The 57,471-nt window shown below is 72.5% G+C and carries 47 protein-coding genes (1 of these 47 only partly in view); 29 read left to right on the top strand and 18 right to left on the bottom strand.

The window, feature by feature from the left end; all coding sequences use genetic code 11:
• The 3 genes in view from ACFV9J_RS33805 to ACFV9J_RS33795 are tightly spaced (at most 24 nt apart) and all read left to right on the top strand, a layout consistent with a single transcriptional unit that may run on beyond the window.
• Positions 1 to 412: the final stretch of an ABC transporter permease gene (locus tag ACFV9J_RS33805; RefSeq protein WP_385360822.1), read on the top strand. Its footprint begins 1,295 nt before the window's first position; the window shows 412 of its 1,707 coding nt (coding positions 1,296-1,707); the start codon falls outside the window, past its left edge; the stop codon is at positions 410 to 412.
• A gap of 10 nt (positions 413 to 422) precedes the next feature.
• Complete coding sequence (locus ACFV9J_RS33800) at positions 423 to 1,469, top strand: ABC transporter ATP-binding protein (RefSeq protein ID WP_385360878.1); 1,047 nt, start codon at positions 423 to 425, stop codon at positions 1,467 to 1,469.
• A gap of 24 nt (positions 1,470 to 1,493) precedes the next feature.
• A complete protein-coding gene (locus ACFV9J_RS33795; RefSeq protein ID WP_385360820.1) occupies positions 1,494 to 2,294 on the top strand; it encodes a maleylpyruvate isomerase family mycothiol-dependent enzyme in 801 nt (266 codons plus the stop codon).
• Positions 2,295 to 2,355: 61 nt separating this feature from the next.
• Here ACFV9J_RS33795 and ACFV9J_RS33790 read toward each other — a convergent pair whose 3' ends face one another.
• From ACFV9J_RS33790 to ACFV9J_RS33760, 7 genes are all read right to left on the bottom strand, one after another.
• Positions 2,356 to 3,066, bottom strand: coding sequence for an LAETG motif-containing sortase-dependent surface protein (locus ACFV9J_RS33790; protein ID WP_385360817.1), 711 nt, complete (start codon positions 3,064 to 3,066; stop codon positions 2,356 to 2,358).
• 156 nt (positions 3,067 to 3,222) lie between these two features.
• On the bottom strand, positions 3,223 to 4,407 hold the full coding sequence (locus ACFV9J_RS33785) for an LOG family protein (protein WP_385360814.1): 1,185 nt from the start codon (positions 4,405 to 4,407) through the stop codon (positions 3,223 to 3,225).
• Positions 4,408 to 4,433: 26 nt separating this feature from the next.
• A complete protein-coding gene (locus tag ACFV9J_RS33780) occupies positions 4,434 to 4,841 on the bottom strand; it encodes a VOC family protein (protein WP_385360811.1) in 408 nt (135 codons plus the stop codon).
• A gap of 106 nt (positions 4,842 to 4,947) precedes the next feature.
• Entirely contained in the window at positions 4,948 to 6,489 is a 1,542-nt protein-coding gene (locus ACFV9J_RS33775; protein WP_385360808.1) for a hypothetical protein, read from the bottom strand.
• Positions 6,471 to 7,247, bottom strand: coding sequence for an ABC transporter ATP-binding protein (locus ACFV9J_RS33770; protein WP_385360805.1), 777 nt, complete (start codon positions 7,245 to 7,247; stop codon positions 6,471 to 6,473). The genes ACFV9J_RS33775 and ACFV9J_RS33770 overlap by 19 nt, the downstream gene beginning before the upstream one ends.
• Before the next feature lie 193 nt (positions 7,248 to 7,440).
• The gene (locus tag ACFV9J_RS33765) at positions 7,441 to 8,814 is read right to left on the bottom strand and encodes an aspartate aminotransferase family protein (protein ID WP_385360802.1); all 1,374 of its coding nucleotides are present in this window, start codon (positions 8,812 to 8,814) and stop codon (positions 7,441 to 7,443) included.
• Positions 8,815 to 8,816: 2 nt separating this feature from the next.
• Positions 8,817 to 9,332, bottom strand: coding sequence for an Lrp/AsnC family transcriptional regulator (locus ACFV9J_RS33760; RefSeq protein ID WP_007444925.1), 516 nt, complete (start codon positions 9,330 to 9,332; stop codon positions 8,817 to 8,819).
• 165 nt (positions 9,333 to 9,497) lie between these two features.
• Here ACFV9J_RS33760 and ACFV9J_RS33755 point away from each other — a divergent pair, with 165 nt between their 5' ends.
• The 3 genes from ACFV9J_RS33755 (at position 9,498) to ACFV9J_RS33745 (ending at position 12,880) form a co-directional block, all read left to right on the top strand.
• On the top strand, positions 9,498 to 10,937 hold the full coding sequence (locus tag ACFV9J_RS33755) for a gamma-aminobutyraldehyde dehydrogenase (RefSeq protein ID WP_385360799.1): 1,440 nt from the start codon (positions 9,498 to 9,500) through the stop codon (positions 10,935 to 10,937).
• Between the two features lie 173 nt (positions 10,938 to 11,110).
• On the top strand, positions 11,111 to 12,310 hold the full coding sequence (locus ACFV9J_RS33750; RefSeq protein WP_385360796.1) for a spermidine/putrescine ABC transporter substrate-binding protein: 1,200 nt from the start codon (positions 11,111 to 11,113) through the stop codon (positions 12,308 to 12,310).
• Positions 12,311 to 12,322: 12 nt separating this feature from the next.
• Complete coding sequence (locus ACFV9J_RS33745) at positions 12,323 to 12,880, top strand: HXXEE domain-containing protein (RefSeq protein ID WP_385360793.1); 558 nt, start codon at positions 12,323 to 12,325, stop codon at positions 12,878 to 12,880.
• On the opposite strand, the gene ACFV9J_RS33740 is transcribed toward ACFV9J_RS33745, so the two are convergent.
• The 3 genes from ACFV9J_RS33740 to ACFV9J_RS33730 all read right to left on the bottom strand — a co-directional run bounded on the left by ACFV9J_RS33740 (position 12,858) and on the right by ACFV9J_RS33730 (position 16,079).
• On the bottom strand, positions 12,858 to 14,018 hold the full coding sequence (locus ACFV9J_RS33740; RefSeq protein WP_385360790.1) for a serine hydrolase domain-containing protein: 1,161 nt from the start codon (positions 14,016 to 14,018) through the stop codon (positions 12,858 to 12,860). The genes ACFV9J_RS33745 and ACFV9J_RS33740 overlap by 23 nt on opposite strands.
• A gap of 153 nt (positions 14,019 to 14,171) precedes the next feature.
• On the bottom strand, positions 14,172 to 14,885 hold the full coding sequence (locus ACFV9J_RS33735) for a glycerophosphodiester phosphodiesterase (protein WP_385360787.1): 714 nt from the start codon (positions 14,883 to 14,885) through the stop codon (positions 14,172 to 14,174).
• A 30-nt stretch (positions 14,886 to 14,915) separates the two neighbouring features.
• Positions 14,916 to 16,079, bottom strand: a complete 1,164-nt coding sequence (locus ACFV9J_RS33730) for an adenosine deaminase (RefSeq protein ID WP_385360784.1) — start codon at positions 16,077 to 16,079, stop codon at positions 14,916 to 14,918.
• 56 nt (positions 16,080 to 16,135) lie between these two features.
• On the opposite strand from ACFV9J_RS33730, the gene ACFV9J_RS33725 reads away from it, so the two are divergent.
• Both ACFV9J_RS33725 and ACFV9J_RS33720 read left to right on the top strand, forming a co-directional pair.
• Positions 16,136 to 16,816 carry a DUF4190 domain-containing protein gene (locus ACFV9J_RS33725; RefSeq protein WP_385360781.1) on the top strand — a complete coding sequence of 227 codons (681 nt, stop codon included), beginning with the start codon at positions 16,136 to 16,138 and terminating at the stop codon, positions 16,814 to 16,816.
• 58 nt (positions 16,817 to 16,874) lie between these two features.
• A complete protein-coding gene (locus ACFV9J_RS33720) occupies positions 16,875 to 17,324 on the top strand; it encodes a DUF4190 domain-containing protein (RefSeq protein WP_385360779.1) in 450 nt (149 codons plus the stop codon).
• A gap of 38 nt (positions 17,325 to 17,362) precedes the next feature.
• On the opposite strand, the gene ACFV9J_RS33715 is transcribed toward ACFV9J_RS33720, so the two are convergent.
• Entirely contained in the window at positions 17,363 to 17,956 is a 594-nt protein-coding gene (locus tag ACFV9J_RS33715) for an NADAR family protein (RefSeq protein ID WP_385360776.1), read from the bottom strand.
• 202 nt (positions 17,957 to 18,158) lie between these two features.
• Here ACFV9J_RS33715 and ACFV9J_RS33710 point away from each other — a divergent pair, with 202 nt between their 5' ends.
• From ACFV9J_RS33710 to ACFV9J_RS33675, 8 genes are all read left to right on the top strand, one after another.
• Positions 18,159 to 19,694: a gamma-aminobutyraldehyde dehydrogenase gene (locus ACFV9J_RS33710; RefSeq protein WP_385360774.1), complete on the top strand. Its 1,536-nt coding sequence runs from the start codon at positions 18,159 to 18,161 to the stop codon at positions 19,692 to 19,694.
• A 55-nt stretch (positions 19,695 to 19,749) separates the two neighbouring features.
• Positions 19,750 to 20,997 carry a spermidine/putrescine ABC transporter substrate-binding protein gene (locus ACFV9J_RS33705; protein ID WP_385360771.1) on the top strand — a complete coding sequence of 416 codons (1,248 nt, stop codon included), beginning with the start codon at positions 19,750 to 19,752 and terminating at the stop codon, positions 20,995 to 20,997.
• 5 nt (positions 20,998 to 21,002) lie between these two features.
• Positions 21,003 to 22,175 (top strand): ABC transporter ATP-binding protein, encoded by a 1,173-nt coding sequence (locus ACFV9J_RS33700; protein ID WP_385360769.1) that lies wholly within the window; start codon positions 21,003 to 21,005, stop codon positions 22,173 to 22,175.
• Positions 22,175 to 23,104: an ABC transporter permease gene (locus ACFV9J_RS33695; RefSeq protein WP_385360766.1), complete on the top strand. Its 930-nt coding sequence runs from the start codon at positions 22,175 to 22,177 to the stop codon at positions 23,102 to 23,104. The genes ACFV9J_RS33700 and ACFV9J_RS33695 overlap by 1 nt, the downstream gene beginning before the upstream one ends.
• A complete protein-coding gene (locus tag ACFV9J_RS33690) occupies positions 23,105 to 23,905 on the top strand; it encodes an ABC transporter permease (protein ID WP_385360763.1) in 801 nt (266 codons plus the stop codon).
• Positions 23,906 to 23,940: 35 nt separating this feature from the next.
• Complete coding sequence (locus ACFV9J_RS33685) at positions 23,941 to 25,368, top strand: NAD(P)/FAD-dependent oxidoreductase (protein WP_385360760.1); 1,428 nt, start codon at positions 23,941 to 23,943, stop codon at positions 25,366 to 25,368.
• Between the two features lie 122 nt (positions 25,369 to 25,490).
• On the top strand, positions 25,491 to 25,949 hold the full coding sequence (locus ACFV9J_RS33680) for a hypothetical protein (RefSeq protein WP_385360757.1): 459 nt from the start codon (positions 25,491 to 25,493) through the stop codon (positions 25,947 to 25,949).
• A 119-nt stretch (positions 25,950 to 26,068) separates the two neighbouring features.
• Entirely contained in the window at positions 26,069 to 27,901 is a 1,833-nt protein-coding gene (locus tag ACFV9J_RS33675) for a chitinase (protein ID WP_385360754.1), read from the top strand.
• Here ACFV9J_RS33675 and ACFV9J_RS33670 read toward each other — a convergent pair.
• Positions 27,840 to 28,544 carry a phosphatase PAP2 family protein gene (locus ACFV9J_RS33670; protein ID WP_385360875.1) on the bottom strand — a complete coding sequence of 235 codons (705 nt, stop codon included), beginning with the start codon at positions 28,542 to 28,544 and terminating at the stop codon, positions 27,840 to 27,842. The two genes, ACFV9J_RS33675 and ACFV9J_RS33670, sit on opposite strands and share 62 nt — an antisense overlap.
• Before the next feature lie 44 nt (positions 28,545 to 28,588).
• Between ACFV9J_RS33670 and ACFV9J_RS33665 the strand changes: the two genes are divergently transcribed.
• The gene (locus tag ACFV9J_RS33665; RefSeq protein ID WP_385360751.1) at positions 28,589 to 29,440 is read left to right on the top strand and encodes a tetratricopeptide repeat protein; all 852 of its coding nucleotides are present in this window, start codon (positions 28,589 to 28,591) and stop codon (positions 29,438 to 29,440) included.
• 397 nt (positions 29,441 to 29,837) lie between these two features.
• On the opposite strand, the gene gabT is transcribed toward ACFV9J_RS33665, so the two are convergent.
• Positions 29,838 to 31,172: a 4-aminobutyrate--2-oxoglutarate transaminase gene (gabT, locus tag ACFV9J_RS33660; protein ID WP_385360748.1), complete on the bottom strand. Its 1,335-nt coding sequence runs from the start codon at positions 31,170 to 31,172 to the stop codon at positions 29,838 to 29,840.
• Positions 31,173 to 31,425: 253 nt separating this feature from the next.
• On the opposite strand from gabT, the gene ACFV9J_RS33655 reads away from it, so the two are divergent.
• The 3 genes from ACFV9J_RS33655 to ACFV9J_RS33645 all read left to right on the top strand — a co-directional run bounded on the left by ACFV9J_RS33655 (position 31,426) and on the right by ACFV9J_RS33645 (position 36,981).
• On the top strand, positions 31,426 to 33,561 hold the full coding sequence (locus tag ACFV9J_RS33655; protein WP_385360745.1) for an ATP-binding protein: 2,136 nt from the start codon (positions 31,426 to 31,428) through the stop codon (positions 33,559 to 33,561).
• Positions 33,562 to 33,719: 158 nt separating this feature from the next.
• Positions 33,720 to 35,378: a PucR family transcriptional regulator gene (locus ACFV9J_RS33650; RefSeq protein ID WP_385360743.1), complete on the top strand. Its 1,659-nt coding sequence runs from the start codon at positions 33,720 to 33,722 to the stop codon at positions 35,376 to 35,378.
• A 157-nt stretch (positions 35,379 to 35,535) separates the two neighbouring features.
• Positions 35,536 to 36,981 carry an aldehyde dehydrogenase family protein gene (locus ACFV9J_RS33645; RefSeq protein WP_385360741.1) on the top strand — a complete coding sequence of 482 codons (1,446 nt, stop codon included), beginning with the start codon at positions 35,536 to 35,538 and terminating at the stop codon, positions 36,979 to 36,981.
• A gap of 9 nt (positions 36,982 to 36,990) precedes the next feature.
• Here the strand turns inward: ACFV9J_RS33645 and ACFV9J_RS33640 are convergent, their stop codons facing one another.
• Genes ACFV9J_RS33640 through ACFV9J_RS33630 form a run of 3 tightly spaced genes read right to left on the bottom strand, consistent with a single transcriptional unit; the run spans position 36,991 to position 39,810 of the window.
• Positions 36,991 to 37,404, bottom strand: a complete 414-nt coding sequence (locus ACFV9J_RS33640; RefSeq protein WP_385360738.1) for a cytidine deaminase — start codon at positions 37,402 to 37,404, stop codon at positions 36,991 to 36,993.
• A 13-nt stretch (positions 37,405 to 37,417) separates the two neighbouring features.
• Positions 37,418 to 38,647, bottom strand: a complete 1,230-nt coding sequence (locus ACFV9J_RS33635; RefSeq protein WP_385360735.1) for a glycosyltransferase family 4 protein — start codon at positions 38,645 to 38,647, stop codon at positions 37,418 to 37,420.
• A 32-nt stretch (positions 38,648 to 38,679) separates the two neighbouring features.
• Entirely contained in the window at positions 38,680 to 39,810 is a 1,131-nt protein-coding gene (locus ACFV9J_RS33630; RefSeq protein WP_385360733.1) for a glycosyltransferase 87 family protein, read from the bottom strand.
• Between the two features lie 142 nt (positions 39,811 to 39,952).
• Here ACFV9J_RS33630 and ACFV9J_RS33625 point away from each other — a divergent pair, with 142 nt between their 5' ends.
• Complete coding sequence (locus ACFV9J_RS33625; protein ID WP_385360730.1) at positions 39,953 to 41,161, top strand: sensor histidine kinase; 1,209 nt, start codon at positions 39,953 to 39,955, stop codon at positions 41,159 to 41,161.
• Entirely contained in the window at positions 41,158 to 41,868 is a 711-nt protein-coding gene (locus ACFV9J_RS33620; RefSeq protein WP_385360727.1) for a response regulator transcription factor, read from the top strand. Before ACFV9J_RS33625 ends, ACFV9J_RS33620 begins: the two co-directional genes overlap by 4 nt.
• Positions 41,869 to 41,913: 45 nt before the next feature.
• Here the strand turns inward: ACFV9J_RS33620 and ACFV9J_RS33615 are convergent, their stop codons facing one another.
• Positions 41,914 to 44,835: a glycoside hydrolase family 3 C-terminal domain-containing protein gene (locus ACFV9J_RS33615; RefSeq protein ID WP_385360724.1), complete on the bottom strand. Its 2,922-nt coding sequence runs from the start codon at positions 44,833 to 44,835 to the stop codon at positions 41,914 to 41,916.
• Between the two features lie 249 nt (positions 44,836 to 45,084).
• Between ACFV9J_RS33615 and ACFV9J_RS33610 the strand changes: the two genes are divergently transcribed.
• The 6 genes from ACFV9J_RS33610 to ACFV9J_RS33585 are packed head-to-tail and all read left to right on the top strand — an operon-like array spanning position 45,085 to position 53,771.
• Positions 45,085 to 46,770 carry an extracellular solute-binding protein gene (locus ACFV9J_RS33610; RefSeq protein WP_385360721.1) on the top strand — a complete coding sequence of 562 codons (1,686 nt, stop codon included), beginning with the start codon at positions 45,085 to 45,087 and terminating at the stop codon, positions 46,768 to 46,770.
• Between the two features lie 27 nt (positions 46,771 to 46,797).
• Positions 46,798 to 47,835 (top strand): ABC transporter permease, encoded by a 1,038-nt coding sequence (locus ACFV9J_RS33605; RefSeq protein ID WP_385360718.1) that lies wholly within the window; start codon positions 46,798 to 46,800, stop codon positions 47,833 to 47,835.
• The gene (locus ACFV9J_RS33600) at positions 47,832 to 48,806 is read left to right on the top strand and encodes a carbohydrate ABC transporter permease (RefSeq protein ID WP_385360716.1); all 975 of its coding nucleotides are present in this window, start codon (positions 47,832 to 47,834) and stop codon (positions 48,804 to 48,806) included. Before ACFV9J_RS33605 ends, ACFV9J_RS33600 begins: the two co-directional genes overlap by 4 nt.
• Positions 48,806 to 50,776, top strand: a complete 1,971-nt coding sequence (locus tag ACFV9J_RS33595; RefSeq protein WP_385360714.1) for a beta-galactosidase — start codon at positions 48,806 to 48,808, stop codon at positions 50,774 to 50,776. Before ACFV9J_RS33600 ends, ACFV9J_RS33595 begins: the two co-directional genes overlap by 1 nt.
• A complete protein-coding gene (locus tag ACFV9J_RS33590) occupies positions 50,773 to 52,998 on the top strand; it encodes a glycoside hydrolase N-terminal domain-containing protein (RefSeq protein ID WP_385360711.1) in 2,226 nt (741 codons plus the stop codon). Before ACFV9J_RS33595 ends, ACFV9J_RS33590 begins: the two co-directional genes overlap by 4 nt.
• 38 nt (positions 52,999 to 53,036) lie before the next feature.
• Positions 53,037 to 53,771: a hypothetical protein gene (locus ACFV9J_RS33585; protein ID WP_385360708.1), complete on the top strand. Its 735-nt coding sequence runs from the start codon at positions 53,037 to 53,039 to the stop codon at positions 53,769 to 53,771.
• A 98-nt stretch (positions 53,772 to 53,869) separates the two neighbouring features.
• Here the strand turns inward: ACFV9J_RS33585 and ACFV9J_RS33580 are convergent, their stop codons facing one another.
• The gene (locus tag ACFV9J_RS33580) at positions 53,870 to 54,883 is read right to left on the bottom strand and encodes a LacI family DNA-binding transcriptional regulator (RefSeq protein WP_385360705.1); all 1,014 of its coding nucleotides are present in this window, start codon (positions 54,881 to 54,883) and stop codon (positions 53,870 to 53,872) included.
• 293 nt (positions 54,884 to 55,176) lie between these two features.
• On the opposite strand from ACFV9J_RS33580, the gene ACFV9J_RS33575 reads away from it, so the two are divergent.
• Positions 55,177 to 57,159 carry an acyl-CoA dehydrogenase family protein gene (locus tag ACFV9J_RS33575; protein ID WP_385360703.1) on the top strand — a complete coding sequence of 661 codons (1,983 nt, stop codon included), beginning with the start codon at positions 55,177 to 55,179 and terminating at the stop codon, positions 57,157 to 57,159.
• The last annotated feature ends 312 nt before the right edge of the window (positions 57,160 to 57,471 follow it).

The following is a 57,471-nucleotide window of genomic DNA, read 5'->3' as shown; positions in this document are numbered from 1 at the left end:
CTCCTGGATCCTGGTGCCGCTCGCACAGGCACTGGTGGGCGTCCCGTTCGTCGTACGGACCATGCTGCCGGTGCTGCGGGCGGTGGACGGGCGGTTGCGGGAGGCGGCCGCGGTGCTGGGCGCGTCGCCGTGGCGGGTCTGGCGCGAGGTGGACCTGCCGATGGTGCGGCGGGCGCTGCTGGTGGCGGCCGGGTTCGCCTTCGCGGTGTCGCTGGGGGAGTTCGGGGCGACCGTGTTCATCGCACGGCCCGACAACCCGACGCTGCCGGTCGCCGTGGCCCGCCTGCTGGGCCGGCCCGGGGACATGAACTACGGCCAGGCGATGGCCCTTTCGACGATTCTGATGCTGGTGTGCGCAGTGGCCCTGGTGGTGCTGGAGCGGCTGCGGACCGACCGGAGCGGGGAGTTCTGACATGCCGCCGATGCCGCCCAGCCTGTTGAGCCTGGAAGGCGCGACCGTCCGCTTCGGCGGGCGGGCCGTGCTCGACGACGTCGGCCTGGGGGTCGCCGAGCACGAGGTGGTGTGCGTGCTCGGGCCCAGCGGCAGCGGCAAGTCGACGCTGCTGCGGGCGGTCGCCGGGCTCCAGCCGCTGGACGCCGGGCGGGTGACGCTGGACGGCCGGGACCAGTCCGGGGTGCCCGCGCACAAGCGCGAGGTCGGGCTGATGTTCCAGGACCACCAGCTGTTCCCGCAGCGGGACGTGGCCGGGAACATCGCCTTCGGGCCGCGGATGCGCGGCGCGTCCCGGGCCGAGCAGCGGGCCCGGGTGGCGGAGTTGCTGCAACTGGTCGGACTGCCGGGCGCCGCCCGCCGGTCCGTCGCCGCGCTCTCCGGCGGGGAGCAGCAGCGGGTGGCCCTGGCCCGCGCGCTCGCGCCCCGGCCCCGGCTGCTGATGCTGGACGAGCCGCTCGGCCAGCTGGACCGTTCGCTGCGGGAACGCCTCGTGGTCGAGCTGCGGGAGCTGTTCGGGCGGCTGGGCACCACGGTGCTCGCCGTGACGCACGACCAGGGCGAGGCGTTCGCGCTCGCCGACCGGGTCGTGGTGATGCGGGACGGGCGGATCGCCCAGTCGGGCACGCCCCTGGAGGTGTGGCAGCGGCCGGCGGACGCGTTCGTGGCCCGTTTCCTCGGCTTCGAGAACGTGGCCGAGGCGTCCGTCACCGGGCAGGCCGCCACCACCCCGTGGGGCAAGGTGCCGGTCCCCGAGGACGCCCCGCAGGGCACGCGTACGGTGCTCGTGCGGCCGGCCGGCGTCCGCCTCGTCCCCGCCGACGAGGGCCTGCGCTGCACGGTCACGGCCCGCACCTTCCGCGGCACGCACGTCGCCGTGCACCTCCAGCCCGAGGACGCGCCCCGTCTGGAGGCGGCCTGCGCGCTGCGGGCCGCGCCGGAGGCCGGGGCCGCGGTGGGGGTGGAGTTCGACGCGGCGGAAGTCGTCGTGCTCGGCCGATCGGGCGTTCCCGGGTGATCGTCGCGCTCGTAGGGTGACGGCATGACACTCCTCGCACACGACGGGTACTGCGACGAAATCGTTCACCAGGTGGGCAGGCTCAGGGCCGTGGTCACCTCCGGCGCGGAGCTGACCGCCACCGTGCCGACCTGCCCGGACTGGACCCTGGAGGATCTGGTGCGGCACGTGGGCCGGGCCCTGCGCTGGACCGGGCTGATCGTCGGAACCCGCGCCGAGCAGGACGTGCCGGTGGACCGGGCGCCCGGAGCCGAGGGGCCCGCGGCGAGCGGGGACGCGGCGGCGCTGGACGCGTGGCTGGCGGAGTCCGGCGAGGTCGTCGTCGGTGCGCTGCGGGAGGCCGGTCCGCACGCGCGCGCGTGGTCGTGGGCCGGTGTCGACACGGCGGGGTTCTGGGCGCGGCGGATGACCCACGAACTCGTCGTCCACGGCGCCGACGCGGCACTCGCGGCGGGCCTGCCCCACCAGGCGGTCGCGCCCGAGGTGGCGGCCGACGCGATCGACGAGTGGCTGGACATCGTACGGTTCGTGCAGCGGGCCCTGCCCGGCGCCGCGGCGAACGAACTGCGGGCCCCCGGCAGCAGCCTCCACCTGCACGCGACCGACACCGACGCCGAGCTGAACGCCGAGTGGCTCGTCGAACTGCCCGACGACGGCATCACCTGGCGCCGCGGGCACGAGAAGGCGACGGTGGCGCTGCGCGGCCCGCTCACGGACGTGCTGCTGGCCTTCTACGGCAGGCTTCCGCCGGACGCGCCGGGACTCGAGGTGCTCGGCGACCGCAAGCTGCTCGAACTCTGGCTGGAGAAGGCGACGTTCGGCTGACACGACGGTGGCCCGCCCCGGAACGGGACGGGCCACCGCCGTGAACGGGTCGGCGCGGGCGTCAGCTGTTGCTGTTCGCTCCGCGACGGCGCAGGCCGAAGAAGACGGCGCCGCCACCGACGACGACCAGCGCCGCGGCGATACCGGCGATCATGCCGGTGTTGGAGTTGGCACCGGTCTCGGCGAGGTTGGAGTCACCGGCCGCCGGGGACGGGGCGTTGTCGTTCGGCACGGCCGCCGGGGCGGTGCTCTCCGGCTGCGACGGCGCCGGGGCCGACGTGGACGGCTCGGGAGCCGGGGACTCCGTCTCGTCGGACGGGGTCGAGGAGCTCTCCGACGGGGTCGGGGTCGGGGTCGGGGTGTCCTCGGTCTTGCAGGGGGTCGACGGGGTCGTCACGTCCGGCTTGATGTACTCGTCGACGTACCTGTCGGCCTTGACGTGGACGCGGTACTCCGTGTTCGGCTTCCAGTCCACGGCGAAGGAGACGGTGGTGCCCTCCTTGGAGCCCTTGACCGTCTCCTGACCGACCTGCTCGCCGGTGCTCTTCAGGGAGACGGTGACGGTGGCCGGGATGCCGGCCGGGTCCACGTCGGTGACGGTGATGACACCGTTGTCGCCGTCGCACTTGGCTTCGGCGGAGAACTCGCTGATGTTGCAGGCGAGGGCGTTGCCTGAGGCGCTGAGCGCCAGGGCCGCGGAGGCGGCGACGACGCCGAGGGCGCGGACGCCGCGGCGGGATGCCGTGCGGCTGATTATGGACAGGACTGCCACGTTTGTCCTTTACGGGAGCGCGGATGCGGGGGGTGAAGAGAGTGCCGACGCTCGATGACGCGGCATCAGCACACCCATGAGCCTCACTGGTCTATAAGCGGGGCGTAAGAAGTGTCAACGCGTATGCCTGCCGCGACCGTTGACTTTGCCGTCTTATTAACCGCCGATACGTTTCAGTGCCTCGGGAGCCTCGTCGATCCGGCCAACAAGCGCGATGCGGGACTCCATCGTCCGCCCCTTCGCGAGCGAGCGCAGCAGCGGCCACGCCGGCAGGGTCTCGGTCCAGTGCTCCCGGTCCACGAGCACCATGGGAGTGGGCTCGCCGCGCGACTCGTAGTAGTTCGGCGTCGCGTTGTCGAAGATCTCCTGCAGGGTGCCGGCCGCGCCCGGCAGGAACACCACACCCGCGGTGGCGCGGGCCAGCAGGCCGTCCTCGCGCGTGGCGTTGGCGAAGTACTTCGCGATGTGCGCGGCGAAGGCGTTGGGCGGCTCGTGGCCGTAGAACCAGGTCGGGATGCCGATCGAGGCGCCGCCGCCGGGCCAGCGCTCGCGCACCTCGAACGCGGACCGGGCCCAGTCGGCGATCGACGGCGCGAACGACGGGACCTTGGCGAGCAGCATCAGGGCCTCGTCCAGCATCCCGTCGTCGAACGGGGCGGCGTACGCGCCGAGGTTCGCCGCCTCCATCGCGCCCGGACCGCCGCCCGTGGCCACCGTGAGCCCGGCGCGGGCCAGCTCACGGCCGAGCCGGGCGGCGCCCGCGTACTCCGCGGTGCCGCGGGCCATGGCGTGCCCGCCCATGACGCCCACCACCCGGGCACCGGCGACGAGTTCGTCCAGCGCGTCCGAGACGGCGTCGTCGTGGATGGCGCGCAGCATCGAGGCGAACACGTCGCCGTCGGCCTTGGTCTGCTGGAACCAGTCGTAGGCGAGGGCGTCCGGTGTCGCCCCGTAGTCCTCGTCGAGGCGGGCGTAGAGCCCGTCGGGGGAGTAGACGCGCGCCCGGTACGGGTCGAAGGGCAGTCCCGGTATGGGCGGGAAGACCAGGGCGCCGGCGGCGCGCACCCGGGCGGCGGCGCCGGGGTCCATCGGGCAGCCGAGGAAGACGGCGCCGGTGGGATCGGCGGCCAGCAGGGCGTCCGTACGGTCCGTCAGGTCGACGGCCTGGACGCGGTGATGGGCCAGGGAGCCGGGCGACGAGACGACACGGTCGAACTCGTCGAGGCTCTCGATCTCCCGGTCGTGGGAGGCGTGGTGGGACTGGAACTGCGACAGCGACGGTGACCCGTGCGGTGAGCGGGCCCTGCGCTGGGCGGGTGTCTGATCGGGTGTCTGATCCACCCGCCCATGCTAGGCGCGCGCCCGGATCAGCCCTCGACCGCCGCCGGGTCCATCCACACGACCTCGAAGGTGTGGCCGTCGACGTCGTCGAAGGCCCGGCCGTACATGAAGCCGTGGTCCTGGGTCTCGCCGGAGACCGAGCCGCCGGCCGCGACCGCCTTGTCCACCAGCTCGTCGACCTTCTCGCGGCTCTCGGCGCTCAGCGCGATCAGCACCTCGCTGGACTTCGTCGAGTCCGCGATCTCCTTCTTGGTGAACTCGCGATACTTCTGCGGTGTGTGCACCATCACGACGATGGTGTCGCTCACCGGGAACGAGGCGGTGCTGTCGTCGCTGAACTGGGCGTTGAGCTCCCACCCCAGCCCGGTGAAGAACTTCTTGGAGGCGTCGAGGTCGTTGGTCGCCAGGTTCACGAAGATCATCTGCTGGTACATGGGGCCTCTCCCGGTTTCGTATGGCGTGCCGTTCGAAGTGATAGACGCGAGGCGGCCCCGGAACTCATCGCCGTTTCGCGGACTTTCTCGAAATGGTTTCCGGCGGTCAGTGGTCCAGCGGAAGCGCCGCCAGTACCGCGACGACCAGGACCAGCGGACCGAACAGGACGAGCAGGGCGGCGGCGCGTACCGCGGCGGCGGCGCGCAGGGTCGCCGGGGGCGCGCCGAGGCGCAGCAGGGCGTCCGTGGTGTCGGCCCGGGCGTGTCTGGCCTCGACGGCCGCGGTGAGCAGGGTGGCCACCGTGCAGCCGGCCACCAGGAGGGCGCCCAGCGTACTGAGCGGGCCGAAGGCCGGTCCGTCCCCGTCGTACACCGTCGTGGCCACGTAGGCCGCGGCGGCGACGGCGGCCACGACGCCGAGGGGGCGGCCGACACGCCGCGACTCCTCCATGAGGACGCGGCCGGCCAGGAGGCGCAGGGCACCGGGCCGGGCCGCCTGGAGCAGACGGCCGCACAGGTGGGTGAGGCCGGGACCGGCCAGGGCGAGGCCCAGGGCGGTGAGGGCCCAGCCGATCAGGACGCCGGCGGAGGGGGCGGTGCCGGGGGCGGGGGCGCCGGCCGCGTTGCCGGTGTAGGTCTCGACGGTGAGGCCCGCGGTGAGTACGGCGATGCCCCAGGGGAGGGCGGTGGTGTTCTGGGGGCGGGGGGTCGGCTCGGTCGGGGTGTCGGGAGTGTCGGGGGTGGCGTCCGCCGGGGCCGGGGGGTGGGAATCACTCGCCTGCGTGTGCAGGGCGCCGCCTGCGCCCACCCTCCCCCACTCTCGGCTTCGCTCGAGCGGGGGGACCCCCATCGCCCCAGCGGCACGACTGCCCGCCGCACCAGCGACGGCACCACTGCCCGCAGCGCTAGCGACGGCACCACTGCCCGCAGCACTAGCGACGGCACGACTGCCCGCAGCACCAGCGACGGCACCACTGCCCGCAGCATCAGCGACGGCACCACTGCCCGCGGCACCCGCTGCGGCGGTGCGGGCGCCGAAGCGGCCGTAGGCGCCGAAGGTTTCGCGGGCCTTGCCCCAGCCGTACGCGCCGAAGCGGCCGTAACCGCGGGGGGCGGCCGCCGCGGCGGGCCGGGGATCGCGGGGCCGCAGCGTGTGGGCCACGGCCGCCGAGGCGAGGGCCGGCACGAGGACCAGCAGGGTCAGGACGGCCGGGGCGGGGAGGGACGGGCCGACGGCCAGGGCGTCGGCCGCCACGCGGTCGGAGGGCGGGCGGCCGGTCAGGCTGCCGCGCAGGTACAGGAAGGCGAGCAGGGCCGCCACCGACCCGAGCGCGGCGGACAGGGCCGTCGTCGTCGCCGAGACGGCCATCATCCGGCCCGGCCCCAGACCGATCGCGGACAGCCCCGAGCGGGGCCGGGTCCCGGGATCGGTGCGGGCCACGGCCACCGCGAGGTACACCGCGGCGGCCAGCGGCGCCGCGCACCAGGCCAGGCGGAGGGCGGAGGCGCCGGGCGCGTCGGGGTGGCTCAGCGCGTGGCCGAGGGCGCACAGCAGCAGGAAACCCGTGCCCGCCGAGGCCAGCGCGACCAGCAGGCGGCGCAGGTGGACGGCGAGGTGGGCGCTGCAGGTCAGGCGGAGAGCGAGCACGCCGCCCGGCCTTCCGTTCCGGGAGTCCCGGCGGCACCCGTGGCCACCGTGGTCTCGGCGAGCGGCGGCAGGTGCACGGTCCGTACCCGCCGTCCGTCCAGGAGCGCCACCGCGCGGTCCGCCAGGGCGGCGGTCTGCGCGTCGTGCGTGGCGAGCACGACGGTGATGCCGTGCGAGCGGGCCGCCGTGGTGAGCGTGCGCAGGACGTGGGCGCGGTCGGCGCGGTGCAGGGGGGCCGTCGGTTCGTCGGCGAAGAGCACCGCCGGGGTGACGGCGAGGGCGCGGGCGATGCAGACGCGCTGCCGCTCGGCCTGCTGGAGTTCGTGCGGGCGTCTGCGCGCCTTGCCGCCGACGTCGAGGCGGTCCAGCCACTCCAGGGCGGCGGTCTTGGCCCGGCGCCGGCCGGTGCCGCGCAGCATGAGGGGGAGCGCGGCGTTCTCCCAGGCGTTCAGCTCCGGGACGAGCGCCGGGGCGGGGTCGATCCAGCCGAAGCGGTCGCGGCGCAGCCGTTCGCGGCCGAGGGGGCCCATGGTGTGCACCGGCACGCTGTTGAACCACACCTCGCCGTCCTGCGGTTTGACCAGTCCGGACAGACACCGCAGCAACGTGGTCTTGCCGCTGCCGCGCGGGCCGCTCACGGCGAGGATCTCGCCCTCGCGCACGCCGAGCGACACTCCTTGCAGCGCGGGGGAGCCGTCGTGGTGCTGGAAGTGCAGGGCGCGGGCCCAGAGCACGTCGTTGTCCGGCGGGGCCTCCATGGGCGTACACCTCGGTTCTGATCCGTATTTCCCCGGTCCTGTCCCCCTTCCGGGGGAACGAAGGCGGGGCCGATCGGTCACTGGGCACCGTAAGGAGTCGCCGCGGAGGAAGCCGGACAGCACGCGGCCCCGGGCCGCCGTTCTCACTCGAACGGACGGCTCCGGGGCCGGTGATGATCACCTCAAAGGATGATCAGAGCTTTGTCCACGCCTCCGTCAGCGTGGCCCGCAGGATCTGCTCGATCTCGTCGAAGGTCTCCTGGTCGGAGATCAGCGGCGGGGCGAGCTGGATGACCGGGTCGCCGCGGTCGTCGGCACGGCAGTACAGGCCGTTCTCGAAGAGCTTCTTGGAGAGGAAGCCGTACAGGACGCGCTCGGTCTCCTCCTCGTTGAAGGACTCCTTGGTGGCCTTGTCCTTGACCAGCTCGATGCCGTAGAAGAAGCCGTTGCCGCGGACGTCGCCGACGATCGGCAGGTCGTGCAGCTTCTCCAGGGTGGCGCGGAAGGCGCCCTCGTTGTCCAGCACGTGCCGGTTGAGGCCCTCGCGCTCGAACAGGTCGAGGTTGGCGATGCCGACCGCGGCGGACACCGGGTGGCCGCCGAAGGTGTAGCCGTGCAGGAAGGTGTTGTCGCCCTTGTAGAACGGCTCGGCCAGGCGGTCGGAGATGACGCAGGCGCCGATCGGGGAGTAGCCCGAGGTCATGCCCTTGGCACAGGTGATCATGTCCGGGACGTAGCCGAACTTGTCGCAGGCGAAGGTCGTGCCGAGGCGGCCGAAGGCGCAGATGACCTCGTCCGAGACGAGCAGCACGTCGTACTGGTCGCAGATCTCGCGCACCCGCTGGAAGTACCCGGGCGGGGGCGGGAAGCAGCCGCCCGCGTTCTGCACCGGCTCCAGGAAGACCGCGGCGACCGTCTCCGGGCCCTCGAAGAGGATCTGCTGCTCGATCTGGTCGGCGGCCCAGCGGCCGAAGGCCTCGGGGTCGTCGCCGAAGAGCGGAGCGCGGTAGATGTTGGTGTTCGGCACCTTGTGCGCGCCGGGGACCAGCGGCTCGAAGGGGGCCTTGAGGGCGGGCAGGCCGGTGATGGACAGGGCGCCCTGCGGGGTGCCGTGGTAGGCCACCGCGCGGGAGATCACCTTGTACTTGGTGGGCTTGCCGGTCAGCTTGAAGTACTGCTTGGCGAGCTTCCAGGCGGTCTCGACCGCCTCGCCGCCGCCGGTGGTGAAGAAGACCTTGTTGAGGTCGCCGGGAGCCTCGTTCGCCAGCCGCTCGGCCAGCTCGACGGCCTTGGGGTGGGCGTAGGACCAGACCGGGAAGAAGGCCAGCTCCTGCGCCTGCTTGGCGGCGGCCTCGGCCAGCTCCGTGCGGCCGTGTCCGGCCTGGACCACGAACAGGCCGGCGAGACCGTCGAGGTAGCGCTTGCCCTTGTCGTCGTAGATGTGGGTGCCCTCACCGCGGACGATGGTGGGGACGGGGGCGTTCTCGTACGACGACATGCGGGTGAAGTGCATCCACAGGTGGTCGTACGCGGCCTTGCTGAGGTCCTTGGGGCTGTCGGTGCTCACGATTATCGGGTTCCCCACATATAGGTCTGCTTCTTGAGCTTGAGGTAAACAAAGCTCTCGGTGGAGCGCACGCCGGGCACGGCCCGGATGCGTCGGTTGATGACCTCCAGGAGGTGGTCGTCGTCCTCGCAGACGACCTCCACCATCAGGTCGAAGGAGCCCGCGGTCATCACCACGTACTCGCACTCGGACATGGCCGACAGCGCCTCGGCCACCGACTCCACGTCGCCCTCGACGTTGACACCGACCATCGCCTGGCGCCGGAAGCCCACCGTGAGCGGGTCCGTGACGGCGACGATCTGCATCACGCCCTGGTCGAGCAGCTTCTGGACGCGCTGGCGCACGGCCGCCTCCGACAGGCCCACGGCCTTGCCGATGGCGGCGTACGGCCGCCGGCCGTCCTCCTGGAGCTGCTCGATGATGGCGAGGGAGACGGCGTCCAACTGGGGACCGCCGTTCCTGGACTCGCGGGAGTCCTTCTGGTCTGCGCTTCGACTGGCCACGGCTTCACTGTGCACGACGTATCGACAGTTTCGCAAGGCCGGATCGATGAAATTCGTTGTCTGAGTCGCTTCAAGCTGCGGATATCGCAATGCCGAGGGGAGTGGGGGTGTTGAAAACGTCGGGTGTCCGTCTAGGGTGGGTGTCTCAGTCAATGGACACCCGAACTTGGAGGGCCGGCAGTGAGCACCGAGCTGCGTCGTCTGCGCAATTACATCGACGGTGAGTTCCGGGACGCCGCCGACGGACGGACCACGGAAGTGGTCAACCCCGCCACGGGCGAGGCGTACGCGACCGCTCCCCTGTCCCGGCAGGCGGACGTGGACGCCGCGATGGCGGCCGCCGCGGCGGCCTTCCCGGCCTGGCGGGACCTGGTCCCGGCCGAGCGGCAGAAGGCCCTGCTGAAGATCGCGGACGCGTTCGAGGAGCGGGCCGAGGAGCTGATCGCGGCCGAGGTGGAGAACACGGGCAAGCCGATCGGGCTGACCCGCTCCGAGGAGATCCCGCCGATGGTCGACCAGATCCGCTTCTTCGCGGGCGCGGCGCGGATGCTGGAGGGCCGCGGCGCCGGCGAGTACATGGAGGGGCTGACCTCCTTCGTGCGCCGGGAGCCGATCGGTGTCTGCGCGCAGGTCGCGCCGTGGAACTACCCGATGATGATGGCCGTGTGGAAGTTCGCCCCGGCGCTCGCCGCGGGCAACACGGTCGTCCTCAAGCCCTCGGACACCACCCCGGCCTCCACGGCCCTGATGGCCGACATCATCGGCTCGATCGTCCCCAAGGGCGTCTTCAACGTCGTCTGCGGCGACCGCGACACCGGCCGCCTGATGGTCGAGCACGAGACCCCGGCGATGGCCTCCATCACCGGCTCCGTGCGGGCCGGGATGTCGGTCGCCGAGTCGGCGTCGAAGGACCTCAAGCGGGTCCACCTGGAGCTGGGCGGCAAGGCGCCGGTCGTGGTCTTCGAGGACACCGACATCCCCAAGGCCGTCGAGGGCATCTCGGAGGCGGGCTACTTCAACGCCGGGCAGGACTGCACCGCCGCCACCCGCGTGCTGGTCCACGAGTCGGTCCACGACGAGTTCGTCAGCGCGCTCGCCAAGGCCGCGTCCGAGATCAAGACCGGGCAGCCGGACGACGAGGACGTCCTGTACGGCCCGCTCAACAACCCCAACCAGCTCAAGCAGGTCTCCGGGTTCATCGAGCGGCTGCCCGCGCACGCCAAGGTCGAGGCGGGCGGCCACCGGGTCGGCGACAAGGGCTACTTCTACGCCCCGACCGTCGTCTCCGGGCTCAAGCAGGACGACGAGATCATCCAGCAGGAGGTGTTCGGCCCGGTCATCACCGTCCAGTCCTTCCGCGACGAGGACCAGGCCGTCGAGTGGGCCAACGGCGTGGAGTACGCGCTGGCCTCCTCGGTGTGGACCAAGGACCACGGCCGCGCGATGCGGATGTCCAAGAGGCTGGACTTCGGCTGCGTGTGGATCAACACCCACATCCCGCTGGTCGCCGAGATGCCGCACGGCGGCTTCAAGAAGTCCGGCTACGGCAAGGACCTGTCGGGCTACGGCTTCGAGGACTACACGCGGATCAAGCACGTGATGACGTCGCTGGACATGTGACCCCACGCGGTGTGCGCGGCCCCGGACGGACCTCCCCGGTCTCCGTCCGGGGCCGCGGCGCGTGTGTACCGAGGGCGTGAACTCCCCGCGCTCGACAGGGTGTCGGGCCTGGCCGGGCCCGCTCGACGCAGCGTCGATTGTCCCGGTCGGTGGCGGGACGGGATCCTCGTGCCATGCCCCTGCTCCCGAAGACGCCCTCGCTGTCCCGTCGTACCCTGCTGCGCGGCCTGGGCGGTTCCGCCGCGCTCGGCGCACTCGGCGCCCTGGCCGGCTGCGGTGTCCCCGCGGCGTACGTGGCCCCGGGCGACCGCGCAGCGACCGACCGGTCCACCACCGAGCGGCGGCTGACCTGGGCCAACTGGCCGCTGTACATCGACACCGACGACGAGCACCCGAGCCGGCGGCCCACGCTGGAGGCGTTCGAGAAGGAGACGGGCATCTCCGTCGACTACATCGAGGAGATCAACGACAACGACGAGTTCTTCGGCAAGATCAGCCCGTCCCTGATGAACCACCAGCCCACCGACCGCGACCTGATCGTCATCAGCGACTGGATGTGCGGGCGGTTCGTACGCCTGGGCTGGGTGCAGGAGATGGACCGCGCCCACCAGCCGAACGTCACCAAGTATCTTGATCCGCTGCTGCGTTCGCCCGCCTTCGACCCCGGCCGGAAGTTCACCGTGCCCTGGCAGTCGGGCATCACCGGGATCGCGTACAACCGGCGCGGGCTCGGCCGGGAGATCCGGCACGTGTCCGACCTGTGGGCGGCCGACCTCAAGGGCCGCGTCACCCTGCTGTCGGGGATGGACGAGGCCTTCGCGCTGCTGATGCAGGGCAACGGCGCGGACATCACCGACTGGAAGACGGACGACTTCCACCTGATCTGCGACCAGGTGGAGAAGCAGGTCGCCAAGGGCCAGATCCGCCGCTTCACCGGGAACGACTACATCAAGGACCTCTCCAGCGGCGACGTCCTCGCCTGCCAGGCCTACTCGGGCGACGTGATCCAGCTCCAGGCGGACGACCCGGACATCGAGTTCGTCGTCCCGGAAGAGGGCGCCGAGCTGTGGGCGGAGTCCCTGATGATCCCCGACCTGGCCCGGCACAAGGCCAACGCAGAGCGGCTGATCGACCACTACTACCGGCCCGAGGTCGCCGCCGAGCTGGCCGCCTGGGTCAACTACGTCTGCCCGGTCCCCGCCGCCCGGGACGTGCTCGCCTCCTCCGACGACGAGGAGACCGCCGCCCTGGCCGAGGACCCGCTGATCTTCCCGGACGCCGCGATGCGCGAACGGCTCGCGATCGCACGGGACATCTCGGCGGGGGAGCGGACGGAGTTCGCGAAGCGGTGGAACGGGATCGTGGGGGTGTAGCAGACTGATCATGTGATGAATTCATCAGGTGATGAGTCGGTCGAGGGTGCGGTCACGCTGGGACTGCTGGCCGCCTGGGTCCTGCACGACCTCGAAGAGCTGGCGACCGTGCCCGGCTGGTGGCGGCGCAACCTCCCCGCCCTGCGCGAGCGGTACCCGAGCGTGCCGGAGGCCGTGTGGCGGCGGGCCGGTTCGGTCGACGGGCGGGAGTTCGCGGTGGCGGTCGGCGCGATGGCCGCGGTCGTGGCCTCCGCGTCCGTCGCCGGACGGCTGACCGGCGGCCGCTCGGCCACGTACCAGACCGCGCTGGGCGCCTTCGGCCTGCACGGCCTGGTCCACCTCGCGCAGGCGGGGCTGGTGCGTGGCTACACGCCCGGGTCGGCGACCGCGCCGCTGATCGTCGTCCCCTTCACCCTCTGGGCCCGCCATCGCCTGCGCCGCGCCGGAGTCCTGCGCGCCACCCGCCCGCGCGACCTCGCCGTGGGGCTCGGTTTCGCGGGCGCGGCGACGGTCGGTGCGCACGCGGTGGCGCGGCGGCTGACGAAGGCTACTGCAGCGCGGCCGCGGTGATCGCGTCGACGACCGGATTGCGCCCCGAGCCCTTCGCGTCGGTGGAGTTGACCGAGTAGACCAGGGTGCGACTCAGGTCGCGGGTGCCGCCGATGAAGGCGCTGTAGCCGTAACGCGCCCCCGACTTGCACCAGAAGGCCTGGCCGTCGGCCTCCTGATACTCCAGTCCGGCACTGAGGGTCGCGCCCGGTACGCCCGCCGGAGTCGTGAACATCTCCTCCAGCTCGGGCCGCGGCACGATCTTCCCCCGGAACAGCTTCTTGAGCAGTCTCTCCAGATCGGCGGTGGTGGAGATCATGTCGCCCGCCGCCCAGCGGTCCGCCTGGTTCCACTCGGTCACGTCGACCAGCCGCGTCGTGCCGTCCGGCCGCTCCACCGCCTGGTAGCCCCGGTTGTGCGGGCCCCGGATGCGGGGATCGGTGCCCGGGAAGTAGGTGTGGTGCATGCCGGCCGGGCGCAGGACGAGACGCGCGGCCTCGGAGGCGTACGAGCGTCCCGTGACCTTTTCGATCAGCAGGCCGAGGATCGTGTAGTTGATGTTCAGGTACTGCTGTCGCGTCCCCGGGACGAAGTCCTCCGGTCCCTTGGCGATCGCCGACGCCGCGACCTGCTGCGGGGTCAGGGTCTCGTACCGGTGCGCGTACAACTGCGCGAAGTCGTCGCCGAGCCCGTCGCCCGGCTTGATGCCGCTGGTGTGGTTCAGCAGGTGGCGCACGCTGATCGGCTGCTCGAAGTCCCGCGTGAACAGGTCGGGGAGGTAGCCCTGCACGGGCGCGTCCAGGTCGATCTCGTCCTGCGCGGCGAGGCGCAGGACGGTGGCCGCGGTGACGACCTTCGTGATCGAACCGGCTCGGAAGCGGGCATCGGGGTGGGCCGGCCTGCCACTGGCCAGGTCGCGCACCCCCGCGCTGCCGTGCCAGTCGCCGCCGGAGGTGCCGACCCGCACCAGGGCGGCGGTGGCGTACTGGTTCGGCAGCCCCGCGATGGCGGCGCGCAACGCTTCCGCGGCCGGTCCCCGCTGATCGGCGGAACGGGAAGCCGGGGCCGGCGGCGCGGCGAAGGCGGGGGCCGCCAGCGGGCCGGCGGCCAGGGCGAGGACGACCGAGGCGGCGAGAACTGCATGGCTACGGGCACGCATCGACTGCTCCAGGTGAAGGCGGTTGCGGCGGAAGGACCGTGATCATCCTGGTGCGCCGCGCCCCGTGGCGGATCGTCGCCGAGTAGGGTGCCCGCCCCTGGCCCCGACTCGGGGAACGTCCCTACGAAGAACGGGAGTTGTGAGGGTCTTCCCTTACGGGACCGGAACGGCTCCGTCGCTGTCGCGCAGGGCGCACAGCACGTCGATGCGGTTGGTGGTGATCGAGTCGACGCCCAGGGCGCGCAGTCGGCGCATGGTGCGGCGGGTGTCGGGGGTCCAGACGGAGAGCAGGAAGCCGTCGCGGTGGACGCGCTCGGCCAGGGCCCGGTCCACCAGTCCGAAGCGGTAGTTGAGCCACCGGGGCCGGACCGCCGCGAGCAGCCCGGCCCGGGGCGGGGCCGCGGTGGTCCAGGTCATGGCGATCTCGGCGGCGGGGTCGGCGGCCCGCACGGCGAGCATGGTGGCGGCGCCCGCCGTGTAGTACACCCGGTCCCGCGCGCCGCACTCGCGGACCACGTCCACGACGCGCCGCACGGCCCGCTCGCCCGGACCGCCCGGCAGGTCCAGCATCAGCCGGCGGCCGTCGGTCGCGGCCAGCGCCTCGGCGAGCGTCGGCACGCCGCCCGTCGTCAGCCCGCGCACCTCCTCGGCCGACAGCGAGCGCAGCGGCCGGTCCTGCTGCCACAACCGCTTCAGCGTCTCGTCGTGCAGCAGCACCGGCACCCCGTCCCGGGTGAGGCGTACGTCGGTCTCGACCGCGTCCGCGCCGCGCTCCAGGGCGGAGCGCAGCGAGCCGAGCGTGTTCTCGCGGTGCCGGTAGGGGTCGCCGCGGTGGGCGACGGCGGTCAGGGCGCGCGGGGTGTCCATGGCGGGGGCAACTCTCAGTGGGCGCGGTGCTCAGGAGGCGAGCCAGGCGGCGGTGTACGTGTCGATCTCGTCGGCGATGCGGGCCTTGCCCGGCGCGTCGAGGAAGGAGGCCTCGACCCCGTTCTTCGCGAGGTCGGCGAGGCCGCGCTCGTCGAGGCCGAGGAGGCGGGCGGCGACGGCGTACTCGTTGTTGAGGTCGGTGCCGAACATCGGCGGGTCGTCGGAGTTGATCGTCACCAGGACCCCGGCGCGGGTGAACTCCTTGATCGGGTGCTCGTCCAGGGTGCGCACCGCGCGGGTGGCGATGTTCGAGGTCGGGCACACCTCCAGCGGGATGCGCCGCTCGGCGAGGTGGGCGAGGAGCTTCGGGTCCTGCGCGGAACTGGTGCCGTGCCCGATGCGTTCGGCGCGCAGGTCGGTGAGGGCGTCCCACACGGTCTGCGGGCCGGTCGTCTCGCCGGCGTGCGGCACCGAGTGCAGGCCCGCGGCGATCGCCCGGTCGAAGTACGGCTTGAACTGCGGGCGGGCCACTCCGATCTCGGGTCCGCCGAGCCCGAAGGAGACCAGGCCCTCCGGGCGCAGCCGGTCGTCGGTGGCCAGCCGCGTCGTCTCCTCGGCGGACTCCAGACCGGCCTCGCCCGGGATGTCGAAGCACCAGCGCAGCACGGTCCCGAACTCGGCCTCCGCCGCCTTGCGGGCGTCCTCGATCGCGTCCATGAAGGCGCCCTCGTCGATGCCGCGCCGGGTGGAGGAGAACGGCGTGATGGTCAGCTCGGCGTACCGCACCTGCTGCCGGGCCATGTCCCGGGCCACCTCGAACGTGAGCAGCCGGACGTCCTCCGGGGTGCGGATCAGGTCGACCACGGACAGGTACACGTCGATGAAGTGCGCGAAGTCCGTGAAGGTGAAGTAGTCGACCAGGGCCTCGGGGTCGGTGGGGACCTTGGAGTCGGCGTGGCGCGCGGCCAGTTCGGAGACGATGCGCGGGGAGGCGGAGCCGACGTGGTGGACGTGCAGTTCGGCCTTCGGCAGTCCGGCGATGAAGGCGTGCAGGTCGCGCGGGACGTCGGGGTCGACGAGGTGCTCGGTCAAGGGTTCCTCCCCAAGGCGGTGCCCACGGGCCGCGCGGGGCGGCGGCGGGGCACGGGTGATCGGCTGATCGGTCGTTCGGGGATCATCGTAGGCCGGTCTCACGCCCGGCGGCCCGGGACCGTAGCATGGCGGGCACGAACGACCCGGGGGGACATGACATGACGGATGCGATACGGCCGGAGGGCGAGTCCTCCGGTGGGCACGACCCGTGGGCGCCCCCGGAGAGCGGGCCGTCCCTGGACAAGGGCCCCGCTGCCGGTGCCGGGCAGCCGCTCCAGCCGCCCCAGCAGTCCCAGCCGCCCGTCTCGGACGCGCCGCCCCCGTGGCAGCCGCCGCCCGGCGTGCACGACCAGGCCACGGTCACGTCGATGCCCGGCGCCGGATTCACCGGCCCCGAGTCCGCGGTGCCGCCTCCGCCCGTCGCGCCCGGTGGCGCCGGGGTCCCGGGCGGGTACGGCTACCCCGGCTACGGCCAGGGCTACGGCTGGCCCGGCGCGCAGATGCCCCCGCAGAACGGGCTCGGCACCGCGTCCATGGTGCTGGGCATCCTCGCCTGCGCGCTGTTCTGCCTGTACGGCGTGGTCTCGGTGGTGCTGGGCATCCTCGCCGTGGTCTTCGGCATCAAGGGCCGCCGGAAGGCGGAGAGCGGCCTGGCCAGCAACCACGGGCAGGCGCAGGCCGGGTTCGTCATGGGCATCGTCGGCATCGTGCTCGGCGTCGCCGTGATCGTCCTGATCGCCATCGGGATCACCGCCGCGATCAACGAGGACTCGGACTACGACGACCCCTACTACGGCTCCGCGCGCCCCGTGCCCGTCTCCGTGACGGCGGAACGCTGAGCTCCTCCCCGCAGGGTTGCCTCTACGATGTCAAGCTCCAACGAGGGGAGAGCAGTTCATGTCGTACTCCAATCCCGGACCCGGGGACTACGGGCCGCCGCCGCAGCCGGGGCAGCCGCCCGCGGGGGGCTACGCGTACCCGCAGTCCGCGCCCGGGTACGGCTATCCGAACCAGGGCGCCGCGTACCCGGCCGCCCCGCCGGTGGGCTACCCGCAGGGGCCCGGCTACGGCATGCCGATGCAGCCGAGCAACGGCATGGGGACCACGGGACTGGTGCTCGGCATCATCGGCGTGGTGTGCAGCCTGACCTTCTTCCTCTGGTTCTTCGGCGTGATCCTGGGCATCCTCGGAATCATCTTCGGCGCGATCGGCCGGGGCAAGGCCACCCGGGGTGAGGCCACCAACAAGGGCTCCGCGACCGCCGGGCTCGTGCTCGGCATCACGGCCACGGTGATCCTGCCGCTGCTCGGCTTCCTCGTCTTCGCGAGCCTGATGAGCGTCGCCTAGCCATACGCCGGTGGGGGCGGCCCGAGGTCGCCGCCCCCTCACTCGCCCGCGCGCAGCCGCTCCCTGGCCGCCATCAGCGCGAAGCCCAGCAGATTCGGCCCCCGCCAGCGCTCCGGATCCAGAGCCGCCTCGTCGTCCGCGGCAAGGCCGATGCCCCACACCCGGTCCACGGGGCTCGCCTCCACGAGCACTCTCCCGCCCGTGGCCAGCAGGAACGCCCGCAGCGCCGGGTCCCGTGCGAACTTGTGGACGCTGCCCTCCACCACGATCCGGAAGCGCTCCCGCTCCCACACCGCCTCGTCGAAACCGCGCACGAGCCGACCCGCCTTCTTCGCCCCGGCGGGATGAGTGGCCGCGAGCACCCGCCGCTCGGCCTCCGCGTCCCCGAAGAGCCGGGCCTTGCCCGCCATCATCCAGTGCTCGGCCGTCGCGTACTCCACCCCGGCCACCGTGAACGGCGACGGCCACCACTGGCTCAGACAGCTCGGTCCGAGCCTGCCGTCCGGGAGCGGCCGGTGCCCCCAGAAGCACAGGTACTTGATCCGCTCGCCCGCCCGGACCCGTGCGACCAGCGCCTCCCTGCTGTCGATGCCCTCCACTGCCCTCTGGTCCGCCCCCGTGATCTTCTCCATGCATGCGAGTGTGGCACGCGCCACTGACACTCCGTCCGGCCTTTTCCGTGGCGACTCGACACCTGGTCGACAGATTCCGTCGCGTAACCAAATGGCAACAACGGAATCACTTGTTGGAGCCCTAGTGCTCTGTCAGGATCGGCACTCACATCGAGCCTGAGCCACGCCGGCCCCCGCCACGGGGAGACCGAGGAGAGCCGACATGCACAACCCGGGCAACGCCACCCCGGACCGATTCCCGGCCCAGGACCGCTTCGCGGACGGGGCCCAGTACATCGCGGGCCGTCTCACGAAGGGCACCTCCGGACGGACGCACACCGTCGTCGACCCGGCCACCGGCGAGGACGTCCTGACCTACGACCTGGCCGGTCCCGACGACGTCGACGCGGCCGTCACTGCCGCGCGGGAGGCGTTCCCCGGCTGGGCCGGTGCCACCCCGGGCGAGCGCTCCGACGCCCTGAACCGGTTCGCCGCCGTCCTCGCGGAGCGCGCCGAGGACTTCGCCCGCGCCGAGTCCCTCCAGTGCGGCAAGCCGCTCAAGTTGACCCGTGAGTTCGACGTGCCGGGCACGGTCGACAACGCGGCCTTCTTCGCCGGAGCCGCCCGGCACCTCCAGGGGCAGTCGGCGGGGGAGTACTCCGGCGACCACACCTCGTACGTCCGCCGCGAGCCGATCGGCGTGGTCGGGTCGATCGCGCCGTGGAACTACCCGCTCCAGATGGCGGCCTGGAAGATCCTCCCGGCGATCGCCGCGGGCAACACCATCGTGCTCAAGCCCGCCGAGATCACCCCGCTCACCTCCCTGATGTTCGCCCAGGCCGCGACCGAGGCCGGTATCCCGGACGGCGTGATCAACATCGTCAGCGGCACCGGACGGGAGGCCGGCGAGCACCTCGTCGCCCACCCCGACGTCGCCATGACCTCCTTCACCGGCTCCACCGCCGTCGGCAAGCGCGTCGCCGAGGTCGCCACCGCCACCGTCAAGCGCCTCCACCTGGAGCTGGGCGGCAAGGCCCCCTTCCTCGTCTTCGACGACGCCGACCTCGACGCCGCCATCCACGGCGCGGTCGCGGGCGCGCTCATCAACACCGGCCAGGACTGCACGGCCGCCACGCGCGCGTACGTGCAGCGACCCCTCTACGAGGCGTTCGTCGAGCAGACCGCCGCCCTCATGGACACCGTCCGCGTCGGCGACCCATTCGCCCCCGGCACCGACCTCGGCCCGCTGGTCAGCCACGTCCAGCGGGACCGCGTCGCCGCCTTCGTCGACCGGGCCCGCTCCTACGCGCGCGTGGTGTGCGGCGGCGAGGCCCCTCAGGGCGACCTCAAGGACGGCGCCTACTACCGGCCCACCCTGATCGCGGACGCCGCGCAGGACAGCGAGGCCGTCCAGTCGGAGATCTTCGGCCCGGTCCTGGTCGTGCTGCCCTTCGACACCGACGACGAGGGCATCCGGCTGGCCAACGACACGCCGTACGGGCTCGCGGCCTCCGCCTGGAGCCGGGACGTGTACCGCGCGAACCGCGCCACCCGCGAGATCAAGGCGGGCTGCGTGTGGATCAACGACCACATCCCGATCATCAGCGAGATGCCGCACGGCGGCTATAAGGCGTCCGGCTTCGGCAAGGACATGTCCGCCTACTCCTTCGAGGAGTACACGCAGGTCAAGCACGTCATGTTCGACAACACCGCGGTGGCGGCCAAGGACTGGCACCGCACCGTCTTCGGGGACCGATAGTCACGTCGAGAGGCCGCCGACCACGGCCGACCCACCCGAAAGGGCAACCACGCGCATGGAGCAGTACGAGCCAGACCGCCCGTCCCCGGCCCAAGTGGCCGCCGTGCGGCGCTCTCTCAGGAGCGGCAGGGCCGCCCTCACCCGCCGGTCGCTGCTGCGCGCCTCCACGGGCGGCGCGCTCGCGGCCGGTGGACTCGGCCTGCTGAGCGGCTGCGGCATCCCGGCGGCCGGCAAGACCGAGGGCGGCGTCTCCGCCGAGGACCACTCCAAGGAGGAGAAGCAGGTCCGCTTCTCCAACTGGACCGAGTACATGGACGTCGACGAGAGCGGCCGCCGTCATCCCACACTGGAGGCGTTCACCAAGCGCACCGGCGTCAAGGTCACGTACACCGAGGACATCAACGACAACAGCGAGTTCTTCGGCAAGATCCAGCCGCAGCTCGCCGCGGGCCAGGAGACCGGCCGCGACATCATCGTCCTCACCGACTGGCTGGCCGCCCGGCTGATCCGCCTCGGCTGGGTGCAGAAACTGGACCCGGCCAACCTGCCGCACGCCTTCGCGAACCTGTCGCCCCAGTTCCGCACCCCCGACTGGGACCCTGGCCGGGCCTACTCCTACCCCTGGCAGGGCATCTCCGCCGTCATCGCCTACAACAAGAAGGCCCTGGACGGCATCGAGGTGAAGACCGTCTCCGACCTGCTCGACAACCCGAAGCTCAAGGGCCGGGTCGGCTTCCTCACCGAGATGCGCGACACCATGGGCATGACGCTGCTCGACATGGGCAAGGACCCGGCCCGCTTCTCCGACGACGACTACGACGCGGCGATCGCCCGGCTCCAGAAGGGCGTCGACCGCGGCCAGATACGCCGCTTCACCGGCAACGACTACACGTCCGACCTCAGCAAGGGCGACTTCGCGGCCTGTCTGGCCTGGGCCGGTGACGTCGTCCAGCTCAAGGCCGACAACCCCGACATCGACTTCGTCATCCCGGACAGCGGCTACGTGACGTCCAGCGACAACATGCTGATCCCCAACAAGGCACGGCACAAGACCAACGCCGAACGGCTCATCGACTACTACTACGAGCCGGGCCCGGCCGCGGAACTCGCCGCCTACATCAACTTCGTCTGCCCCGTCGACGGCGTGAAGGACGACCTGGCGAAGATCGACGAGGACGCGGCGAACAACCCGCTGATCATTCCCGACAAAGCCATGCAGGCCAAGTCGCACTCCTTCCGCTCCCTGAGTTCGAAGGAAGAGACGGCATACGAAGAGAAGTTCGCGAAGCTCACCGGGGCGTGACGACGATGACGACGAATCCGACGAAGAACCAGACGGCCGCGAAGGACGGCGGCGACGTCCGCCTCGCCGGCATCAGCAAGACCTACGGCTCCTTCACCGCCGTGCACCCGCTCGACCTGACCGTGCCCCAGGGCTCCTTCTTCGCCCTGCTCGGCGCCTCCGGCTGCGGCAAGACCACCACCCTGCGCATGATCGCCGGACTGGAGGAGCCGAGCGGCGGCACCGTCCACCTCGGCGACCAGGACGTGACCGCCCTGCCGCCCTACAAACGGCCGGTCAACACGGTCTTCCAGTCCTACGCCCTCTTCCCGCACCTCGACATCTACGAGAACGTCGCCTTCGGCCTGCGTCGGCGCGGCATCAAGAGCGTGAAGAAGCAGGTCGGCGAGATGCTCGACCTGGTGCAGCTCGGCGAGCAGGCCCGCAAGAAGCCGCACCAGCTCTCCGGCGGCCAGCAGCAGCGCGTCGCCGTCGCCCGCGCCCTGATCAACCACCCCAAGGTGCTGCTCCTCGACGAACCCCTGGGCGCCCTCGACCTCAAGCTGCGCCGCCAGATGCAGCTGGAGCTCAAGCGCATCCAGACCGAGGTCGGCATCACCTTCGTGCACGTCACCCACGACCAGGAGGAGGCCATGACGATGGCCGACCAGGTCGCCGTGATGAACGCGGGCCGCGTCGAGCAACTGGGCGCCCCCGCCGACCTGTACGAGAACCCGCGCACCACGTTCGTCGCCAACTTCCTCGGCACCTCCAACCTCATCGAGGCCGAGGTCGACACCCGCAGCGGCGACGACGTCGTCGTGAAGGCCGCCGGAGACAAGCTCGTCCTGCCCGGTGCCCGATGTTCCGCCCCGGCGAAGGCGGGCGGCAAGGTCCTGGTCGGGGTCCGCCCCGAGAAGATCAGCCTCACCCACGCGGACGACGCGGGCGCCATCCCCGAGGGCCGCAACCGCATCACCGGCAGGATCGCCAACACCAGTTTCATCGGCGTCTCCACCCAGTACGTCGTGGACTGCGCCGCCTGCCCCGAGTTCGAGGTCTACGCCCAGAACATCGACCGCGACCCCCGCCTCGCGCCCGGCGCCGAGGTCGTCCTGCACTGGAACCCGGCGCACACCTTCGGGCTGGACGCCGCTCAGGACATCGACGCGGGCGTCACCGAGGGCGAGGCCGCCTGATGTCCACCCTCACCGAGGCGCCACCGCCCCTCTCCCCGCCCGCGCCCGAGCAGAAGCCCCCGCGTAAACGCGGCCGCTGGACGCCGTACTGGCTGCTGCTGCCCGGCATCCTGTGGCTGGTCGTCTTCTTCGCGGCGCCGATGATCTACCAGGCCTCCACCTCCGTGCAGACGGGCTCCCTGGAGGAGGGCTACAAGGTCACCTGGCACTTCGTGACCTACTGGGACGCGATCTACGAGTACTGGCCGCAGTTCCTGCGCTCGGTCGCCTACGCCGCCTCCGCGACCGTGCTGTGCCTGCTGCTCGGCTACCCGCTCGCGTACCTCATCGCCTTCCGCGCGGGCCGCTGGCGCAATCTGATCATGATCCTGGTGATCGCGCCGTTCTTCACCAGCTTCCTGATCCGCACCCTGGCCTGGAAGACGATCCTCGCCGACGGCGGGCCGGTGGTCGGCGCCCTGAACACGCTGCACGTCCTGGACGTCACCAGCTGGCTCGGCTGGACCTCCGGCGACCGCGTGCTGGCCACGCCGCTCGCGGTGGTCTGCGGTCTGACGTACAACTTCCTGCCCTTCATGATCCTGCCGCTCTACACCTCCCTGGAGCGCATCGACGGCCGGCTGCACGAAGCGGCGGGCGACCTGTACGCCAAGCCCTCCACCGTCTTCCGCAAGGTCACCTTCCCGCTGTCGATGCCGGGTGTCGTCTCCGGCACGCTGCTGACCTTCATCCCGGCCACCGGCGACTACGTCAACGCCTCCCTGCTGGGCTCGGCCGACACCGGAATGATCGGAAACGTGATCCAGTCGCAGTTCCTGCGGGTGCTGGACTATCCGACGGCGGCGGCGCTCTCGTTCATTCTGATGGCGGCGATTCTCGCCATGGTCACCTTCTACATCCGCAAGTCGGGGACGGAGGATCTGGTTTAGATGGCCTTCGTCAACTGGTTCAAGCGTCATGTGGTCGTCATCGCCGGGCTGCTGACGCTCGCGTATCTCCTGCTGCCCAATGTCGTCGTCACGGTGTTCTCGTTCAACAAACCGAACGGGCGCTTCAATTACGAATGGCAGCAGTTCTCCACGGACGCCTGGAAGGACCCGTGCGGGGTCGCCGGGCTGTGCGGTTCCCTCTCGCGCAGCCTCCAGATCGCCCTGTGGGCGACGCTGGGCGCCACCGCGCTCGGTACCGCGATCGCCTTCGCGCTGGTCCGCTACCGCTTCCGCGCGCGGGGCGCGATCAACTCGCTGATCTTCCTGCCGATGGCGATGCCCGAGGTCGTGATGGCCGCCTCGCTGCTCACCCTCTTCCTCAACATGGGTGCTCGACTGGGCTTCTGGACGATCCTGATCGCCCACATCATGTTCTGCCTCAGCTTCGTCGTGACGGCCGTCAAGGCGCGCGTGATGTCGATGGACCCACGCCTGGAGCAGGCGGCGCAGGACCTCTACGCCGGTCCCTTCCAGACCTTCGTGCGGGTCACGCTGCCCATCGCCGCGCCCGGCATCGCGGCCGGCGCGCTGCTCGCCTTCGCGCTGTCCTTCGACGATTTCATCATCACCAATTTCAACGCGGGTTCGACCGTCACCTTCCCCATGTTCGTGTGGGGATCGGCCCAGCGCGGAACGCCCGTTCAGATCAATGTCGTCGGTACGGCCATGTTCGTGATCGCCGTACTGTTCGTCCTGGTCTCCATGGTCATCGGCAACCGCCGAAATCGCCGCAAGGCATGAAGCACCTCGGTTTGTCTTCGTAGGGAGTTGAAATCATGGCCCCTGGCGCCATGAGCCGCAGCAACGACTGGACGAAATCCCTTTCCGACGCCCAGCCGGTCCCGTACTGGCTGGACGACCCCGGCCGTCCCCGCCCCGAGGCCGCCCTCACCGGCACCGAGACCTGCGACCTGCTGGTCGTGGGCGGCGGATACAGCGGGCTGTGGACCGCGCTGATCGCCAAGGAGCGCGACCCGGAGCGGGACGTGGTGCTGATCGAGGGCCGCGAGGCGGGCTGGGCCGCCTCCGGCCGCAACGGCGGCTTCTGTGCGGCCTCCCTCACCCACGGGCTGTCCAACGGCCTCACCCGCTGGCCGGACGACATCCACCGGCTGGAGGAGCTGGGCGCCCGCAACCTCGACGCGATCGAGGCGGCGGTCGCCCGCCACGGCCTCGACTGCGATTTCGAGCGCACCGGCGAGATCGACGTCGCCACCGAGCCCCACCAGGCCCGGGAGCTGGAGGAGTGGTACGAGGAGATCCGCGCCAAGGGCCTGGCCGAGGGCGTCGAGTACCTGGACGCCGAGGCCGTACGCGAGCAGGTCGACTCACCCACCTTCAGGGCGGGCCTGTGGGACCGGCGGGGCGTCGCGATGGTCGACCCCGCCAAGCTGGTCTGGGGCCTCAAGCGCGCCTGCCTCGCGCTCGGCGTACGCGTCTACGAGCGCACTCCCGCGCTCACCCTCAAGCCGCACGGCGCCGGCATGGCCGTACGCACCCCCTACGGCGGGGTCCGTGCCCGTACGGTCGCGCTCGGCACCAACGTCTTCCCGAACCTGGTCCGGCGGGTGCGCTCGTACACCGTCCCCGTCTACGACTACGCCCTGATGACCGAGCCGCTCAGCGACGGGCAGCTCGCCTCCGTCGGCTGGAAGAACCGGCAGGGGCTCGGGGACAGTGCCAACCAGTTCCACTACTTCCGCCTGTCGTCCGACAACCGCGTCCTGTGGGGCGGGTACGACGCCGTGTACCCCTACGGCGGCCGGGTGCGCGCCGAGTACGACGACCGCCCCGAGACCTACGCCAAGCTCGCCGGGCACTTCTTCACCTGTTTCCCGCAGCTGGAGGGCGTCCGCTTCACCCACGCCTGGGGCGGCGCCATCGACACCTGCTCGCGCTTCTCGGCGTTCTTCGGCACCGCGCACCGGGGCAGGGTGGCGTACGCGGCCGGGTACACCGGTCTGGGTGTGGGCGCGACCCGGTTCGGCGCCGAGGTGATGCTCGACCTGCTGTCGGGGGAGCGCACCGAGCGCACGGAACTGGAGATGGTGCGCACGAAGCCGCTGCCCTTCCCGCCCGAGCCGTTCGCCTGGACCGGCATCGCGCTCACCAAGTGGTCGCTGGCCCGCGCGGACGAGCACGGCGGCCGGCGCAACCTGTGGCTGCGGACGATGGACAAGCTGGGGCTGGGCTTCGACAGCTAGCGACCGCCGCCCATGTGACCCGGTTCACCCCAACGAGGTACCGCAACCCGCGTAATGCCGCCGGGAGACCTCCCTCTCCCTCGTGACGCATCCCGCGTCGACGAGTGAAAGGGAGGTTTCACATGCCTGGTGCGAAGACGGCGGTCGCGTGGCTGGCATCCGTCGCACCGGATCCCGGGTCCTGCCGCCGGGACTGGGAGCGCGACCCCTCGGGCGTCGCGCTGCTGCCCGCGGGCAAGGCCTGGGACGTGCTCATCCTGCCGAGCAGGCTCGGCTATCCGACCCTGGACGTGCTCTCCCGCGTCCTGGACCAGCCAGGACCGGTGCTCGCCGACTTCGGCGACGCGCGCACGGGCTTCTTCGTGCCGGCCGGCACGGCGGCCCGCTGGCTGGGCACCGGCATCCGGACCGCCGGGCTCGGCACCTGGATCGTGGTGCCCCACCCCGGCGGGCTGTCGTCCGGCGGCACCCGCTGGCTGATCCCGCCGGACGGGGCCGGGACCCTCACCGATCCCTCGCTCCTGGAGCTGGCGATGCACGAGGCGGCGGCGGCCCTCGCGGTGGAGGAGAACGAGGGGTAGCGGCAGACGAGGTACAGGTGACGTACAGGTGAGCTGCGCGAGGGGTTGACAACAGAATTGGTCTGGACCAAATTGGGCGCGCTCCACCCTCCCCATCTCCCCCATGTCCGGAGGCACTTGTGGAACGCGCACGCGTACAACGCGCCAGACCTCTCGCCCGCCGCCCCCTCGTCACCCTGCTCACGGCCGCGGCCCTCGCCGCGTCCGGCCTGACCGCGCTCACGTCGGCCGCCCGTGCGGCCGACGCGGACCTCGCCCGCAACGGCGGCTTCGAGTCCGCGCTGGACGGCTGGACCTGTACCGCCGGCACGACCGTGACCTCGCCCGTGCACGGCGGCACGTCGGCCCTGAAGGCCACCCCGGCCGGCGCCGACAACGCCCGCTGCTCGCAGACGGTGTCCGTCAGACCGGACTCCCAGTACACGCTCTCCGGATACGTCCGGGGCACTTACGTCTACCTCGGCGCGAGCGGCACCGGCACCACCGACGTCTCCACCTGGGCCCAGTCCGCCCCCGACTGGCAGCAGCTGACGACCACCTTCCGCACCGGCCCCTCGACCACCAAGGTCACCATCTACACCCACGGCTGGTACGGCACCGGCGCCTACCACGCCGACGACATCTCCCTCACCGGCCCCGGCGGCGAGACGCAGCAGCCCCCGGCGGTCCCCGGCGGCCTGAAGACCGGCTCGGTGACCTCGTCCAGCGTCGCCCTGTCCTGGTCACCGGTGGCGGGCGCGACGGGATACGCCGTCTACCGCGACGGCGCCAAGGTCAGCACGGTCACCGGCACCTCCACCACCGTGACCGGCCTGACCCCGTCCACGGCATACTCCTTCCAGGTCACCGCGGTCAACGACGCGGGCGAGTCGGCCCGTTCGGCCACGGTCACGGCGACCACCGCCCAGCGCCCGGACGACGGCGGCGGCTCCTCCGACCTTCCGGCCCACGCCCTGGTCGGCTACCTCCACGCCAGCTTCGCCAACGGCTCCGGCTACACCCGCATGGCCGACGTGCCCGACAGCTGGGACGTCATCGACCTGGCCTTCGGCGAGCCCACCTCGGTCACCTCCGGGGACATCCGCTTCGAGCGCTGCCCGGTCGCCGAGTGCCCGAACGTGGAGAGCGACGCCGAGTTCAAGGCGGCGATCAAGGCCAAGCAGGCGGCCGGCAAGAAGGTGCTGATCTCCATCGGCGGCCAGAACGGCCAGGTGCAGCTCACCAGCACCGCCGCCCGCGACAAGTTCGTCTCCTCCGTCTCCGCGATCATCGACGAGTACGGCCTGGACGGCCTCGACATCGACTTCGAGGGCCACTCCCTCTCCCTGAACGCCGACGACACGGACTTCAAGAACCCGAAGACCCCCGTCATCGTCAACCTCATCTCGGCCGTGAAGACCCTCAAGGCCAAGTACGGCGCCGACTTCGTCCTCACCATGGCGCCGGAGACCTTCTTCGTCCAGCTCGGCTACCAGTACTACGGCACCGGCAAGTGGGGCGGCCAGGACCCGCGGGCCGGGGCCTACCTGCCGGTCATCCACGCCCTGCGCGACGACCTGACCCTGCTGCACGTCCAGGACTACAACTCCGGCTCGATCATGGGCCTGGACAACCAGTACCACTCCATGGGCGGCGCCGACTTCCACATCGCCATGACCGACATGCTGCTCACCGGCTTCCCGGTCGCGGGCGACGCGAACAACGTCTTCCCGCCGCTGCGCCCGGACCAGGTCGCGATCGGCATGCCGGCCTCCACCCAGGCGGGCAACGGCCACGTCTCGTCGGCCGAGGTCAACAAGGCGCTCAACTGCCTGACCAAGAAGACCGACTGCGGCTCGTACGCCACCCACGGCACCTGGCCCGACCTGCGCGGCCTGATGACGTGGTCGATCAACTGGGACCGTTACTCGAACTGGGAGTTCCAGAAGAACTTCGACGCGTACTTCGGCTGACGCCCCGCGGGGTCCGGCCGGGTGGGGTCCGGCGGTCCACCAGCCGGACCCCGGCCAGCAGCACCACTCCCAGGCACCAGCTCGCCACCACGTCCAGGGGCCAGTGGTAGCCCCGCCGCACCAGCCCGTAGGAGGTGCCGAGCACCAGCAGGGCGCACAGCACGACCAGCGTCCGGCGTACGGCCGGCGCGCGCAGCCGCCCGAGCAGCAGCACCGCCGCCGCGCCGTACGCGACGAACGCCGTGGCGGTGTGGCCCGAGGGGTAGTAGCCGACCGCGGGCGGCACCGCCGGGGTGCCGGGGCGGTCGGTCCACTCCTTCAACGGGGCGACCAGCGCCGGCACCAGCACCATCGCCAGGGCCCCGGCCAGCGGCGGCAGCCACCAGAGGTGCACACCCGCGACCCGCCCGTGCCACGCCGCGTACACCAGCGCCACGACCAGGACCGGCACCGCCACCTGCACGTTGCCGAGGTCGGACAGCAGCTCGGAGAACCGGTCCGGGTGGACGAGCGCCCCGCTCAGCCGCTCGTCCACCCCGACCAGGGGGCCGTCGGCGACGACCTGCCAGGTGATCAGCGCGAAGAGGAGCACGGGAAGCCCGACGAGGGCGGACAGGGCGCGTGGCGGGGCGGAGACCGGCATGACGCCCAGCTTCGCAGGCCCGGCCTCGCGTAGTCTCACCGCCCGTGACCACCATACGAACGGCACGGGACAGCCAGTGGGGAGAGACCTTCGCACGGCTGAGGACGATGACCGGTGAGGGCAGGTACGAGGAGGTCGAGGCCGAGGCCCGGACGCTGGCCGCGCTCCCGCGGCGCCCCTGGCGCAGGCGTCCGCCGCACTGGGAGGCGAGAGTGCTGGCCACGGGAGCGGCCGTCATGCACGGCCGGATGGCCGAGGCGCTGGACGAGCTGGACACGCTGATCGCGGAACTGGAGCCGGTCGGCCTCAACTCGCAGATGCTGCGGCTGATCGCCCGCAGCAACCGCGTGGTGGCCCTGTCCGGCCTCGGGCGGTACGCGGAGGCGGAGACAGTGGCGAACGGCGTCCTGAGGGAGCTGAACCAGATCGCCCACCGCGCCCCGGTGTCGGGGCTGGAGATCAACACCCTCCGGCACCTGGCCACCGTGCTGTGCGGGCTGGCCCGCCACGAGGAGGCGGAGGCCGTGGCCCGCGGCAACCTGTCCCGGGCGGACGGACCCGCCGCCGGTGTCCTGCACACCACGCTGGCGCACAGCCTGAACGGGCAGGGCCGCCACGAGGAGGCGCTGGCGGAGGTCCGCCGGAGCCCGTCCCGGCCGCCCCGCTACGCCGCCGGGCACCCGGACCTGGTCGCCGCCGAGGCACTGTACGGACTGGGCCGCCGCGCCGAGGCGGAGGACGCCGTACGACGGTCGCTGGCCGACTGCGAGCGGCGGCTGCATCCGGCCCATCCGCGTACCGGCGAGGCCCGTGCCCTGCTGGCCCGCATCACCGGGGAGGAACCGGGCGGGGGATCCCCGCAGGAGCCGGAAGAACCGGGGGAGCCGGGGGAGTGAACACCGAAGGGCCGGCACAAGGGGGGGAGTGTGCCGACCCTTCGGTGAACCACCGACCCGAGTGCCGAGGCGGCCGTCCTGACCGGAACGCCGCGCGCCCCGGGGGGTTTGGGGCGGGCGACCGTCCGATCGGTGAGGAAGCCGGAACCCGTGGGCTCCGGTTGTGTGCGCGAGGCACGACCAGGTCGAAGCCGGGGAAGCCTCGTCCTGATGATCCGCCCACAGTCCCCTGTGGGCGGGTGTATCTCTCATCTGCGTAGAACCTACGGCAGGGGGTGCGCTCAGGACAGCTCCATCGGCGTCCTGACATCCACCCCGCACACCTTCTTCACACGCTCTGCCGCTCGCTCCGCCAGGCGTGCGAAACGGGGCCCGGACGCGCGTTCGGTACTCGTGCTCAGACGCGGGTGAACGCCTGCTCGATGATGTCGAGACCCTCGTTCAGCAGATCCTCCCCGATGACCAGAGGGGGCAGGAAGCGCAGCACGTTGCCGTAGGTGCCACAGGTCAGGACCAGCAGGCCCTCCTGGTGGCAGGCCTTGGCGAGCGCGGCGGTCGTCTGCGGGTCCGGCTCCTTGGTGGCGCGGTCCTTGACCAGCTCGATCGCGATCATCGCGCCGCGGCCCCGGACGTCGCCGATGACGTCGAACTTCTCGGCCATGGCGGCCAGGCGGGTCTTCATGACCGCCTCGATGTTCTTCGCCCGGGCGTTGAGGTCCAGCTCCTTCATCGTCTCGATGGCCCCGAGCGCGCCCGCGCAGGCCACCGGGTTGCCGCCGTAGGTGCCGCCGAGGCCACCGGAGTGCGCGGCGTCCATGATCTCGGCGCGGCCGGTGACGGCGGACAGCGGCAGACCGCCCGCGATGCCCTTCGCCGTCGTGATCAGGTCCGGGACGATGCCCTCGTCCTCGCAGGCGAACCACTGACCGGTGCGGCAGAAGCCGGACTGGATCTCGTCCGCGACGAAGACGATGCCGTTGTCCTCGGCGAACCGGCTGATCGCGGGCAGGAAGCCCTTGGCCGGCTCGATGAAGCCGCCCTCGCCGAGCACCGGCTCGATGACGATCGCGGCCACGTTCTCGGCGCCGACCTGCTTGCTGATCTGGTCGATCGCCTGCGCGGCGGCCTGGGGACCGGCGTTCTCCGCACCCGTGGGCCAGCGGTAGCCGTAGGCGACCGGCACGCGGTACACCTCGGGCGCGAACGGGCCGAAGCCGTGCTTGTACGGCATGTTCTTCGCCGTCAGCGCCATCGTCAGGTTGGTCCGGCCGTGGTACCCGTGGTCGAAGACGACCACGGCCTGCCGCTTGGTGTACGCACGGGCGATCTTCACGGCGTTCTCGACGGCCTCGGCGCCGCTGTTGAACAGCGCCGACTTCTTCGCGTGGTCGCCCGGCGTCAGCTCGGCCAGCGCCTCGGCGACGGCGACGTAGCCCTCGTACGGCGTGACCATGAAACAGGTGTGGGTGAAGTCGGCGAGCTGCGCGGACGCCTTGCGCACGACGGCCTCGGCGGAGGCGCCGACGGAGGTCACCGCGATGCCGGAACCGAAGTCGATCAGGCGGTTGCCGTCGACGTCCTCGATGACACCGCCACCGGCGCGCGCGACGAAGACCGGCAGCGTGGAGCCCACACCCTGCGCGACCACGGCCGTACGGCGGGCCTGCAGCTCCTGCGACTTCGGGCCGGGAATGGCGGTGACGACGCGGCGCTCCTGCGGAAGTGCGGTCATGGGGGGCTCCTGGGGTCGTGCGGGCGAACGCTTGACTTCTTTTCTCGCAGGCTAGGACCGGCGCCGTGGGGTGGGCATGCTCCATGTGGGCGTTGTCCGTGACGCTGCTTGTCCGCCGTGGACAGGTGGCGGATACGGCGACATATGGACACGTCGGCGCGGGCCCGGCCGCGTAAGCGGTGAACTCCCCTTGGGAGGGCGTTAGATTGGCTCGCTGATGGTGGACGGAGCGGCAGGTCAGGGGGCAAGGGCGATGGACGGCGACGGGACCCGGGACGCGCGGGGCACGCATGCGAATCCGGTACCGCGCCCGGCGGGTCCCCCGGAGGTGCCCGCGAAGCCTCCCGAGGCACCCGCGGTGCCGCCCCGGCCGACGCGGGCACCCGGGGCCCCGGACGGTCCGGCCTTCCTGACCTGGCTGCGCACCCCGCGCCCCCAGGCCCTGCCGGGCGTGTGGCGGTTCGGCCACCGGCCGCGGCCCGAGGAGGAGGTCGAGCGGGTGCCGGGCCGGCAGCTGCTGAGCGGCGCGGTGATCGCCTTCCTGGTCGGCTGGCTGATCTGGTCGCTGCTCTGGAACGGCTACCTGGGCGGCTGGTGGCTGCTGCCCCTTTACGCGATGATCCCGGACTCCTGGGTCGACCCCCACAGCTTCACCTCGGTCGTGGTCGTCTACGCCTACTACGTCCTGGTCGCCGGCATCATCATGGTCGGCGTCGGGCGGCTCGGCCGCTGGGGCGAGATCTGGCGGCGCTACGGCCCGCCCGCCTGGCGCCGTGCCGTCCCCGGCGCGGTGCCCCCGCCCGCCCCCGAGGAGGACCCCGCCGGCTGGCCCGCGCTCCGTGCGGCCGGTGCCCACGACGCCGCCGAGCGGCTCGCCGCCGACGCCCGCTCGGGACTCATGCGGGACGTGGACCACGCCCGCATCGCCCGCGCCTGGCAGGGCGTGCAGCGCGGCCGGCACAGCCTCGCCACCTTCACCGGCGCCGTGCTCAGCCACGGCTCCGCCGCCTGCCCGCACCCCTCCGGCGCCCGCGACCTGCCCGCCCGGCAGGCCCGGCACGACCTCGTCACCGGCCAGGTGCGCATCGGCGCGGCCGCCGACGACGCCCGCAACCCCTACGCCTACCGCGGCACCGGCCTCGCCCTCGGCCCCGACCTGCTCGGCACCTCCCTGCTCGCCGTCGGACCCGCGGGCTCCGGCAAGACCGGCAGCGTGGTGCGACCGCTCTCCGAGTCGCTGTGCCTGCACGCGCTCGCCGGGCGCGCCGCGGTCGTCGTGGTCGGCGCCGCGGGCGCGGACCTCGGCCCGGCCGACGCCTACGACGTCGTCGTCCGGATCGGCAACCCGGACTCCGTGTACGACCTCGACCTGTACGGCGGCACCACCGACCCCGACGAGGCCGCCGTCGTCCTCGCGGAGGCCCTGGTCGGCGACCTCACCGACCAGCACCAGGGCGGCGACACCCGGCGCTCCACCACCGTCCTCGCCCAGTTGCTCGGCCCCTTCCGCGCGGTCCACGGCCGCTTCCCCGGCGTGCCCGAACTGCGGCAGCTGCTGGACGGCGCGCCCGGACCGCTGGCCGAACTGCGCGAGGGACTGCGGGCGGCCGGCCAGGAGTCCCTGCTGCGCGAGCTGGACGCGCGCGAGCGGCAGCAGGGCCGCCCCGGCGACGTGGGCGGCGTCCTGGCCGACCGGGTGGCGCTCCTGGACCGCCCCGCCTTCGCCCCCTTCTTCGACACCTCAGGACAGTCCCGGCCGTTCTCCCTCAAGGCCCTCGACCACCCGGTGCGGGTCCGCATCGACCTGCCCCAGCGCGGCCACGCCGACGCCTCCCGGATGCTGGCCCGGCTGGTGCTCGCCCAGTTCACGGCGAGCGTCTCGGTGCGCGAGGACCGGTCGCTGTTCGCCTGCCTGGTGCTGGACGACGCGAGCGGCGTGGTCACGCCGGAGGCGGTACGGGGCGTGCAGCGGCTGCGCTCGGCCGGTGCCGGCGTGGTCCTGACCCTGCGCACCCTGGACGACGTACCGCGCCCGTTGCGCGGGCCGCTGCTCGGGGCCATCGGGTGCCGGATGGCGTTGTCCGGGCTCACCCCCTGGGACGGGCAGGACTTCGCCGAGGTGTGGGGCAAGGAGTGGACCGAGGCCCGCGACGTCACCGACCGGCAGATCATCGCCGAGACCCCGGCGGGCAAGGCCGTGCACATGCTCCGCCGGGTGATCACCGGCAAGGCGCCCACCGCGCGCGCGGTGACCGTCCGCCAGGTCGAACGCGAGCGTTGGTCGGCCTCCGAGCTGGCGCACGCCGTGCCGGCCGGGCACGCGGTGCTGTCGCTGACCAGCGTCAAGGGGGAGCACGCGCCGCCGCTGCTGGTGGATCTGCGCGGGTGAGCCGTACGGGGGCGGGCACCCGGGACCGTACAGTGAGGCAGAATCGACACAGGTCGTTCATACGCGGCGGCCAAAAGATCACAGAGACTCCACACTGACCCGCGCACACCGCGCGCCCGCCCCGCACCCCGACGCAGACCCCGAAGGCTCAAGGCCCCATGCCCCCCACGCTCGCCTCGCTCGTCCACCACTCGGCGCTCAAGCTGACCGTGCGCGCCGGCGAGGACCGCCTCGACGTGCCGGTGCGCTGGGCCCACGTCAGCGAACTCGCCGACCCCGTGCCCTACATGGAGGGCGGGGAACTGCTGCTGATCACCGCCCTCAAGCTGGACGCCGAGGACCCCGAGGTGATGCACCGGTACGTGAAACGGCTGGCGGGCGCCGGAGTGGTGGGCCTCGGATTCGCCGTCGGGGTCAACTACGACGACATCCCCGAGGCACTGGTGGAAGCCGCCCGGCGGGAGGGCCTGCCGCTGCTGGAGGTGCCGCGCCGCACCCCCTTCCTCGCCATCAGCAAGGCCGTCTCCGCCGCCATCGCCGCCGACCAGTACCGCGCGGTCACCGCGGGCTTCGCCGCCCAGCGGGAGCTGACCCGGCGGACCCTGACCGACGGACCGGAGGGCCTGCTGGCCGCGCTCGCCGCGCAGGTCGACGGCTGGGCGGCGCTGTACGACGCCTCGGGCGCCGTCGTCGCCACCGCACCGGAGTGGGCGGGCCGCAGGGCGGCGCGGCTCACCGCGGACGTACAGCGGCTGCGCGAGCGCCCCGCCCCGGCCTCGTCGGTCGTCGGGGGAACCGGGAACCCCGACCACCCCGAGAACGCCGACCGGGTGGAGCTGCACTCCCTGGGCACCTCCCGCAGGCCCCGCTCCGCGCTCGCCGTCGGCACCGCGGCCGCCCTCGGCACCGCCGAGCGGTACGCGGTCCACTCCGCCATCGCCCTGCTGACCCTCACCACGGAACGCTCCCGCTCCCTGCACGAGGCCGGGCTGCGCATCGACGCGGCCGTGCTGCGCATGCTGCTCGCCGGCGAACCCGACCACGCGCGCACGGTCGCCGGGGACCTGTACGGCGGGCTGCTGGACGCGCCGTTCCGGATGATCGTCGCCGAGTCGGGGGCGGCCAGGAACAGGGCCGCCACGGCCGCGCACACCGCCGCCGCAACGGGCGGCGACCCCGGCGGCGACCCGCTCGGCACACTCGGCGCGCTCGCCGAGGCGGCGGAGTCCGCGGCGGCCCGCTCCGGCGAGGCGGTGCTGGTCGTCCCCGACGGGGAACGCCTGGTGGTGCTGGCCACCGACGGGGGCGCGGCCGTCGCCGCCTGCGTCGAGCACGCGTCCGCGCTGGAGGCCGCCCGCCCGGCCGCCGAGCCCCTCGCGGGCGGCGACGAGGAGAGCCTGGTCGTCGGACTCTCGGCACCGTCCGGACCCATCGCCGCGTCGGCCGCCTACAAGCAGGCCCAGCAGGCCCTCTCGGTGGCCCGCCGGCGCGGCCGCGTCTGCGTGGAGCACGAGCACGTGGCGGCCGGCTCGGTCCTGCCGCTGCTCGCCGACGACGCGGTGCGCGCCTTCGCCGACGGCCTCCTGCGGGCGCTGCGCGACCACGACGCCACCGGCCGGGGCGACCTGGTCGCCTCCCTGCGCGCCTGGCTCTCCCGGCACGGCCAGTGGGACGCGGCCGCCGCCGACCTCGGCGTCCACCGGCACACCCTGCGGTACCGGATGCGCCGGGTGGAGGAGATCCTCGGCCGCTCGCTGGACGACCCGGACGTCCGCATGGAGCTGTGGCTGGCCCTGAAGACGACGGCGCCGGAGTAACGCCCCCGGAGCGCTACCCCCACCTGGCCACCGCGTCGAACACCCGCCACCCACCACTACACCCTGGACAAGCGCCCGCCACCCCGCCCCGCCCTACCGTGGACCCCGCACGGCGCACACACCACCACCCCCAACGCGGAAGGGCCGGGACTCGACAATGACTTCCACCCACGCCTTCTGGCTCGCCGGCCGCCAGGCCACCGGCGAGTCCGACTTCGACGTCACGTCCCCCTGGGACGGCACCACCGTCGGCACGGTGAGCCTGCCCACCGACGCCCAGGTCGAGGAGGCCGTGGCCGCCGCGTACGCCGTACGGGACGAGTTCGCCGCCACCCCCGCCCACGTACGGGCCGCCGCCCTCGACCACGTCAGCCGCCGCCTGCTGGAGCGCACCGAGGAGATCGCCCGGCTGATCTCCGCCGAGAACGGCAAGCCCGTCAAGTGGGCCCGCGGCGAGGTCGGCCGCGCCGTCTCCGTCTTCCGCTTCGCCGCCGAGGAGGCCCGCCGCTTCAACGGCGGCGAGGCCCAGCGCCTGGACACCGACGCGGGCGGTCAGGGCCGCCTCGCCCTCACCCGCCGCTTCCCCAAGGGAGTCGTCCTCGGCATCGCGCCCTTCAACTTCCCCCTCAACCTGTGCGCCCACAAGATCGCCCCCGCGATCGCCGCCGGCGCGCCCCTCATCCTCAAGCCGGCCCCGGCGACGCCCCTGTCCGGCCTGATCCTCGGCGAACTCCTCGCCGAGACCGACCTGCCCGCCGGCTCCTGGAGCATCCTCCCGGTCCCGAACGACCGCATGCCCGCCCTCGTCCAGGACGAGCGCCTCCCGGTCATCTCCTTCACCGGCTCCGAGACCGTCGGCTACGCGATCATGGACTCGGTGCCCCGCAAGCACTGCACGCTGGAGCTGGGCGGCAACGGCGCGGCCGTCGTCCTCGGCGACTGGGCGAGCGACGAGGACCTGGACCGCGCCGCGGCGCGCATCGCGACCTTCTCCAACTACCAGGGCGGCCAGTCCTGCATCTCCGTGCAGCGCGTGATCGCCGACGCCACCGTCTTCGACCGCCTGCTGCCCCGCATCGTCGCCGCCGTCGAGGCCCAGGTCACCGGCGACCCGAACGACGACGCGACCGACGTCGGCCCGCTGGTCAGCGAGGCCGCCGCCGAGCGCGTGGAGGCGTGGGTGCGGGAGGCCGTCGACGCGGGCGCCACGCTCCACACCGGCGGCAAGCGCGACGGCGCCTCCTACGCCCCGACCGTCCTCACCGACCTGCCCGCCGGCACCACCCTCGCCCGCGAGGAGGTCTTCGGCCCCGTCCTCAGCGTGCAGAAGGTGACCGGCGAGGCCGAGGCCTTCGCCGCCGTCAACGACTCCAAGTACGGCCTCCAGGCAGGCGTGTTCACCCACGACCTCCAGGCCGCCTTCCGCGCCCACCGCGCCCTGGAGGTCGGCGGCGTCGTCATCGGCGACGTCCCCTCCTACCGCGCCGACCAGATGCCGTACGGCGGTGCCAAGCAGTCCGGCGTCGGCCGTGAGGGCGTGAAGTTCGCGATGGACGACTACACCTACGAGCGGGTGCTGGTCCTCACCGGACTCGCGCTCTGACGTCCGGTCTCATCCGGCGTCGAGCTGGTGGTCCGCCCAGACGTACGTCTCGGGCAGCAGGTCGGAGACGGGGACCGCGCGGACGCGGTCCCCTTCCCCGACGATCACCTTGAGCCCGGGGAAGTAGTCGAGCAGGACCTGACGGCACCGGCCGCACGGCGGGACGACCCCCCGCTCGCGGTCGCCGACGGCGACGATCGTCTCCAGCTCGTACGCGCCCTGGGCCGCCGCCGCGCCGACGACGACCAACTCGGCGCAGGGGCCGCCGGTGAAGTGGTAGGCGTTGACGGCCGTGACGATCCGGCCGTCCCGGGCGCGGGCCGCGGCCGCCATGGTGTGGTTGTCGCCCCGGCAACGGGTACGGGCCACGTGCGCCGCGGCCTCGACGAGTTCGTGGTCGACGGGGTTGGTCTGCGAGGGCATGGTCTTCGCCTTGTCAGGTGTCGGACGGCGTCGGGCCGGGGGCCGTCGGCCGGTGTGCGGTCGGGGTGCGGGGTCCTACTGTGCGACAGTCCGTCGCCCTGCCCGACAGCAGGCCCCGCAGCCTCCCGTACGCGTCGTCCCAGGACCACGCCGTACGCACCCAGCGGCGGCCCGCGTCGCCCATGGCACGGGCGAGCCGGGGGCCGCGCAGGAGCCTGATCAGCCGGTCCGCCGTCGCCGCGACCGAATGGCCGTCGACGACGTGCCCAGTCTCCCCCTCGCGCACCGCGTCCGGGGCGCCGCCCGAGTCGCCCGCGACGACCGGCAGTCCGGACGCGGCGGCCTCCAGGTACACGATGCCCAGGCCCTCCACCTCCAGACCGCCCTTACGGGTACGGCACGGCATCGCGAAGACGTCGGCGGCGGCGTAGAACGCCGGGAGCGCGGGGTGAGGGTGGCCGCCGGCGAGGACGACCGAGTCCAGGACGCCCTCGCGCAGGGCCAGTTGCCGCAGTGCGGGCGCGTAGGGGCCGTCGCCGACCAGGAGCAGTACGGCGTCCGGGACCGCCCTGAGTACCCAGGGCAGCGCCCTGATCAGGGTGTCCTGGCCCTTGCGCGGGACCAGCCGGGCCGCGCACAGGATCACGGGGCGGCGGCCCAGTCCGTACCTGGTCCTGACCGGAGTGCCGTCGACACCGGGGTGGAAGGCCCGGGTGTCGACGCCGGGGGCCAGACGGGCGGTCCGGGTCCCGGGGGCGAGGGCCGCCTCGATCGGGCCCCGGGTGCTCTCGCCCAGCCAGGTCAGCGTGTCCACCTGGCTGCCGATGCGCCGCAACAGGCCCCGGGTGCCCGGGGTGCGGGCCCACCACACCTCGTGGCCGTGGGTGGTGGCGACGGCGGTGCGGACACCCGCCGTACGGCGCAGCCGCCCCGTCATCAGGGCGAGGGGCGCCGCCGCGCCGAACCACACCCGGTCGCAGCCGTACCGGCGGGCCACCTCCCCGGCGTGCGCGGCCGCGCGGGGTGTGGGCAGCAGGGCGCGGGCCGGGTGGCGGACCACCGGGTACGGGAAGGTCTCGCCGGGTCCCGCGGTGGCTGTGGGCGCGGAGGTCAGGACGACCACCTCGTCGGGCGGGAAGCGGTCGGCCAGCTCCCGGACGAAGGTCTCGATGCCGCCCTGCCGGGGCGGGAAGTCGTTGGTGACGATCAGCGTGCGGGCCCGGGTGCGGGCGTCGTTCGTCATGGGGCCTCGCTTCTCATGGGGGGCCTCGCTCGTCATGTGGGGATCCTCTCGACGCAACGGTCCGTGACCTGGGGGCCGCGGTGCGTCGGCTCGTGCGCCAGGGCGGTCAGGAGCAGCGGGTAGACCAGGTAGCCGAAGCGCGTCGCCGGCATCAGGGACGTCGCCAGGCCCAGGCCGAACGCGAGCCGCCAGGCCGCCGCCCGCACCGTCTGCGGAGGGCGTACCGCGAGCGAGGCGCCGATCAGCAGCGCCCCGGCCGTCAGGAGCGCGAGCGCGATCACCCTGCCGCCGGGGACGTGAGCCGCGAGCAGGTGCCCCGGCAGCGGACTGCCGGCGGGCGAGGCGGTGGCGGCGAGACCGAGCGGGAAGGCGACGACGTTCCGGAGGAACCCGGTGGGATCGGCGAGCGCGAAGGGCAGGACCACCGCCGTCGCGGTGCCCAGGCCCACACCCGCGCACCGCAGGGCCGACCGGCCGCCCTGCCGCGCCGCGACCAGGGCGAGCGCGACCGGCAGCGCGGGCCAGGCGGTCCACTTGAGCGCGGCGGCGGCCCCGAGCACCAGGCCGGCTGCACCCGGTCGGCCCCGCCCGGCCAGGGCGACACCGAGGCACATCAGACCGGCCACCGGCAGGTCGACGCCGCCCACCGCGAACGGCAGCGCGACCAGGGGGCAGGCGAGGAGCGGCCCGACGCGGCGCGGGCGGGCGACGGCCAGGGCCGCGACGAACGCGCCGCCCAGCCACCAGCGGGGATCGCCCGGCAGTACGCCGAAGACGGCCATCCCCGGCAGGTAGGGATTGAAGCCGGTGACGGTCGCGGGAGCCGTGACGTACGGGCTCCCGGTGACGGCCAGCAGGTGTCCCGACCGCTCGACCACGGCCACCTCCGACTGCCCCGCCCCCGCCAGCACCAGGCCGACGAGCGGCAGTACGGCGGCCCCTGCCACGGCGACCGCCCGTGCGGCCGGGCGCGGAGCGGACCCCGACGCCAGGAGCGCCGCGAGCGCGTACCCCGCCCCGGCCGAGCACCCCCACACCTGATGTGTCGGCAGGTCCGACACCGTCGCGAAGCCCGCCGCCGCCACCGCGTACCCGGCCCACACGTACCGTTCGACGGGCCGCCGGGCGTACCTCGCGATCCGCTCCCCACAGGACTTCCTCATGTCCGTCGACGCTAGGAACCCGCAGGTCGAAGGGCGTCAACCGAGGCTCCGCACCCGGGACTCAACCCGTGGTACGACCTCCGGCCGAAGACTCCACCCGAGCGGTGACGCGCGCCTGCGCCCCGGCCGGGATCATGGGGGGATGAGTACGTCGCCCCAAGAGCGGCTGCGCGAGTGGATCGCGGCACCCGCCTACCCCTGGATCACCGGCGGCGCCGTGACGGTGGGCGGGGTCGCCGAGTTGATCGTCGTCCCGGGCGGTGTGACGACCGCCGCAGGGGTGCTGGTGTCCGCCGCCTCGCTGATGTGGCGGCGCTCCTTCCCGCCCGTCGCGATGCTCACGGTCGCGGCGGGGCTGATCGGCTTCGCCGGGGACGTCAACCTCTACGTCTCGATCATGGTGAGCGGGCTGACCGGCTGCTACTCGCTGGGCCGCAACCGGGTGGTGCACCCCGCCCTCGCCGTCGCGGGCGGCGCGCTCGGCGCCCTGTGCGTGAACCTGGTGCACATCAACACCTGGTCGCGGATGGACCTGCCGGTGCCCGCGCTGTGGGAGAAGGGGTCGCTCAGCCTGTTCGCCGAGTCCTTCCTGCTGACCGTGGTCGTCTTCGGAGCAGTGATGATGGGCGACGCGGTCCGCTCCCGGGAGGAGACGCGCAACGAACGGAGCCTGGCCCAGGCACAGTTGATCGCCATGGAGCGACAGCACGCGGCCGAGGCGGAACGCGCCGCGATCGCCCGTGAACTGCACGACATCGTCTCCCACTCGGTGTCGATGATCGCCGTGCAGGCCGAGAGCGCCACGTACACCACGCCCGGACTCACGCCCGAGGCCCGCGACGGCTTCCAGCAGATCGCCGGCACCGCCCGCTCCTCGATGGCCGAACTGCGCCGCCTGCTCGGCGTCCTGCGCACGCCCCAGGGCGACACCGCCCTCACCGCGCCGCAGCCCACCCTGGACCACCTGGCCGAACTGGTCGACCAGCACCGGGCGGTGGGCGGCACGGCCGAGCTGCGGATCACCGGCGAGCGGGTGGCGCTGCCCGCCGCGTGGGAGCTGTCCGCCTACCGCATCGCGCAGGAGGCGCTGACCAACGCCCGCAAGCACGCCCCCGGCGCCCGGACGGTCGTCGAGGTCGACTACGGCGCCGACCGGCTGCTCACCCTTCGCGTCCGCGACGACGGACCGGGCGGCGACCACGGCTCCGGCCCCGCCGCGGGCGCCGGAACCGGACACGGGCTGACCGGAATGCGGGAGCGGGCCGCCCTGGTCGGGGGCCGGCTCACCGCCGGGGCCGGTCCGGACGGCGGCTTCCTGGTGGAGGCGGAGCTGCCGTGGGGGAGCGGATGAGTTCCGGGGATCGAGCGAAGGAGCCGCGGGTGATCAGGGCGCTGGTAGCCGACGACCAGGCGGTCGTGCGCACCGGGTTCGTGAACCTGCTGGGCACTCAGGACGACATCGAGGTCGTCGCCGAGGCGGAGGACGGGGTGCAGGCGGTGCGGTCGGCCCGCGAGACCCGGCCCGACCTCGCGCTCCTGGACATCCGGATGCCGCACAAGAACGGCATCGAGGCGGCCCGCGAGATCCTGGCCGCCTCCGACGGTGCCACGAAGGTCCTGATGCTGACGACCTTCGGCCTCGACGAGTACGTGTACGACGCGCTCGCGGCCGGGGCGGCCGGTTTCCTGCTCAAGGACGCCACCTTCCCCGAACTGCTGCACGCGGTACGGGTGGTGGCGGGCGGGAACGCCCTGCTGTCGCCCGAGATCACCAAGCGGCTGATCGCCGAGTTCGTGCATGCCCGCGGCGCGCGGCTGCCCGTGCCCGCGGCCGGTGACCTCACGGCCCGGGAGACGGAGGTGCTGACACTGATAGCGCGGGGCCTGTCCAACGCGGAGATCGCGGGGCGCCTCACCATCACCGACCACACCGTGAAGACCCACATCAACCGGCTGTTCGCCAAGCTGGAGCTGCGCGACCGGGCCCAGGCGGTGATCGTCGCCTACGAACTGGGCCTGGTCCGGGCGGGCGGCGAGTCAGGGGCCCGGTACCGGTAGGCGCCGGTGCCGGGCCCCGTCCCCGTGCCGGGCTTCTCCGGACCCTCAACCGGAGAAGCCGACGTGCGCGAGCCGCAGAGAGCCGCGCAGCCTGATGCGGAGATCGTGGACGCCGGCGGCGGTGAAGGCGCCGCCCAGGTCCACGTAGTCGTACGGTCCCGCGGTCGGCGCGTCCGGTGACAGCGCCGCCGTCCACGGGGCGCCGTCCAGCGCGACCTCGACCGAGCCGCCCGCCCCCGCGACCGACACGGTCACCCCGGTCACCCCGGTGCCGAAGTCGCAGGCGCGGTAGAGCAGTTCGCCCGTCCGTCCGGCGAGGGCCGTGACCGCGTCGCCCACCACCTTCGTCCGGTCGACGATCTCCGTGCCGCTCTGCTCGTCGAAGTCGGCCGCCGCCACGCCCCGTGCGCCGACCGGGCGCGGCACGGCGGGCTCGCCGTCGAGCGTGACGGTCGTCGCCAGGCGCACGTCCTCGCTGGAGGCACCCACCAGCAGCGCGTACGGCCCCGGTTCCAGCCGCCACCGGTCGTGCGCGACGTCCCAGAACGCGAAGGCGGACAGCGGCACCTCGAAGGAGACCCGGTCCGACGCCCCCGGGGCCAGGGTGAGCCGGCGGTGGGCCAGCAGTTCGCGGCGCGGGCGCGGAACCGACGGGGCCTCGGCACGGACGTAGAGCTGGGCCACCTCGTCGGCGGAGACCTCCCCGGTGTTGGTGACCGTGAAGGACACGGTCACCGCCCCGTCCCGCACCTGAGCCGTCAGGCCCCCGTACCCGAACGACGCGTAGGACAGGCCGTGCCCGAAGGGGAACAGCGGCGTCCCCTCGAAGTACAGGTAGGTCTGGCGGCCGCCGATCACGTCGTAGTCGAGCAGCTCGGGCAGGTCGGCATCGTCCGCGTACCAGGTCTGCGGGAGCCGGCCCGCGGGGGAGACGTCCCCGGCGAGGACCCGGGCCAGCGCGGTGCCGGCCGCCTGCCCGCCGTGCGCGGTCCACAGCACCGCCGGGAGCGTCTCGACGCCGACCGCGTACGGATAGGCGGACACCAGCGCCAGCACGGTCGCCGGGTTGGCGGCGCGGGCCGCGCGCAGCAGCCGTTCCTGCTGCGCGGGCAGCCGCAGCGTCGTACGGTCCTCGGTCTCCCGGCCGTTGATGTGCGGGTCGTTGCCCGCCACCACGACGACCACGTCCGCCCCCGCCGCCACCCGCGTCACGGCGTCCTCGCCGCGCTCGACGACGACCACGTCGAACACCTCGGCGTCCGCACCGCCCACACCGCCCGCACCGCCCGCACCGCCCACACCGTCCGCACCGTCCGCGGCGCCCGCGACGGCCGCGTCCGGGGCGGCAACCTTCACGCCGTCGGCGGCGACCTGGACGGGACGACCCGTGCCCGTGTGCCTCAGGAGGTGACCCCCGTCATGGGGTTCCAGCCGGAAGGTCTCCTGCACGATCCAGCCCCCGGGCTGGTCGGCGGAGGCGCGCACGAAGCCGTCCTCGGCGACGGACAGGTACCGGCCGTCGGGCGCGCGCAGCGTGAGCACGCCCCCGCCCCAGTCGATCAGCGCCAGTTCGGTGCCGACGGCGTCGGTGGTCAGGGGCGGCAGGTCGGTGCGGCCGGCGACCAGGGCCGGGTCCAGGGCACCCTCCGTGCCGGGTGCCTCGGCGGCGGCGTCGTCGGCCGGGAGGACGTGCAGGAACCTGCCGTCGGCCGTGCGCAGCCGGACCCGGTCCACGCCCTCCGCGAAGCTCACGCAATCGGCGCCGAACCGCTCGTACAGGCCCTCCAGAGGAGTCGAGCGGTGGATGAGCGTGCCGCTGTACCAGTCGAGCTTGCACTCGTCGGCGAGCAGGCCGACGACGGCGACGCGGGTGTCGGGGGCCAGCGGCAGGACGCCGTCGTTCCTGAGCAGGACCACCGCCTGCTCGGCCGCCTCCCGCGCGAGCGCCCGGTGCTCCGGCGTGTCGAAGTCCGCGGCGGTGTCCGCCGCGCCCGCGTACGGGTCGTGCTCCGGGTCGAACTCGCCCAGCCGGAAGCGGACCGACAGCTGACGGCGCACGGCCGCGTCCACGTCCGCCTCCGTCAGCAGGCCCGCGTCCAGGGCACCCCGGACGCGGGCGACGATCTTCGAGGAGTCCGTCCCGTGGTCGGTGAAGCTGTCCACCCCGGCCCGCAGCGCGGCGGCGGTCGCCTCCTCGTGGGTGTCGAAGTAGTGCTCCGAGTCGACCAGGTTGGAGGGCGCGCCGGCGTCCGAGCAGACCAGGAGATCCTCCCGCGTCCAGGCGCGCAGGTGCCGGCCGAGGTGCGGGGAGAGGTGGTTGGGGCGGCCGTTGACCAGGTTGTAGGCCGGCATCACCCCGGCCACGGCGCCCGCCTCGACCGTGTCGCGGAAGGCCCGCAGGTCGTACTCGTGCAGGACCCGCGGGCGGACGGAGGACGAGGAGGTGTCCCGGTCGGTCTCGTTGTTGTGCGCGAGCCAGTGCTTGAGGACGGGCGCGGTGCGCCAGTACGTCGGGTGGTCGCCGCGCAGGCCCCGGGTGTAGGCGGTGGCGACGGCGGAGGTGAGCCTCGGGTCCTCGGAGTAGCCCTCCTCGTTGCGGCCCCACAGCGGGTGGCGCAGCAGGTTCACGGTCGGGGACCAGACGTTGAGGCCGACGCGGTCGTCCCGCGCGCGCATCGCCCTGGCCTCCTTGGACACCGCCTCGCCGACCCGCCGCACCAAGTCCTCGTTCCACGTGGCGCCCAGGCCCACGGCCTGCGGGAAGACGGTCGCCGGGCCCATCCAGGCCACGCCGTGCAGCGCCTCCTGGCCGGTGCGGAAGGCGGCGATGGAGAGCCGCTCGACTGCGGGCGCGAACTGGTGCAGGAAGGCGGTCTTCTCGTCGAGCGTGAGCCGCGACATCAGGTCGTCGACGCGCTTCGCGAACGGCAGTTGCGGATCACGGAACGGCGGCGTGGGTGCGGACACGTGAGGGTCCCCTTGGGATGGAGCGAGCAGGACGTCGAAGCGCTTCGATGCTCCGTGCCGCCCCGGGTGGGTGTCAAGACGGGCAGCAATCTTGGGAACGACCCTTGTGTGCCCCGAGGGGTTAACTTAACCTCGCTGCAACATCGAAGCGCTTCGACACGAGCCGAGTTCAGTTCCCTCACGACACCGCAGCCGACGGCCACCGTCGGGTGTTTTGGTGTGCCACGAAGGCACGAAGGGTTGACGCACATGACGCCGAACGCCGCCTCCGGTCCCAGCCGGAGAAGTTTCCTCGCCTCCACGGCGGTCGCCACCGCGGCCGTGGCGGGAGGGGTGCCGCTGCTCTCCGCCTGCGGCGGATCCGACGGAGGCTCGCGCGACGGCACCACGTCGGGCAAGGACGCCAAGAAGCTGCTGCCGGCCTACGTGGCGGCGAGCGTGGTCACGCCCGACATCCCGAGCAAGAACGGCTCCGCGGTCGGCTTCACGAGCAAGCTCGACCTCGCGGACCTGAAGACCTCGGTTCCCAAGAAGCTCGGCAAGGGCGGCCGGGTCACCGTCATGTCGCCGTTCTGGGGATCCCCGCCCAAGGACGACAACGCCTACTACAAGGCGATGAACGACCTCATCGGCGTCGACGTGGTCTGGCAGAACCAGGACGGCAACACCTACGACCAGAAGCTCGGCGCGGTCCTCGCCTCCAGCGAGGTGCCCGACGTCGTGGTCGTCCCCGGCTGGAACATGACCGGCAGGATACCCAGCGCCATCATCGGCAAGTTCGCCGACCTCGGCCCCTACCTGTCCGGCGACGCGGTCAAGGAGTACCCGAACCTCGCCGCGATCCCCACCGACGCCTGGCAGCGCTCCATCTTCGGCGGCAAGCTGCTCGGCCTGCCGATGCCGTCCTCGTACGTGTCCGGCATCGTGCCGCTGTACCGGCAGGACGTCTTCGAGAAGGAGGGCTACGACGTCCCCCGCTCCTGCGACGAGTTCATGGCGCTCGCCAAGGACGCCACCAACGCCAGGGCCAAGCGCTGGGCCTGCCTGGACATGAAGTGGACCGCCTTCAACGCCTTCGGTGTGCTCTCCGGCAACGAGAAGTCGCTCGGCTGGAACCAGGTCGACGGCAAGCTGATCTACCGCGCCGAGACGGACGAGTACCTCGAAGCGCTGGAGTGGACGCGCAAGCTGTTCGCCGCCGGGGTCGTGCACCCCGACGCCAAGCTCGGCAAGTCCAACGCCGCCGACCCCGGACCCAAGTTCGCCGCCGGCGAGTTCCTCGTCTACAACCAGGACATCTCCCAGTGGTGGAGCCGCACCGCCGAACAGGCCACCCAGAACCCCGAGTTCAGGATCTGGGGCATGGACTTCTTCGGGCACGACGGCGGTCAACCCTCGCTGTGGGCGCAGAACCCGGCCAGCATCTTCGCCTTCGTCAACAAGAAGGCGTCCAAGTCCGTGATCCGCGACGTGCTGGCCGTCGCCAACGTCACCGCGGCGCCGTACGGGACCAAGGAGTACATGGCCACCAACTACGGCGTCGAGGGCACCCACTACACCGTCAAGGACGGCGTACCCACCAAGACCGACCAGGGCAACATCGACGTGATGAACGCCTACGTGATGGTGGCGAGCCCCGCGGCGACCATCGCCCACCCGGACTTCCCCGAGGTCGCCAAGGGGCAGGTCGAGTGGCAGCAGCGAACGGGCGCCGTCACCAGGAAGCCCACGTTCTACGGCATGCAGATCGTCGAGCCCGCCCGCTACACCAACCTCTCCAACGACTTCGAACAGCTGGAGGACGACATCGTCCGCGGCCGCAAGAAGGTCGGCGACATGCAGCAGGCCGTCTCCGACTGGAAGAGCAAGGGCGGGGACAAGCTGCGCGACTGGTACCAGAAGATCCTCGACGAGAACGGTCCGGCGGCCGGCTGACCAGGTACCGAGGCAAGGAGAACCACCGTGTCCCACAGCACGGTGCCTCGGACCAGGGCCGAGGCCGATGCGACGAAGAAGACCCCGGCGGCGTCCGGCGACGCCACCGGCCCCCGCGGGAAGCAGCGGGACCCCGGGAGGCCGAGCCTGCGGCTGCGGTTCCGCCGTGACCGCCTGCTGCTCCTGATGACACTGCCGGCCGTGCTGCTGGTACTGCTCTTCAACTACGTGCCGATCCTCGGAAACGTCGTCGCCTTCCAGGAGTACGACCCCTACCTCAGCGACAACGGGATCGTCTCCATCCTGCACAGCCCCTGGGTGGGCCTGGAGAACTTCCAGCGGATCTTCGCGGACTCCGCCTTCTGGAACGCGGTGCGCAACACGCTCGTGCTCTTCCTGCTCCAGCTCGTGCTCTACTTCCCGATCCCCATCGCGCTCGCGCTGCTCATCAACAGCGTGGTCAGGCCCCGGGTGCGGGCGATCTCGCAGGCCATCCTCTACCTGCCCCACTTCTTCTCGTGGGTGCTGGTGATCGCCGTCTTCCAGCAACTGCTCGGCGGCGCCGGGCTGCTGTCCCAGCTGCTGCGCGACCACGGGTACGACGGGCTCAGCGTCATGACCGACCCGGACACCTTCAAGTTCCTGATCACCGCGCAGAGCGTGTGGAAGGACGCCGGCTGGGGGATCATCGTCTTCCTCGCCGCCCTCGCCTCGGTCAGTCCCGACCTGTACGAGGCCGCCGCGATGGACGGTGCGAACCGCTGGCGCCGCATGTGGCACGTCACGCTGCCCGCGCTGCGTCCGGTGATCGCCCTGCTGCTGGTGCTGCGCGTCGGCGACGCCCTGACGGTGGGCTTCGAACAGATCCTGCTGCAACGCGACGCCGTGGGACCGGGCGCGGCGGAGGTCCTCGACACCTTCGTGTGGTGGAACGGCGTGCGCAACCAGGACTTCGGCTACGCGGCCGCCGCGGGGCTCGTCAAGGGCGTCATCAGCCTCGGCCTGGTGCTGGTGGCCAACAAGGTGGCCCACCTCATGGGCGAGCAGGGGGTGTACAAGAAGTGACCGCCGTACCCGAAGCGACAGCCGTACGGGACACGACCGCCGCGAGTGATCCGCCCGCACCGAGGCCCCGCCGCCCGTGGGCGGCCCCGCCCCGCCCCGTGTGGGAGGAGAAGCCCAGCCGGGCCGGACTCGCCGGCAAGGGACTCGTGCTGCTCCTGGCCTGCCTGGGCATCCTCTTCCCGCTGTGGATCGTCGTCGTCACCAGCCTGTCCAGCCGCAGGTCCATCGACGAGGCGGGCGGCCTCGTGATGATCCCCAAGGACATCACCTTCGTCGCCTACCAGGAGCTGCTCAGCGGCGGCCAGGTCACCCGCGCCGCTCTCGTCAGCATCGGCGTCACACTCGTCGGCACCCTGTTCTCCATGGCGGTGTCCGTACTGTGCGCCTACGGGCTCTCCCGCAGCGGCTCGCTGGGCCACCGCTGGATCCTCATGGTGCTGCTCGCCACGATGTTCTTCAGCGCGGGCCTCATCCCCACCTACCTGCTGGTGCAGTCCCTGGGCCTGACCGACAGCTACCTCGCGCTGATCCTGCCGAGCGCGATCAGCGTCTTCAACATCCTGGTGCTGCGCGGCTTCTTCATGGGCATCTCCCAGGAACTGATCGACAGCGCCCGCATCGACGGCGCCGGGGACCTGCGCATCCTGTGGCGGATCGTCCTGCCGCTGTCCCGCGCGGTCGTCGCGGTGATCACCCTCTTCTACGCCGTCGGCTACTGGAGCGCCTGGTTCAACGCCTCCCTCTACCTGAACGACCAGGACATGCTGCCCCTGCAGAACGTCATGATCCAGCTGGTGCAGAAGCAGGAGGCGCCGGTCGGCCTCGGCCAGGCCATCAAGACCGGCGAACTGTCCGGGCTGGCCGTGCAGATGGCCGTGATGGTCATGGCCCTGCTGCCGGTGGCCGTCCTGTCGCCCTTCGTCCAGCGCCACTTCAGGAAGGGCATGCTCACCGGGGCGGTGAAGGGCTGATGCCGGACCTCTCCGACGTCACCGGCCGGCGCATCCTCTTCGGCGGCGACTACAACCCCGAGCAGTGGCCCGAGGAGACCTGGCCCGAAGACGTACGCCTGATGAAGGCCGCCGGCGTCAACTCCGCCACCCTCGGCGTCTTCTCCTGGTCGAAGCTCGAACCACGCCCCGGCGTCCACGACTTCGGCTGGCTGGACCGGCTCATGGACCTGCTGCACACGAACGGCATCGGCGTCGTCCTCGCCACCCCCACCGCCTCGCCCCCGCCCTGGCTGGGGCACCTGCACCCCGACACCCTGCCCCACGACGCCGACGGCCGCACCGAGTGGTGGGGCGGCCGGCAGCACTTCTCGCACTCCAGCACCGTCTACCGCCGACACGCCGCCGCCATCACCGAGGCCCTGGCCGCGCGGTACGCGAGCCATCCCGCGCTCACCCTGTGGCACATCAACAACGAGTACTGCACCTACGACCACGGCGACGAGGCCGCCACCCGCTTCCGCCGCTGGCTCCAAGGCCGCTACGGCACCCTCGACGCCCTCAACACCGCCTGGGGCACCGCCTTCTGGAGCCAGGGCTACGGCGACTGGGCCGAGATCACCCCGCCCCGCCGCGCCCACTACCTGAAAAACCCCACGCAGGTCCTGGACTTCCGGCGCTTCACCTCCGACATGCTCCTGGAGTGCTGCACCGCCGAGCGCGACATCGTCCGCCGCCACACCCCGCACCTCCCGGTCACCACCAACTTCATGCCGCTGTGGTCCGGCCAGGACGCCTGGCGCTGGGCCGAGGAGGAGGACGTCGTCTCCGTCGACCTCTACCCCGACCCGCGCGACCCGTTCGGCGCCCAGGAGGGCGCCCTGGTCCAGGACATGACCCGCTCCCAGGCCCGCGGCCCGTGGATGCTCATGGAGCAGGCGGCCGGTGCCGTCAACTGGCGCGGCGTGAACCACCCCAAGCCGCGCGGCCTGGGCCGCCTCTGGTCGCTCCAGGCGGTGGCCCGCGGCGCGGACGCCGTCTGCTACTTCCAGTGGCGCCAGTCGCGGCAGGGCGCCGAGAAGTTCCACTCCGCAATGGTCTCCCACGCGGGGGAGCGGGGGCGCACCTTCCAGGAGGTCAAGCGGCTCGGGGCGGACCTGGCCCGGATCGCCCCGCACGTCACCGGCGGCGCGGTCGCCGCCGACGTCGCCGTCCTGCACGACTGGCACTCCTGGTGGGCCGGCGACCAGGAGGCCCGGCCCTCCCGCGAGGTCGACTACCCGGACGTCCTGAGGGCCTGGCACCGCGCGCTCTGGCAGGCCGGCCTCACCACCGACTTCGCCCGCCCCGACCACGACCTGACCGGCTACCGGCTCGTGGTCGTCCCGCAGCTCTACCTCCTCACCGACGCGGCCGTCGACAACCTCCTCGCCCACGTGCGTGGCGGCGCCACCCTCGTCTGCGGCTTCCTGACCGGTGTCGCCGACCAGGACGACCGGATACGGCCCGGCGCCATGGACGTCCGGCTGCGCGAGCTGTTCGGCATCCGCACCCTGCACGAGTGGTGGCCGCTCCAGCCGGGTGAGCGAGCCGAGTGCGAGGGCGGCCTGCACGGCACCCTGTGGTCCGAGGAACTCGAGCCCGACGGCACCGCCGACGAGACGATCGCCTACCGGGGCGGGGAACTCGACGGACTGCCGGCCGTCCTGCGCAAGGGCCGCGCCTGGTACCTCTCCACGCTCCCCGAGCCGGACCGGCTGCGCGCGCTGCTGGCCCGCGCCGCCGCCGACGCGGGCGTCCGGCCGGTGCTCGACGGGCTCCGGGACGGCGTCGAGGCGGTCCGGCGCGGTGACCTGCTGTTCCTGCTCAACCACGGCCGCGAACCGGTCACCGTCGACCTCCCGGGCACCCACCACGACCTGCTGACGGAGACGACGGCCACCGACCGGATCACCCTCGGCCGCTACGGCGCTGCGGTGCTGAGGCCATGAGCGCCACGCCCGTCCACGGCACCTGGGAGCCGGAACCCGCCGCCCGCTGGGAGGACGCCTTCCTGAGCGGCAACGGCCACCACGGCGCCCTCGTGTCCGGCGACCCGGACGCCGACCGGGTGATCGTCACCCACCACACCCTCGTCCGCCCCGACGGCGACGACGGACACCGCCGCCCGCCCGCGCTCGCCGCCGGGCTCCCCGCCCTCCAGGACCGGCTGCTGGCCGGGGACGCCACCGCCGCCGAGGACTTCACCGACGGCCGCCCGCTGCAGTGGGTGCGCCCCTTCCACCCGGCCTTCCAACTGCGCCTGAACCGACCGCCGGAGGCCGGCACCCACGGCACCCGCGCCCCCTACCACCGCGCCGTCGACTTCACCACCGGCGAGACCACGGCCGCCCGCGGGGACTGGACCAGCCGCGTCTTCGTCTCCCGCGCCGACGACGTGATCGTCCAGCGCGTCACCGCCCCGCACCTCACCCTCGACCTCTCCCTCGACCCCCGCCTCCCCGGCGCCCCCGCCGGACTCCGCATCGGCCACGGCGCCGTCCTCGCCCCCGAGGGCGCCCTGCTCACCCTGCGCGCCCGCTACCCCGGCAGCGACCTCGCCTACACCGGCGTCACCCTCGCCGCCGTCACCGGCGGCACCGTGAAGCTGGTCCCGCCGGGCGTCCTCGTCGAGGGCGCCACCGAGGTGCTGCTCCTCACCCGGGTGCGCCGCCACACCGGCGAGCTGGACACGGTCGCCGAGAGCCGCGCCCTGCGCGACCTGCTGGACGGCGCCCCGTACGCGGCCCCGTACGACGGCCTCCTCGCCCGGCACCTGACCCGGCACCGCACCGCGTACGACCGCGTCACCCTCGACCTCGCCGCCGACCCCGCCGAACGCGCCCTGCCGGGCTCGGCACTGCTCGCCCGGCCCGGCGGCCCCGCCCTGCTGGAGCGGCTCTTCGCCGCCGGCCGCTACCACCTGCTGTCGGCGAGCGGCCTGCTCCCGCCCCGCCTCACCGGCCTGTGGACCGGCGACTGGAACACCGCCTGGTCCGGCGCCTTCACCACCAACGCCAACCTCAACCTCCAGACCGCCTCCGCCGCGGCCGCCGCCCTCCCCGAGGTCACCGAGGCCCACGCCGCGCTGGTCCACCGGCAACTGCCCGACTGGCGGGACAACGCCCGCGAGATCTTCGGCGCCCGGGGCGCGGTCGCGCCCTCGCACACCGACGGCGAGAGCGGCCACACGTACCACTTCAGCCGCGAGTACCCGCTGCACCTGTGGACCGCGGGCGCCGACTGGCTGCTCAAGCCCCTCGTCGACCACGACGAGACCCGGGGCGCCCACGACCCGCGCACCACCGCCGCCCTGGCCGAAGCCGCCCTCTTCTACGAGGACTTCCTCCACCGCACCGACGAGCACGGCCACCTGGTCGTCGTCCCCTCCTACTCGCCCGAGAACCGTCCCGCGGGCGCGAGCTGGGGCGCCCTGAACGCGGCCATGGACCTCTCCGCCGCCCGGCACGCCCTGCTGACCGCCGCCGACCGCCACCCCGAGCACGCCGAGCGCTGGCGCGCCCTCGCCGACCGCCTCCCGGCGCACCGGGTCAACGCCGACGGCGCCCTCGCGGAGTGGGCGTGGCCCGGCCTGGCGGACACCTACGACCACCGCCACCTCAGCCACCTCTACGGCGTCTGGCCGCTGGACGAGATCAACCCGTACGACACCCCCGACCTCGCCCGGGCGGCCCACCGCGCCCTGACCCTGCGCGGCGCCGAGAACGACTCCGCCCACGGCCACCTCCACCACGCCCTGGTCGCGGCCCGCCTCCGGAACGGAGCCGGGGTCGGGCACGCGCTGGGGCAGGTGCTCGGCGGCGACTACTTCCACGCGTCCCTGATGAGCGCGCACTACCCCCGCCGCGACGTCTACAACGCGGACGCCGCGCACGCCCTGCCCGCCGTGCTCGTCGAGATGCTCGTGCAGTCCACCCCCGGCCGGCTGGTCCTGCTCCCGGCCCTCCCCGCCTCCTGCCCGCAGGGCGAACTCAGAGGCGTACGCACCCGGTTCGGGGCCGTACTCGACCTCACCTGGAAACCCGACGGCAGCGCGACGGCCGTCCTGCGCCCCGCCCGCACCCGCCGTATCGAACTCCGGACCCCCTCCGGCGCCGAACCGCTCGACCTCGCCGCCGGGGAGGACCGCGTCATCAGCGTGAAGGCGCGGTAGCACCAGCGCACGTCCCCCCACCCATGGAAGGAAACGCCATGGCACCACGCACGCGCCCCACCCGTACCCGTGCCCGCACGCGCACCCTGACCGCCCTCCTCGCCCCGGCCCTCGCGCTCGGCGCCACCGTCGGGCTCGCCGCCGCCCCCGCCCAGGCCGCCGTCTGGAACTCCTGCGACCAGTGGGGCAACACGAGCCTGAACGGCTACACCCTCTACAACAACATCTGGGGCTCCGGCGCCGGCAGCCAGTGCGTGTGGGCCAACTCCGGTACCGACTGGGGCGTCTGGGCCGACCACCCCAACACCGGCGGCATCAAGTCCTACCCGAACGCCAAGAAAGTGATCAACAAGCCGATCACCTCCCTCTCCTCGCTCACCAGCAGCTACCACGTCACGGTCCCGTCGTCCGGCGCGTACAACACCTCGTACGACATCTGGGACACGGACCACGACTACGAGATCATGCTCTGGGTCAACCACAACGGCGCCGTCGGCCCCCTCGGCACCTCGCAGGGCTCCGTCGGCCTCGGCGGCCACACCTGGAACGTCTACAAGGGGAACAACGGCGCCAACGAGGTCTTCTCGTTCCTGCGCACCTCGGACTCGAACTCCGGCACCGTGAACATCCTCCCGATCCTGAAATGGATCAAGGACACCAAGGGCTGGATGGGCAACGAGACCATCGGCGACGTGCAGTTCGGCTACGAGATCACCTCGTCCGCCGGCGGCCTCGACTTCCGCACCAACAACCTGACGGTCAGCGGCGGCTGACCACGGCAGCCGCATCACCGGCGGCCCCCCTCGTGCGCCTCGCGCATCACGCCGAGCAGGTACGGCTTGAGGTGCCGGCGCGCGGGGCGGAGCCGCTCCTACGGCCGGACGGGCGCCGGTCCCGAGCTGGCCCGGACGGTCAGCTCCGGTGCGAGCAGCACGACCTCGTCGCTGCCGCGGCCGTCGAGCTTGGCGACCAGCTGTTCCACGGCCCGCCGGCCCATCTCCTGCGCGGGCAGCGCGACCGAGGTGAGCCGCACCGAGGCCTGGGTGGCGACCTGCTCCGGGCAGACCGCGACCACCGACACGTCCTCCGGCACCGCGCGGCCCTGCTGGCGCAGCAGGGCGAGCAACGGCTCGACCGCCGACTCGTTCTGCACGACGAGGCCCGTGGTGTCCGGGCGTTCGTCGAAGACGCGGGCCAGCGTCGCGGCCATCGCGTCGTACCCGCCCTCGCAGGGCCGGTGCAGCAGCCGCAGACCCAGCTCACGGGCGCGCGTGCGCAGCCCGTCGAGGGTGCGCTCGGCGAATCCGGTGTGCCGTTCGTAGACGGCGGCGGCCTCGCCTATGACGGCGATGTCGCGGTGCCCCAGCTGCGCCAGATGCTCCACGCACAGCGCACCGGTCGCCCGGAAGTCCAAGTCGACACAGGTGAGGCCCTCCGTGTCGGCGGGAAGTCCGATCAGTACGGACGGCTGGTGGGTGTCGCGCAGCAGGGGGAGCCGCTCGTCGTCGAGCTCGACGTCCATGAGGATCATCGCGTCGGCGAGCCCGCTGCCGGTGACCCGGCGCACCGCGTCGGGGCCCTCCTCACCGGTGAGCAGCAGGATGTCGTACCCGTGGGTGCGCGCACCGGCCGCGACCGCGATGGCGATCTCCATCATCACCGGTACGTACATGTCGGTGCGCAGCGGGATCATGAGGGCGATGATGTTCGACCGGCTGCTGGCCAGTGCGCGGGCACCGGCGTTCGGGTGGTAGCCGAGCTTCCGGATGCTCTCCTCGACCCGCTGCCGGGTGGTGGTGGAGATGGACCGCTTGCCGCTGAGGACATAGCTCACCGTGCTCGCCGAGACTCCGGCGTGCTGGGCGACCTCGGCGAGGGTGACCATCCAGCTCTCCAAGATGTGTGAAGCGCTTCGACAGCGCGCGGGACCCGTAAGGGAGGGGTGAGGATGGTTCGACAGTAGCCGCAGCGTGGACGGGTGTCCATAGTAAGTCGAAGCGCTTCGACTCGTTCGTCCTCCGCGTTCCCCTCTCCCGGCCTCCCCCCGCAGTATCGGCCGAACGGCCGCACGAAGGGTGGCTGGGGCGCCCTGGATCGGGTACATACGATCGGGTAGCACCCACTAGGTAACGTACGTCCGCAAGTTCGTGCAGGACGAATCGTGGCGAGGTGAGCCTCATGTCCGCACCACCCACCCCCTCTTCCTCGGCTTCTCCCTCCTCCCGACCCACCGTCACCGAACGTGAGGCCCGCCAGGTCGCGGAGGCGGCCCGGGAACAGGACTGGCGCAAGCCGAGCTTCGCCAAGGAGCTGTTCCTCGGCCGCTTCCGTCTCGACCTCCTCCACCCCCACCCGCTCCCGGCCGACCAGGACGTCCAGCGCGGCGAGGAGTTCCTCGCCAAGCTGCGCGACTTCTGCGAGACGAAGATCGACGGGGCGGTGATCGAGCGCGACGCGCGGATCCCCGACGACGTGATCACCGGGCTGAAGGAGCTGGGCGCCTTCGGCATGAAGATCGACACCAAGTACGGCGGCCTCGGCCTGACCCAGGTCTACTACAACAAGGCCCTCGCCCTGGCCGGATCCGCGAACCCCGCGATCGGCGCGCTGCTCTCCGCCCACCAGTCGATCGGCGTGCCGCAGCCGCTGAAGATGTTCGGCACCCAGGAGCAGAAGGACACCTTCCTGCCGCGCTGCGCCCGCACCGACATCTCGGCCTTCCTGCTCACCGAGCCGGACGTCGGCTCCGACCCGGCGCGACTGGCCACCACGGCCGTCCGGGACGGCGACGACTACGTCCTGGACGGCGTGAAACTGTGGACCACCAACGGCGTGGTCGCCGACCTGCTCGTGGTCATGGCCCGCGTCCCGAAGCCCGAGGGCGGCAAGGACGCGGCGGGCGGCAAGGGGGGCATCACCGCGTTCGTGGTCGAGGCCGCCTCCGAGGGCATCACGGTGGAGAACCGCAACGCCTTCATGGGCCTGCGCGGCCTGGAGAACGGCGTCACCCGCTTCCACCGCGTCCGGGTGCCCGCCGCCAACCGCATCGGTCCGGAGGGCGCCGGCCTCAAGATCGCGCTCACCACCCTCAACACCGGCCGCCTCTCCCTCCCCGCGATGTGTGTCGGGGCCGGCAAGTGGTGCCTGAAGATCGCCCGCGAGTGGTCGGCAGTGCGCGAGCAGTGGGGCAAGCCGGTCGCGCTGCACGAGGCGGTCGGCTCCAAGATCTCCTTCATCGCGGCGACGACCTTCGCGCTGGAGGCCGTCCTGGACCTCTCCTCCCAGATGGCCGACGAGGACCGCAACGACATCCGCATCGAGGCCGCCCTGGCCAAGCTCTACGGCTCCGAGATGGCCTGCCTGATGGCCGACGAACTGGTCCAGATCCGCGGCGGCCGGGGCTTCGAGACCGCGGCCTCCCTCGAAGCCCGGGGCGAGCGCGCGGTCCCCGCCGAGCAGCTCCTGCGGGACCTGCGCATCAACCGCATCTTCGAGGGCTCCACCGAGATCATGCACCTGCTGATCGCGCGCGAGGCGGTCGACGCCCACCTCTCGGTCGCCGGTGACTTGATCGACCCCGACAAGACCCTCTCCGACAAGGCGAGGGCGGGCGCGCAGGCCGGCGTCTTCTACGCCAAGTGGCTGCCGAAGCTCGTCGCCGGCCCCGGCCAACTCCCGCGCTCGTACGCGGATTTCCACCCCTCGGGCCACCCCGACCTCTCCTCCCACCTGCGCTACGCCGAACGCACCGCCCGCAAGCTCGCCCGCTCCACCTTCTACGCCATGTCCCGCTGGCAGGGCCGGATGGAGAGCAAGCAGGGCTTCCTGGGCCGGATCGTCGACATCGGCGCGGAGCTGTTCGCGATGAGCGCCGCGTGCGTGCGCGCCGAGCACCTGCGCGTGAAGGACGACCACGGCCGCGAGGCGTACCAGCTCGCCGACGCCTTCTGCCGCCAGTCCCGCATCCGCGTCGAGGAACTCTTCGGCCGCCTGTGGAGCAACACCGACGACCTGGACCGCAAGGTCGTCAAGGGCGTGCTGGGCGGCGCCTACGAGTGGCTGGAGGAGGGCGTCGTCGACCCGTCGGGCACCGGCCCGTGGATCGCGGAGGCGACCCCGGGCCCGTCCCGGCGGGAGAACGTCCGCCGCGCCATCGGCTGAGCCGAGGGCCCGGCCCGGACGTCGGTGCCGGGCCGCGCCTCGGCCGCCCGGACTACCCGCGGGGCAGCGCCGAGGACGCGCCGGGCCCGGTCACGGCCAGGCGCGGGCGCGGCCGCCGCCGAGGCGCAACCCGGGGCGCCCGTCCGGCCTGGACCCCGCCCTCCCGAGCCCGGGTCGGCGACCCGAGCCGCCCGCTCCCTGCCGAGCGCGGGTCGGCGGCCCGAGCCGGGCGCTGAGACACATCGGCCGCTGCGGACGCCCAGCGGGCTGTAGCAATCGGAGGGCGGGGTGGCCTGACGAGCGGGCGGGGTG

Source organism: Streptomyces sp. NPDC059906, from assembly GCF_042730645.1.
Classification (GTDB): Bacteria; Actinomycetota; Actinomycetes; order Streptomycetales; family Streptomycetaceae; genus Streptomyces; species Streptomyces rubrogriseus.
This window is presented reverse-complemented; position numbering and strand designations above follow the sequence as displayed.

Bases quoted from the DNA above. Each gene is read 5' to 3' on its own strand.
- ACFV9J_RS33710 (WP_385360774.1), top strand. From the start codon at position 18,159: ATGCACAACCCGGGCAACGCCACCCCGGACCGATTCCCGGCCCAGGAC.
- ACFV9J_RS33800 (WP_385360878.1), top strand. From the start codon at position 423: ATGCCGCCCAGCCTGTTGAGCCTGGAAGGCGCGACCGTCCGCTTCGGC.
- ACFV9J_RS33740 (WP_385360790.1), bottom strand. From the start codon at position 14,018: ATGCGTGCCCGTAGCCATGCAGTTCTCGCCGCCTCGGTCGTCCTCGCC.
- ACFV9J_RS33690 (WP_385360763.1), top strand. From the start codon at position 23,105: ATGGCCTTCGTCAACTGGTTCAAGCGTCATGTGGTCGTCATCGCCGGG.
- ACFV9J_RS33670 (WP_385360875.1), bottom strand. From the start codon at position 28,544: ATGCCGGTCTCCGCCCCGCCACGCGCCCTGTCCGCCCTCGTCGGGCTT.
- ACFV9J_RS33595 (WP_385360714.1), top strand. From the start codon at position 48,806: ATGCCGGACCTCTCCGACGTCACCGGCCGGCGCATCCTCTTCGGCGGC.
- ACFV9J_RS33720 (WP_385360779.1), top strand. From the start codon at position 16,875: ATGTCGTACTCCAATCCCGGACCCGGGGACTACGGGCCGCCGCCGCAG.
- ACFV9J_RS33715 (WP_385360776.1), bottom strand. From the start codon at position 17,956: ATGGAGAAGATCACGGGGGCGGACCAGAGGGCAGTGGAGGGCATCGAC.
- ACFV9J_RS33700 (WP_385360769.1), top strand. From the start codon at position 21,003: ATGACGACGAATCCGACGAAGAACCAGACGGCCGCGAAGGACGGCGGC.
- ACFV9J_RS33685 (WP_385360760.1), top strand. From the start codon at position 23,941: ATGGCCCCTGGCGCCATGAGCCGCAGCAACGACTGGACGAAATCCCTT.
- ACFV9J_RS33780 (WP_385360811.1), bottom strand. From the start codon at position 4,841: ATGTACCAGCAGATGATCTTCGTGAACCTGGCGACCAACGACCTCGAC.
- ACFV9J_RS33580 (WP_385360705.1), bottom strand. From the start codon at position 54,883: ATGGTCACCCTCGCCGAGGTCGCCCAGCACGCCGGAGTCTCGGCGAGC.
- ACFV9J_RS33645 (WP_385360741.1), top strand. From the start codon at position 35,536: ATGACTTCCACCCACGCCTTCTGGCTCGCCGGCCGCCAGGCCACCGGC.
- ACFV9J_RS33795 (WP_385360820.1), top strand. From the start codon at position 1,494: ATGACACTCCTCGCACACGACGGGTACTGCGACGAAATCGTTCACCAG.
- ACFV9J_RS33650 (WP_385360743.1), top strand. From the start codon at position 33,720: ATGCCCCCCACGCTCGCCTCGCTCGTCCACCACTCGGCGCTCAAGCTG.
- ACFV9J_RS33640 (WP_385360738.1), bottom strand. From the start codon at position 37,404: ATGCCCTCGCAGACCAACCCCGTCGACCACGAACTCGTCGAGGCCGCG.
- gabT (WP_385360748.1), bottom strand. From the start codon at position 31,172: ATGACCGCACTTCCGCAGGAGCGCCGCGTCGTCACCGCCATTCCCGGC.
- ACFV9J_RS33625 (WP_385360730.1), top strand. From the start codon at position 39,953: ATGAGTACGTCGCCCCAAGAGCGGCTGCGCGAGTGGATCGCGGCACCC.
- ACFV9J_RS33575 (WP_385360703.1), top strand. From the start codon at position 55,177: ATGTCCGCACCACCCACCCCCTCTTCCTCGGCTTCTCCCTCCTCCCGA.
- ACFV9J_RS33630 (WP_385360733.1), bottom strand. From the start codon at position 39,810: ATGAGGAAGTCCTGTGGGGAGCGGATCGCGAGGTACGCCCGGCGGCCC.
- ACFV9J_RS33725 (WP_385360781.1), top strand. From the start codon at position 16,136: ATGACGGATGCGATACGGCCGGAGGGCGAGTCCTCCGGTGGGCACGAC.
- ACFV9J_RS33705 (WP_385360771.1), top strand. From the start codon at position 19,750: ATGGAGCAGTACGAGCCAGACCGCCCGTCCCCGGCCCAAGTGGCCGCC.
- ACFV9J_RS33610 (WP_385360721.1), top strand. From the start codon at position 45,085: ATGACGCCGAACGCCGCCTCCGGTCCCAGCCGGAGAAGTTTCCTCGCC.
- ACFV9J_RS33590 (WP_385360711.1), top strand. From the start codon at position 50,773: ATGAGCGCCACGCCCGTCCACGGCACCTGGGAGCCGGAACCCGCCGCC.
- ACFV9J_RS33735 (WP_385360787.1), bottom strand. From the start codon at position 14,885: ATGGACACCCCGCGCGCCCTGACCGCCGTCGCCCACCGCGGCGACCCC.
- ACFV9J_RS33770 (WP_385360805.1), bottom strand. From the start codon at position 7,247: ATGGAGGCCCCGCCGGACAACGACGTGCTCTGGGCCCGCGCCCTGCAC.
- ACFV9J_RS33680 (WP_385360757.1), top strand. From the start codon at position 25,491: ATGCCTGGTGCGAAGACGGCGGTCGCGTGGCTGGCATCCGTCGCACCG.
- ACFV9J_RS33620 (WP_385360727.1), top strand. From the start codon at position 41,158: ATGAGTTCCGGGGATCGAGCGAAGGAGCCGCGGGTGATCAGGGCGCTG.
- ACFV9J_RS33635 (WP_385360735.1), bottom strand. From the start codon at position 38,647: ATGACGAACGACGCCCGCACCCGGGCCCGCACGCTGATCGTCACCAAC.
- ACFV9J_RS33695 (WP_385360766.1), top strand. From the start codon at position 22,175: ATGTCCACCCTCACCGAGGCGCCACCGCCCCTCTCCCCGCCCGCGCCC.
- ACFV9J_RS33655 (WP_385360745.1), top strand. From the start codon at position 31,426: ATGGACGGCGACGGGACCCGGGACGCGCGGGGCACGCATGCGAATCCG.
- ACFV9J_RS33585 (WP_385360708.1), top strand. From the start codon at position 53,037: ATGGCACCACGCACGCGCCCCACCCGTACCCGTGCCCGCACGCGCACC.
- ACFV9J_RS33750 (WP_385360796.1), top strand. From the start codon at position 11,111: ATGCCCCTGCTCCCGAAGACGCCCTCGCTGTCCCGTCGTACCCTGCTG.